This window comes from Gallibacterium sp. ZY190522, assembly GCF_054166015.1.
Window position 1 is genome coordinate 1090454 of record NZ_CM135118.1, and the last position, 57671, is coordinate 1148124.

Consider the following 57671-nt stretch of genomic DNA (forward strand, 5'->3'; position numbering starts at 1 on the left):
TGCTGCGTGCAAATAACATCGATCTGTCAGCGATTTATCGCCATATAAAGGATCACCCAAAATTGGGCTGCCCAAACTTTTCATCGCGACTCTCAACTGATGAGTTTTCCCAGTTTGCGGTTTTAACACAAACAAACGCAATCCTTTTTCACAATTGATTGAATAAAAACGTGTTATTGCAGGATTACTATAGGTTGGTGCTAATTTCCACATTCCACGCCGACTCCGCACCATATCTCCCTTAACCAATCCCTGTTTTTTCTTCGGTTTTTCCGTTGCCAATGCCAGATAAATTTTTTGCACTTGATGTGCGGCAAACTGTGCTGATAATTCAACTGCCGCTTGTCGATTCAATGCTAACAATAATAAGCCGGAAGTGCTTTTATCCAAGCGATGAATCAACCAAACCTGCTCCACACCAATCTGTTCGGCAAGCTGTGTTGTTAAACCCTGTTCATTATCATCTTTATGCACACTGACACCACAAGGCTTATTGATAACTACAAAATTTTCTGTTTGAGCAACAATCTGAAAAGGCATTAACACCACTTCTCCAATAACCATAAAAGTTAGCCAGTATAAGTGATTTCAAAAATAATGGTATGACCACCCACAAAATTCACGATTTTTCCAAGCAAAACTAGCTCAAAAACAATATTTATCGCAAATAATTTTACCTACGTCACAAAAATGAAGGTTATTTAAACCGAATAAAAAGATTTGTTTTATTATAATGTCATACGTCAGAAATAAGAGGGATATTATGATGGCAACAACTAATCCAAAAATTAAAGCAATTCAGATGCAGCTCGCACAGTGGGATGATCAAATTCTTGCTAATGACATTTATCAAGCCCTTTCTCAACAACATTTTGTTGGAAAATTATCGCCTCAAACCGTCAGTGATCTCTGCAAAAACTTCAATTTAAGCGTAAACCATTTGGCATTGCAATTACTTCCTATCGCGGCTTGTTATTCCGTTACTCCTATTTCCAATTTTAATGTTGGTGCTGTGGCACACGGCATCAGCGGCGCACTTTATTTTGGCGCAAATCAGGAGTTTTGCGATAGCAGTATGCAACAGACTATTCACGCCGAACAAAGTGCAATCTCACACGCTTGGATGAATAACGAAACCACCATTACTGCTGTCACCGTAAATTACACACCTTGCGGACATTGTCGCCAATTTATGAATGAATTAAACAGTGCGGAACAACTTTATATTCATTTACCACACGCTCAAAATAATCGTTTACATCAATATTTGCCCGATGCTTTCGGCCCGAAAGATCTTGATATAAAAACTTGTCTGTTTGATCCACATAACAACAAATTAATAATAGAAAATTTTGAACCACTGTCTCAACAGGCGTTGTTGGCAGCAAATCGTTCTCACGCACCTTATAGTCACGCTTATTGCGGTGTAGCCCTTTTATTAAAAGATGACACCATTTTAACCGGTCGATATGCCGAAAATGCTGCTTTTAATCCAAGCTTACCAGCATTACAGGTCGCAATAAATTTAGTGAGATTATCTGGTCATCAAGATCAGGATATTACAGCAGCAGTGATGGTTGAATTACCGACAAAAATGCAACAGCGCACAATGGCAGAACAGTTATTACAAGCAATTAATCCAAAAATTAAATTTCAATATTTCATTGCGAAAATAAACTAATTGAATCAAAAGGTAAAATAAATTTGTGATCTGTTTCTCATTTTTTTATTTTAATTTAAAAAATTTTTATAACATTTATTAGAAAATGTTATCTTTAACAGTATAATGTCTCATACTAAAAGTAAGGTTTATTATGAAAACTCTAGGTCAATTTATTGTAGAAAAACAAGCTGAATACCCTAATGCTAAAGGTGAACTTAGTGGTATTCTTTCATCTATTCGTTTAGTAGCTAAAATTATCCACCGTGATATTAACAAAGCCGGTTTAACCAATGATATTATCGGAAACTCAGGTGTTCAAAACGTACAAGGCGAAGCACAAATGAAACTGGATGCCTTCGCCCACGAAAAAATGAAAGCAGCACTTATTTCTCGTGATGAAGTTGCTGGTTTCGGTTCAGAAGAAGAAGAAAACATCGTTGCTTTCGATACAGAACGTGCACGCAATGCAAAATATATTATCTTAACCGATCCTTTGGATGGCTCATCTAATATCGATGTAAACGTTGCCGTTGGTACTATTTTCTCTATCTACCGCCGTGTTTCACCAATTGGTCAACCGGTTACTCTGGAAGATTTCTTGCAGCCGGGTAATCGCCAAGTTGCCGCCGGTTATATCGTTTACGGTTCATCCACTATGTTAGTTTACACCACTGGTAACGGAGTAAATGGTTTCACTTATGACCCTTCTCTTGGTCTATTTATTCTTTCCCACGAAAATATCAAAATTCCACAAGATGGTACTTGCTACTCAATTAACGAAGGACATTATTTGAAATTCCCAATGGGCGTGAAAAAATATATTAAATATTGCCAAGAAGAAGATGAAGCAAGCAATCGTCCTTATACTTCACGTTATATTGGCTCATTGGTTTCTGATTTCCACCGTAATATGTTGAAAGGAGGGATTTACATTTACCCAACTACCACTCGCTATCCAAACGGTAAACTTCGTCTATTATATGAAGGCAATCCAATGGCGTTCCTTGCTGAACAGGCTGGCGGTATGGCAACTGACGGCTATCGTCGTATTCTTGATATTCAACCGACCGCATTACACGAACGCACACCGCTCTTTATCGGTTCAAAAAATATGGTGGAAAAAGCCGGTCAATTTATGAAAAACTTTAAAGAATAATTTCTACCCAAAAACAAAAAATCCTCGCTATTTCAACAAAATAACGAGGATTTTTATTATAAAAAATTAACGCATTGTCACAAATTCTTCCGAACCTGTCGGGTGAATTGCCACTGTATTATCAAAATCTTTTTTAGTCGCCCCCATTTTAATAGCAACAGCAAAACCTTGAATCATTTCATCTACGCCAAAACCAATACCGTGCAAACCAACAATTTTTTCTTCTGAGCCGATGCAAACTAATTTCATTCGGCAAGGTTGGCGGTGTTGCGTTACAGCGGTATACATAGAAGTAAAGGTTGATTTGTACACTTTCACATTTTCTGCGCCATATAGTTCAATGGCTTGTGGCTCGGTCAATCCTACCGTGCCGATTGGTGGGTGACTGAAAACCACAGTTGGGATTAAGTTATAATCTAAATGTTCAGTCGGTTTATTATTGAACAAACGTTCAGATAAACGGCGACCGGCTGCTACGGCAACAGGCGTTAATTCGACCGCACCGGTATTATCTCCCACTGCATAAATCCCTTGCACATTGGTATTCTGATATTTATCAACTTCAATAAAGCCTTTGCTGTTGGTTTTCACACCAGCAGCTTCTAAATTGAGCTGATCAGTCATCGGCACACGACCAATCGCCCAAACAAGACAATCTACTGTTTGTGAACGTCCATCTTCCAAAAAGAGTGTTAGCGTGCCATCACTATTTTTCACTACTTTTTGTGGAATAGCTTGAGTATGTAAGGTTAGGCCTTCGTTATTGATGGTTTCTACTAAAGTTTCAACAATTAACGGATCAAAATTACGCAACGGTGCGTGTTTACGCACAAATAGATGAGTTTCAACACCTAAGCTATGTAAAACACCTGCCAATTCCACTGCAATATAACCTGCACCGACTACAGCAATACGTTTTGGTAACGATGTCAATGCAAATACGCCATCAGAATCAATACCGTATTCCGCTCCTTCAATATTTGGATGGCTTGGACGACCGCCTGTTGCGATAAGAATATGTTTTGCTCTGATTAATTCGCCATTGACTTCAACAGTATGCGCATCAACAAATTTTGCAAAACCGCGAATAATATCAACTTTGTTATTTCCGAGAACACGCTCGTAGGATTGATGAATACGATCAATATAGGCTTCACGGCTTTCACGTAATTTTGCAAAATCAAATTGGTTAACGGTAACATCAAAACCATAATCCGGTGCATAGAGATTAATTGCTTCAGCAATTTGCGCACCGTACCACATTACTTTTTTCGGCACACACCCCACATTTACACAAGTACCACCAAGATATTTGGCTTCAATAATAGCACATTTTTGACCATAGCTCGCAGCACGGTTAATCGAAGCGATACCACCGCTACCACCGCCAATAGCAATATAATCATATTCTCTCATTTTTGTTCTCCCATTAAATTTAAACTGTAATGTCGTTTATTTTGACGAAATTAAATAAAATAAGCCAACTGTTAACATAAATTGGTTTAATTGGTAATAGCAATATTTATTCCGGCGAAATCCAATGTAGCTCCCAATGTCCTGTGCCTTCCGGAGCTAAAACGTTAGCTAAATAAGGCAAAATGGCTTTCATTTGTGCTTCTAATTTCCAAGGCGGATTAATCACGATCATTCCGCTTGCCGTCATTCCTCGTTGTGCGGTATCAGGACGAATTCCCAATTCAACTTGTAGGATTTTACGGATCTGAGTCTGTTCTAAAGCACGTACCATTTTCTTAATTTGTTGACGTAAAACAACCGGATACCAAATGGCGTATGTGCCGATAGCAAAACGTTTATAGCCCTCAACAATAGCATCCACAACAAGTTGATAATCCTCTTTTAATTCATATGGCGGATCGATAAGAATAAATCCACGTCGTTCTTTTGGCGGCAAAACTGCCTTCAACTGCTGAAAACCATCATCGCGTTTAACCTGTACATTTTTATAAGGCTGCATATTTTTGCGCAATAACGGATAATCGCTCGGATGTAATTCTGTTAAAATAGCCCTATCTTGCGGACGTAATAAATTTGCCGCCAATAACGGTGAACCGGGATAAAAGCGAAGTTTATTTTGAGAGTTTACTTTCGCAACTTGATCTAAATAATATTTCACCGTTTCGGGAAGATCTTGGCGTTGCCATAAATAACCGATGCCTTGCTCAAATTCTGCCGTTTTTTCTGCTTCAAAACTTTGTAATGAATAAAGACCAGCGCCGGCGTGTGTATCTAAATAGAGAAAGCCTTTCTCTTTCTGCTGTAACGCATCAATAATTAAAAGTTGCACAATATGTTTCAGCACATCGGCAAAATTGCCAGCATGAAAACTGTGGCGATAACTTAACATAAATTTCCTCTTATTTTTCTAATTGATGCCAATGTTTCGGATTGACAAATTCAATGCCTTTATCAACAAAAGCGATGTTTTCGTGTTGCAACAAATAGCGTTTTGCCGGCAATCCGCCACCAAAACCGGTGAGCTGCTGTTGTTTGCCGAGAATACGATGACAAGGCACAATAATGCTGATAGGATTTCTTCCAACAGCACCACCGACCGCACGCACGGCTTTTGGTTTTCTTATTTGATGAGCAATATCAGCATAACTAGCAGTTTGACCAAAAGGGATTTTTAATAATGCAAACCAAACGGCACGTTGAAATTCCGTGCCAATTAAATGTAATGGCAGATCAGAAAATTCTGTTCTTTGTCCAGCGAAATATTGTATTAAAGCGTTTTTTGTTTGTTGCAACACCGGATGTTGATCATCATAACGCCAATTTTGCTGTGTCTGTACCTGTTCGCGTTCAAACAATACACTAATTAAATGTTGTTCTTGAGCAAAAAGCTGTAAATTGCCAATCGGAGAAGACATTGTCAGCCAATAAATATGATCTGCCATTTGATTAATCCTTTTTAAAAGCTCGCTATTGTATTGGAAGCGGTTGAAATAGAAAAGTTAATAATTTTTACGGCGAATAAACGCGATTAAATTTTTAATTCGATAAATTAATAAGGCGGCGAGGATTAATACGCTACCAGCCAATTTTAATGCTGTTAATTGTTCATCAAGCCACCAAACACTCATTATCATTGTCCACACCGGTTCAAGCAACATAATAATAGAAGCGTTAGCAATATTGCAGTAACGTTGCCCGATTGTTTGCAACATATAACGGAAATTGGTACCGATTAGCACGCTAATGGTTAGCCACATAATTGCTGAAGTCGGCACTTCACTTTTCCACGGTTCAACTATTAATGAATAACTAAGGCAAAGCACACCGACTACAGAAAGTTGCAATGTAGTTAAAGCTAAAGCCGGAATTGATTTTGAATATTGATTGTGTAATACAAAATAACTTGCTGAGAATAGCGAAGCAAGCAAATAAAATAAACTATCGGCGGAAAAATGCAGTTCACCTTTAGAAATCGCCAATAAATAAACACCGGAAAGTGCAATCGGCAAAGCAATCCAAAATGAGCGTAAGGGTTTATTATGAAACACCAACCAAGAAATCAATGGTGCGATTAACATTGAAATGCTCATCAAAAAAGCTCCCTCACCAAGATTATTGCTATAAGTAATAGCAATAATCCAAGTTGCCATAAAAGCAGCGAATAACAGCCCGGTGGCGCTGGCACGCATTACTTCGATTCGAGTTAAACGTTTAAATTGTGGATAGGCAAATGGCAAGAATAACAAAGCAGCGGAGAAAAAACGCAATCCAATAAAACCGACAGGTGGAAAGCCGACTAAAGCATACTTTGAGAAAAACCATCCCAAAGCTGCCAAAATGGATACAAAAAACAGAATAATTTCACCAATGCCATCTTTTTTTGCCATAAACTTCTTTCTTCTTATAAGGAATAATGTTTCTATTATGAGCATTCAAGAAAAGAGTGTAAAACTTTTTTCAAGCCAATCACAGATAATGAGATAATAAATTAGGAAAATTTTCCAATTAACTGGATATTTATACAGTTTAAAGGTATGCTAACGAACAAATTTTTATAGGGCAGCGCTAGTCTGCTCTATGAAGACAAAATGAGGTAATTATGATTGGGCATTTACGCGGTATTCTATTGGAAAAATCACCACCAGAAATCTTATTAGAGGTGAACGGTATAGGTTATGAAGTTTTATTACCAATGACCAGTTTTTATCATTTACCGGAAGTTAATATGGAAGCATCCATTTATACGCATTTAGTAGTGAGAGAAGATGCTCACCTCTTATTCGGTTTCTACCATAAACAGGATCGCACACTATTTAGAGAATTAATTAAAACCAATGGCGTAGGTCCTAAATTAGCCTTAGCTATTTTATCGGCAATGTCGGTGAATGAATTTTCTTATGCGATAGAACATGAAGAATTATCAAAATTGGTGAAGATTCCCGGTGTAGGAAAGAAAACTGCCGAGCGTTTGATTGTTGAACTGAAAGGCAAATTTAAATCATATCAGCACGATGATTTCTTTATTGAACAGAATTCAACACAAAATAAATTTGAAATAGATAAAGTTTCAGCAACAGATGATGCCATTTCTGCATTAGTTGCTTTAGGTTATAAACCGGCAGAAGCAGAAAAAATGGTGAAACGTGTGGCAAAACCGGAATGGGATAGCGAACAGTTGATTCGTGAAGCCTTGAAGAATGCCTTATAACAATACATAGAAGCAAAGAGATATGATTGAAGCAGACCGTATTATCAGCCCTACAGCAAAAGCGGAAGAAGAATATATCGACCGCGCAATTCGTCCAAAATTATTGCAAGATTATGTTGGACAGCCACACGTTCGGGAACAGATGGATATTTTTATCAAAGCGGCAAAAATGCGTAATGATGCACTTGATCATCTGTTGATTTTTGGCCCTCCCGGTTTGGGCAAAACCACATTAGCCAATATTGTTGCCAATGAAATGGGAGTGAATATTCGCACCACTTCCGGCCCGGTGTTGGAAAAAGCCGGTGATTTGGCAGCAATGTTGACCAATTTAGAACCTTATGATGTGCTGTTTATTGATGAGATTCATCGTTTATCACCGGCAATCGAGGAAGTGTTGTATCCGGCAATGGAAGATTATCAGCTGGATATTATGATTGGTGAAGGGCCAGCAGCACGGTCGATTAAATTGGATTTGCCTCCGTTTACTTTGGTTGGCGCAACGACTCGTGCTGGATCATTGACTTCGCCATTGCGAGATCGCTTTGGCATTGTGCAACGCTTGGAATTTTATTCCATTGAAGATTTAACCTCCATTGTGGTGCGTAGCGCAAATTGTCTTAATCTCCAGATTGATGAGCAAGCGGCACACGAAATTGCACGCCGTTCACGCGGCACACCTCGAATCGTGAATCGATTATTGCGTCGTGTGCGAGATTATGCCGATGTAAAAAATAACGGTTTTATTTCGGTAGAGATTGCTAAATTGGCATTAACGATGTTAGATATTGATTCAGAAGGCTTTGACTTTATGGATCGTAAATTGTTAATGGCGATTATTGAGCGTTTTGACGGTGGTCCAGTTGGTTTGGATAATTTAGCTGCAGCGATTGGCGAAGAGAAAGAAACAATAGAAGATGTTTTGGAACCTTATTTAATTCAACAAGGTTTCTTACAACGTACACCGCGAGGAAGAATAGCCACATTGCATACTTATCGACATTTTGGAGTAAGTAAATAAAATCTATTATCAATATAAGCTTTGCTATGTTTAAGGAGTCTATGTGTAGTAATGTGGTGTCCAAACAAAAGTCGATGAAATAAACCATCGACCTCATAAATGTTTAGGTTAACGAACGTCTTATGAAATTTATTTTGACGAGGAATTGCATTTGGCTCGACAATTTAAGCCTCAAAAACTACGACTCCTCAATATGCCCCTGATCTAAATGCACAATATCAATTTCATTATTGGCATCAACTTGGAAAGCTTGTCCAAATCCTTTTACAAATAGCCCCTGTTTCGGAATAAGGTGGAAGAGGGAGAAATCTTGCATTTTCACCAATTCCTTCATTAGATTGCCGTGGCGTTGTTGCAGTAAGCCTGTGCCAAGTTCCCATTCAGGAGTGTTTCGAGGCACTTCAATCACTTCTGCCTCGGCGGTTAAGCGGTGGCGGGCGAAAATTTGGCGGCTGGATTGCTCGTCTTCAATCAACATTAAAGACACCTTGCCATTTTGTTTCAAATTGCGGGCGTGCTTGGCGATGGTGGAAATAAAAATGTAGTAGCCTTGCTCACTCTCTGCGAAAGGGGCGTAGCTCGCATTCGGCATTCCCGCTTCATCAACGGTGGCTAGTAACAGGGTTTTGCATTGTTGTTTTAATTCTTCAATTTCGGGTTTTAAGCGGTGATTTAAACGCTGTTGGCGATCTAGCATAAAATTTCCTTATTTTTCAGTTGGTTAAATTTTTCTACTTGATGAGGGAAAAGCTGGCGTTGCGTATCTCTGCCGAGATAAATTTTAAATAGTACATTATCATCTTCGGTAATAAAGGCGATGGCATAGCTTTCTTTGCCACGAAATGGCTTGCTGATAAGGGCAATGTCTTTTACGCGGTCTAATTTGAGATGCCCGTGCAAGGCGATATCTGGCTGTTTATCCATATTCAAATTGAAATAGCCGTAGCCTGTTTTACCCTGTGGGAAAACGCCCGACACTTCAAAGATCGAACCCGCTTTTTCGATAATTGTTACTACCTTGCCCCAAGTGTGAATTTCCGCAAGCAGGGCTTCAATTTGCCCCGTAAAGAAAGACACAAAGTGCGGTGGTAAATTTTTGAGAATTTTTCCTTCGGGAACTTGGAATTTCTCTGCTAAATCAAGGGTGTGTAAATCAGGCTGAGATTCTAACACCTGAGTAATTTGTTGTTGCAATGTCATAACTTTCCTTTTTTATTGAACTGTTAGAATTGATAAGCCACGCTCACTTTCACATTTCGCCCTGCCGATGGCGTGAGGCTGAAGGCTTGGGTGTAGGCTTTGTCAAAGAGATTTTCAATCGCAAAATCAACGCGTAAGTTTTCCCACTCCCCTTGTTTTGGCGCATAGGTCGCGGTGAGATCCACAAGGGTGTAAGCGGGATATTCTTGCGTGGTTTTGCTTGGTAAGCGTTTTTGAGCAAAGTAATGGCTTAAGCGACCGCCAACGGAAAATTTATCTGCTACCACGGCATAATTTCCGCCAACAATGATCCTATCTGCATTAATATTTTCCAAGGCTTCACCCGTTTGACGATCTTTTCCTCTGAGCATTCCATAATTGGCATAGAGCGACCAGCTTGGCGTTTGGTATTCTGTGCTGAATTCTACCCCACGCAAACGGGCATTTTGAACATTGCGGTATTGAAATATTTCAGGAATATTTTTTGCTTCATCATTATATTTAATTACTTCAAGATTAATAAAATCTTTCACGTCATTTTGGAAAAGTGCGGTGCTAATTTTTAACGAATCTTCCGCTTTCCACAGATTTTGCCAATGGAAGTTAAAATTAATTTCTTTATTACGGGCAACTTCGGGCTTGAGATCCGGGTTTGATTGGAAAGAAGTAACCAGCATTCTGTCATAACCAAAGTGATTGCCCGAAACATAACGTTCTTGCAGGCTCGGAGCACGGAAAGCCTCGTTATATTTTACATTGATGTCAAACCAGTCTGTTGGCTGATAGCTGAGCGTCAATGCTGGCGATAAATGGCTTTTTTGATAGCTTTGTGAGCTGACTTCTGAGGTTTTGTAATGATCAAATCGCAACGCTGGGGAAAGCGTCCATTGCTCTGCAAGTTTCAAGTGGCTAAGCAAATAGGTTCCCCACACATTGGCTTTTGCATTGTAAGGATTTGGGCGATATTTTGCAGTACCTAGGAATTTCTCACAGCCTACAGGAATACCTCCATTGTTAGCTGCCGAAGTGTTCACTCCTGTACAGGCATCCGCATTATTTTTCTCCCTTGAAGTAATGGCGTGATCTTGATAAAAATCCACCCCATAAATAAAGGCAGCACGCTCAAATTCTGAGGTATTGCGGAAATTAAAACCCCAAGTGCGATAACGAGTTTCGTCATTAGCGAGGGTGCGTTGGTTTTGCTCCGTTTCTTTAGTGCGGTTAGTGTAGAGGGTCAATTCACTATTTACCCAGTCTGATTCTGGATTAAAGAGATAACGCAAAGAAAGTCCTGTATCGACAATTTTTTGCTGTGCTAAATCTGTTGTTCCGCCCGCTTCGCTGTAATCCACTTTACCACCTGTGTCACGGCTTTTCTTAACATAATCAAAAAAATCAATAGGCGTATAAGGCTCTGCCATTTCATTATTAGCTGGGGCGAGTTGCTTATTGACTGTGTGGCGGAAATTTAGTTCAAGACGGTTAGTTTCGTTAATTTGCCAGCCCGCTTTCAACAAGCCCCCTTGTTGAGTTAGGCCACTGTAAGGCAACTCACCCAAACTTTCACCCAAACGTAAATTATTACTTTTATTGTGAAAACCCTGAACTAACACATCAAATTTTTCATTCGCACCATAAGCTGCCACTTGCGTCTCACTAAGGGAACTAGCGGATTGGTAACCCTGTTTGACTAACACACCCCAATGCTCATTATTTTTAAGTAAGTCAAAGGCATTAAGCGTTCGCATTGCCATTACGCCACCTAATGCACCACTGCCCCACAAAGCACTACTTGGACCTTTCACCACTTCAATTTGTCCCAAGGTGCTTGGCGGAAGAAAATAAGATCCGCGATGTTCCAAATTAAAATTTTGTCGAACGCCATCAATCACTTGCACAACACGGGTTCCGCTAAGCCCTCGTATATTTACTTTTTGACCAAGTGGACGACTCCCTCCAGAGATTGAAATATTCGGTTTAGATGAAATTGCTTGAGCAACACTCGTTGCTTGTGTTTCCTCTAGTTGATTGCGATCTAAACGTTCAATTTTATTTTGTGTTTGAGCATACTCTGTCGGATCTCGTAAAGCAGAAACTTCTATTTCCTCTAACATTTCTGCCCATCCCAATGATGGCAGCAATGAACAAAGTGCAAAGTAAATAGGTGATCGCTTTAATTTCATTGGAAAAACCTCTCATTCACTGTTTTATTAATTGAGTTGATAGTATTTGTTAAAAAATAAAAAGTCAACACTATTGATAATAATTTTCATTTGTGTATGATCGTTTTCGAAATAAACTCTTAACCCTTTTTTATTAGGTGAATATTATGCGTTATTCTAATTATCTACTTGGTTGTATTCTTACTTTACCGTTATATGTTCAAGCTCAAGAAAGCTTTCAAGATCAATTGCAACAGGCTGGGGCTATTTCACAGGAACTCAATCAACAACGTAAACGTTTAGAAAAGCCTGATGGGCAGTTATTCAAACAACCCGTACATATTCATTCGCAAAGCAATAATGCACTGCGTTTTGAGTTAAACCAGATACATATTAAATTGCTCAATGAGACAGGTTTAGAAACGCCAGTAAAACAAGATTTATCACATTTAATTAAACCTTATCTTAACAAATCAATAACACTTGATGATTTAAACCAACTCACAGAAAAAATTACGCAATATTACCGTGAGCATAATTATTTAGTTGCTCGAGCTTTCTTACCCCCTCAAGAAATTGAAAATGGTGAGCTTACAATCGGCGTGATGGAAGGGAATATTGGGAACATTAACATTGATAATCAAAGCAAATTATCCGCTAATTTTGTCAGACGAATGGCAAATACAAGTATTAATAGCCAACATTATTTATCTCAAACAGAAACGGAAAAATTAGCATTACTATTAAATGATATTCAAGGAATTAAATCTAAATTAAGTGTACAGGCTGGGGAAAAGACAGGCACAACAGATGTTAATGTCCTTTTGCAAGATGCCAAACGTTGGCAAGCTTATGTTTTTTCCGATAACCAAGGCTCAACGAGTACAGGACGCTATCGGATAAGTGCGGGTGGAAAATTGTTCAATTTGGCCGGATTAGGTGATGAGCTGAGTATCAATGCGTTAAGCTCCCAAAACCGTCGTTTGAAAAATATTCGGATTGAATATTCGGCGTTATTAGATGGATATGGAACAAAAATCGGTACTTACTTCTCATATTTAAACTATAAATTAGGCGGTGATTTCGCTGCATTAAATGCTAAGGGATATAATCAAAATGTAGGGATTTATCTTCTACATCCAACTATCCGCCAACCTGATTTACACGTTAATACCAAACTTACACTTTCACATAATCGTATTGCAGATAGCCAAGTCGCTAGCCAAGAAGTAGAAAACCACACTCGGATTAATCTCGTTAATTTAGAATTAAATGGCGTTTGGAATAGCCTACCAAAGGGAACGACCTATTTTAATATGGCAATGAGTATTGGGCAGGAACATAATCAAACGTCAGAATCCTATCAAAATCGTCCTCTAGATTGGCAAGAAAATAATAAATTTACCTTAACCAATATTGAATTAGGACACGAGCAGATCTTACCTTATGATTTTGCCTTTGATATTAATGTGAAAGGGCAATTAAGTGATCGAAACCTCTCTTCTAATCAAAAAATGTTATTAGGCGGTCAATCTGCTGTGCGAGGATATCGAGCCGGTGCAGTTTCCTTATCTGACGCTGTCATTGGACAATTTACGCTCAAACATTATTACCCACTTTTCAAAGAAAGTTTACTCACGACATCAGCATTTTATGACATTGGTGCGGGTAAAAAATACCACAAGATCAGTACCTATAATCAACGTCCTGAAGAAACGAATCAAATCAAATTACAGAGTATAGGTGCGGGATTCCAGCTTTCTGCTCCGAATAATTATTCAATAAATGCGTACTATAGCCGCCCTATTGGTCACAAATTGGCAAATGAAAAAGATCACCAATTTGTATTGTCATTCTTAAAATTGTTTTAAGTTATTGGAATATCAATGTCTTACAATCATTTAGGAGCTAAACTATGAAAACTTCTCTTAGCCTTATTTCTTTAGCCATACTGTCTAGTTCAGCTATCGCTAACAATATTGATGTAAATGCGTTACCTAAAAATCACAAACTCACTCAAGGCGAAGCCAGCATTTCACAAAATAACAATGCAATGACTATCGATCAAAAAAGCGATCGCATTTCTATTGATTGGGAAAGTTTTAATATTGGCAAACAAGCCAGTGTTACATTCAATCAGCCCGCTTCCTCAAGTATCGCCTATAACCGTGTAACGGGGGCGGATGTTTCCACCATTCAAGGCAAACTGAATGCCAATGGGCGAGTGTTTTTATCTAACCCTAACGGCGTGATCTTTACCAAAGACGCTCAGGTGAACGTGGGGGCGATTCTTGCCACGACGAAAGAGGTGGAAAAACTCGCGGATAAACCAACGCGTAGTTATGCTCGAGATGAAGCCAACTTTAAGCGGAAAACGGATAAAGAGGGCGAAATTCGCAATGAGGGAGTCATTCAGGCGGAAGAAGCTATTTATTTGGTGGGCGATAAGGTCGTGAATAACGGCGAGCTTCGCCTAACGGGAAATCCTGAAGAGGTAATTAAACTGAATTATTCGGGCAATCTTGATGGCATAGCGGTGAAAAATAAAACGGTGCTGTTGGGGGCGGGGGATAGTTTTACCTTTGATTTAGCCAATTTCAGCATTAGCTTAACGGGTAAACAGGTAGCAGGGCTAATTGAAAACAAGGGGGCGATTATTTCCAATGATCGCATTTTGCTCACTGCCAAAGGGGAAGATCAGCTTAAACATTCAGCGGTAAATAATGCGGGCTTACTGGAAGCCAATGACATCGCTATTGAGGGCGGAAAAATCGTTCTCACGGAACAATCAGACATTCGCTATGGCAAAGATAGCCGTAATGGGGCTACCCTTAAAATTATACAAACGGGGAAAGACAAAGATGCGAGCATAAAAATAGGCGGAAAAATTACCGCACTTGCACAAACAGACAAAGTTAAACAAGCCACTTATCACCACAATGATCGTTTCCAATCAGGAAAAATGGCGCGAGATGAACAAGGAAAAATTCTTTATACAGCGGACAAAAAAACGATTGCTAAAGCCGAACAATCCGAGAATGGTTTAATTGGGGATGATGGGAAACGCTATGCCAATCAAAGTGATGTCGTTTTTGTGATTAGTGCTAAAAATGGAGGCTATCAAACAGACAGGAGAGGTTATAGCCCTGAATTTAATCAGAAGTTTGAAGCATTACGCTTGCCTTATCATGATGAACGCATTTTAGAAATTAGTTATAACGAAAAAAATGGTGAATTGAGCGATATCAAAATTATTAAACGTAATGATAAACTTGATTCCATTAACAGTAAAATTGCTGACATATTAGAAGAGAAGATTAAGGCAAAAGATTTTTCTTTCCTCAAGAAAAATGAATTGGATTCTTTGACAACGAAAGTTATTGAGGATCAAAAACAAGAACTTATTAATAAACTGGGCATTAATGAGACACAGTTATCTCTTTTATCGGGCGATCAAACCGTTAAGGTTGGGGAACGCGTTTATACTGCTCCAGCCGTTTATTTATTAAAATCAAATGTCACTCAGATTTTAGAAGAAGTTAAAAAAACCAAACCCGATGCAAAATTTGAAGATTTGACATTATTAGCATCGATTTTGAATAATCGTCGTCCTGTTTCTCAAGGTATTGACAACAGTAAAACGAAAACAGGCTTTCTGAATGACGAGAAAAAACAGATTTATCCTTTAATGGTGTCACAGAGTTTATCGGAAAAGCTAAAACAGAATATTGCCTTACCTTTAACAACAATCAGTACACAAACTCAGCTTGAAATTCAAAATGCAGAGTTTAATCATATTGAAGGCGGAAAACATAATGTAATGATTTTAGCCAATAATGCCAAGGATAATGAAGCAACGATTCGTTTACAAAGAAGCCATATTAATCTTGGTGGAGGCTCTTTCGGCATTGGAAGTGCAACAGGATTTGTGCCTTTACAAGAAAATATCTTGCAAGTAAAACAAGAAAACGGGCAATTGATTTCCTTATACAATGTAACAGGCACCTCATTAAAACAGAAAACGCTAAATGAATTATTAAAAAACATTAAGTTTTATGATTTTAACTCAAAATTCCAAACTAAAGATAATCAGCAGATTTCTTTACCAGAACTTTGGAGGCAATTTGTAGAAAACCCAACGATTCAAAATAAGAATGTTGAAAATGTTAATTTTTATACTTTTGTAAAAGAGAATTTCAAGGCGTTTGTGCAAGACAAGTTAGTAACAGTTCCTGCTCAAGTGGATACCGTTTTATCTCGCTCGACATTTTCTGATGGCAATACCATTAATTCAAATTGGAAAAAAATTGAAGTTGCTAAACAAACCACCGATATTCCTGGTCTGACTGGGCATCAGTATGCCCCATTTAACGTTGAACTAAACGAAGTCACTTTCCAAAAAAGTAAAGACTTCATCATTGCGGACGGATTTAAAACAGTGCAGTTAAATAAAGTTACCAGTAAAGATGAGATTGGAATCTATATCAATGCAGGTAATCAGCGTTCTTATTTCAGCAAAGAGACTAATTTATCTGAAAATGTGAAAAAGCAAGGCTATGAATATCTGATTGCGAATTTAGAAGAACGCATTACACGAGGGAATTTTTCCGTCTTAAACGAACGTTATGATTTTAATCAGTATAATTGGGATGTAAATAACAAACCGTTTACACGTAAACTTGCCCATAGTGAAAGAGCAACTCGTGCGGCAAATAGAGAGTTAAACAGAGCCTTTGCTGAATGGACTGGCGATGCCACAAGCCAGCGTTCGCATATTGATGGCACAAAAATCACCATTCGAGATAGCCAACTAAATAGCAAAGATGGATTTATGCATTTACTTGCCAAAGATGTCGATATTCAAAATAGCCGTTTAACGGTCAATTATGCTCGACCGCTTTATGATGATTTTATGCCTAAAGCCAGCAAAATAGGGATAAATGCAAAGAATATTCGATTAGATCATAGCCACCTATTCGTCAGCGGTGAGGATAAGCTGAATACATCAGCAATGCCGGGAGCAGCTGGTATTTTCTTAATTGGTGATGTTGTTGGTAAAAATAGCAGTATTTATGCCAAAACCTATCAGGGGTATAGTATCCGAACCAGTGGAAAAACAACGTTAAGTGGAGAGTCTTCGGCAAAAGATTTACGCATTACCGTTATTCATACTGGGCCTTATCCAAAAGACAGTGGTTCCGTATTTGGTGCAAATAGTGCGGACTACTTTATTGAAGGAATAGGTTTTGATGTGGGCGATATTATCCAAAGAGATGAAAAAGGAAATGTTATATCGGGGACAACATTAAGCAATCTCGAGTTTAATATTTTTGCCCCTAATGGTGCAAGAGCCTTTAAATCTTACGATAATTCTAGCAAAGATTATGTTCCGAATATCAAAGTAATGAAAAGTGCTATCTTCAATTATTTTGAACGACCACGCATTGTTTCTCTTGCCTCAAATGTTGTTACTGGCAAAAGTCAGGCACTGAGCTTAAGAGATATGCTACGCAATATTGATCAAATTCAAGGTGTCAAAGCAAGCAATTTAGGTTTACAACAAGCGAGTAACATGAACCTTCCAACCTCTTTAAATCAAATAGATAACATAATACAAAATGTTTCTTTACCAGAAGAGCGAAGTGAAGTTGAAATTTGTGATGCAAGCAGCCAAGAATGCTCTACACTGCCATCGAAGATGAATGGAAAAGTCAGCGTGGGAGAGATTTTGTAAGATAATATGTAGAAGATCAAGTCTGATCTTCTACACATTAACCGTGCAAACTCATAAACATCTTGTAAAAAACTAACATTCACAAACCAACAAAAAACCGGTGTTTCCACCGGTTTTCTTCTCTATTTCTGGCACTATTAAGCAAGATATTTTGATTTTAACTCTTTCGCAAATGCGATTTTTTCTGGAGTTAATTCTTTGGTCATCGGTTCGCGGCAATAACCGGCATCCACGCCATCTAATTTCAATAACTCTTTAATGGTGAGATAAAGTCCGTTAGATAAAATGCCTTCGATCAAGTCGTTGGTAACGTGTTGAATTTGACGAGCTTCTTCGATCTTACCTTGTTGAGCCAATTCAAAAATTTGTCTTGCACGCACACCGTTGACATTGAAGGTACTGCCGATTGCACCGTCCACGCCCAATACTGCAGCGGAAAGCATCATTTCATCAAAACCAGCCCAGATAAGGTGGTTCGGATAAGCTTTACGCACGCGTTCCAATAAATAGAAATCACCGGCAGTGAATTTTACGCCAATAATTTTTGGATTTTTATAAAGTTCACCAAACTGTTCCACACCGATATTCACGCCGGTTAAGAACGGAATTGAGTAAACGATCATATTATTACCGGTTTCCGCCACGATGGTGTCGTAATAGTTTTTGATTTCAGCAAAACTGAATTTGTAATAGAAAGGTGTTACTGCAGAAAGAGAGTCATAACCTAATTCAGTTGCATATTTACCCAACTCAACCGCTTCCTGTAAATTAACGCTACCAACTTGTGCGATTAATGCCACTTCATCTTTCGCTTCATCTTTGGCAATGCGGAAAATCTCTTTTTTCTCTGCGGTTGAAAGCATAAAGTTTTCGCCGGTGCTGCCACCGACATACAAACCATTCACTTTCATTTTATCAATGTTGTAACGGATAATTTCACGTAATCCTTTTTCATTGATTGAGCCGTCGGCATTAAAAGAAACTAATAATGCACTGAAGATACCTTTTAAATTTTTCATAAAATTTTCCTTTATTAACAGAGTTATTTAATTCGTTGTTCCAAAATAACATTAATGGTTTTCTGTTTCGCTTTAATCGCTTTTTGTTCTTCTTTACGCACCAACAACGCATAAATCAGATCCATCACAAACAACTGAGCAATTTTTGTACCGATTGAATCCCCTTGCATTTGCCCTTGGCGATTACCATTAATCAAAACATAATCCGCTTCTTCGGTAATTGGCGAGCGTAAATTGTGCGTCAACGCGACGGTTTTTGCTCCAGCTTTCTTCGCAATGCGTAACGCACGGATGATCTCTTCCGAATAACCGGAATGACTAATCCCGATCACCACATCTCCCGCTTTCATCAGCGAAGCCTGCATATACATAAAGTGGTTATTCGTGGTTGCATCCACCTGCAAGCCGATGCGCATTAATTTATGTTTTACATCTTCAGCGGTAATGCCTGATGAACCGACACCGAACAAGAAAATACGTTTAGCTTTGTAAAGTTCATTAACCACTTGATCCAACTGATCAAAATCAAGCAAATTGATGGTTTCCCCCACCACATTCACCAACGCAGTTTGTAATTTTTTGGCAATTTCAAATGCGTTATCCTCTTCCGATACTTCTGTATCCAACAAGGTTTGGTTCTGCTTCTCTTGTGTCGCCAATTCAATCGCAAGCTCTAATTTGAAATCGGTATAACCTTTAAAGCCGAGTGTCCGGCAAAATCGAATAAAAGTCGCTTCACCAACATTGAGTTGTTCCGAAACTTCCGACAAAGAAGATTGGCTTAACAAATTCGGTGAAGCCAAAATTGCCGCCGCAATTCGCTTTTCCGTTTTCGTCAAACTGGTTTGCAATGCTCCAATCGTATCAAGAATTTTTCCGCTTTCAGACATAACGCCTCCCTTTACTTAAAGCAAGGTAACCGGAATTTTTACCACCAATTTTTTCAAATGTTGCACTTTGCCTTCGACATTACAGCCCGGTTTATGCGGTTCATAAGGAAGAAAAATCGCAAACATTTTCGGGCGCAACACAATTTCACTTTTGGCATCAATATCCGGTGTTAATTGGTAATCATCTTTTTCATCATATTCGGTATAAAGTGATAAATCAGGATAAACAGGGCTACATTGAATGGCCTCTTTACCGCTGATTAAAACTTGAATATCTAAATATTGACGATGAATTTCCGCTTGTTTACTGCTAGCATCGGTGGTATCAAACTCCATTACATTCATATAAATTTGATCGGTAATATTATGTTTACCCAATTCCAAACCTGCTAAATCAAGTGTCTGCAAATGATCCAAAGCCTCTGCAATCACTTTTGGCAAACTCAATTTATATTCCGCTTTTGTTAAATCTCCAATAAACATATCTGTTCCTTATTTTAATGTTGTTAAGTTCTGTTCAACCCACCACGCTGCACCGATCAAGCCGGCATCCTGTCCGTGAAATGCCTGTTCAACCGCACATTGATAAAATTTAGGTTGTTGTTGTAAATAGTTTTTCACCAGTGGTAAATAACCCTCTGCCAAACCAACACTACCACCGATAACCACTTTTTGAATATCCAATCCAATCACTAAATCTGCAATTAAATTAGCGATAGTTTTCGCTGAACGTTGCACCAATGCGGTCGCTTTTTCATCCCGTTGACGAAAACGTTCAAACACCTCTTTTGGTGAACAAGGATGTTCCCAAACGCTTGTAGCTGCTTCAATTGCTCGTCCGGAAGCAATTGCCTCAACGCAACCTTGTCTGCCACAACCACAAATCGGTCCATTCGGGTCAGCCAATGTATGACCAATATGACCAGCTATACCATTCGGTTCCGTTAATAAATGTCGTTGTAAAATAATGCCACCACCAACGCCGGTAGAAACGGTAATAAAGACAAAATTTTCCACTTGATCAGCATTCTGTTCTTTATATTCGGCACAAGCCGCTGCTTGCACATCATTTAATAAACCAATCGGTTTATTGGTATGACGAGCAATACTCTCTTTTAATGGAAATTCCGCCAATCCGCCTAAATTTTTCGGATTTAATGCCGTTAAGATGCCATTATTAATAATGCCGGTGGAAGCAACCGCCACGCAGTCAAATTGCCCTTGATACTGCTGTACAATCTCCGCCAAGACCTTATGCATCTCATCAACCACATTTTGTGTCGGTGTTGCGATTTGACGGCGACAAGTTACCGTCCCATTATTAACCAACGCTGTTGCAATTTTGGTGCCACCGATATCTAACGCTAAAACTTGCATAGGTTTCTCCCTATTTTGCTGATTTGACTGCATCCGCAAACCAGCTGACGATGTGTTCCAAACGAGTCAACGCCGATCCGACCGTGACTGAATGTGCGCCAATCTCAATCGCTTTTTTAGCTAATTCAGGTGTGTTGTAACGCCCTTCTGCCATTACTCGACAACCGGCTTTTGCTAAATCAATTACTAATTGATAATCCGGCTCTAACGGCACTGTACCTCCGGTATAACCAGACATTGTACTACCAATCAAATCAACACCTAATTTTTGGCAGAATATCCCCTCATCAAAAGTAGAGCAATCTGCCATTGAAAGTTTTCCCAATGCTTTAATTCTTTTCACAGTTTCTTCAATACTTGTCGGACGAGTACGAAAGGTGCCGTCAAAAGCGATGATATCTGCTCCTGCTGCTGCAAGTTCTTCAATATCGTCTAAAAATGGCGTAATCCGCACCGGACTGTCTGGCAAATCGCGTTTAACAATGCCAATAATTGGTACATTGACGGTTGGTCTTGTTGCTTTTAAATTATCAATCCCCTCAATACGTAAACCAGCGGCACCGCCAATCACTGAAGCCTGCGCCATTGCAGCGACAATTTCAGGATGATCCATTGGACCATCATCGACCGGTTGACAAGAAGCAATTAAACCGTGCTTAATTGCTGCCAAAATTTCTTGTTGATTTAAATTTGACATATAAACTCCAGTAATTTTATTAAAATAGAAGTTAGACTTCATAATGGGTGTAATTTACTCTTATGTCATCTTAAGAACAAGCAAAATAATTTTTTTTTGAGATCAAGATCTCACTTTTTTGCAAAAATGGAGGGATTTTACAATCAAATGGAGGAGAAAATTAAAAAATTATGCAGAGTAAAATTCTCTGCATAATTTGCTGCTATAAGATTTAAAGATATTCCAACTCAACGTCATCAAACATTTTGCGAATCATATCATTATCACGAATCTGTTCAGCAGTTTCCACTTGGGAGCGTGTTAGATGTGGTGCAAAAATATTAATAAAGTCATAAGTATAACGGCGTAAAAATGAGCCTTTTTTGAATGCAATTTGCGTCATACTGGCTTTGAAAAGATGGCTGGCATCAATTGCAACCAAATCGCTATCCTGATCGCTATAAGCCATCGATGCCATAATGCCAACACCCAAACCAAGACGTACATAGGTTTTGATCACGTCTGCGTCTGTTGCTGTAAAAACAGTATTTGGCAAAATACCCTCACGATTAAAGGCATAATCAAGATCGGAACGCCCAGTAAAACCGAAGATATAGGTAACGAGCGGATATTTCCCCAACTCTTCTATGGTTAAATGTTCAACTTCCACTAATGGATGGTCTTTCTTTACAATCACAGAACGATTCCACATATAACAAGGCAATAAAATAGCATCTTCAAATAAATATTGTGCTTCAGTAATAATTGCCAAATCAATTTCACCTGAAAGCAGCAATTCATAAATTTGTTGTGGTGAGCCTTGATGAATATGCAAACTAACATCTGGATAACGTTTGACAAACGTTTTTACTACTTCCGGCAATTTATAGCGTGCCTGAGTATTAGTGGTGGCAATGCGCAATGTGCCGACGTCTGGGCGTTTATGCTCATCGGCAATTGCTTTAATACTCTGTTCTTTCACCAATAATTCACGAGCAATTGCAATAATTTTTTCTCCGGTAGGTGTTAAACTTTGAATATGTTTACCGTTACGTTCAAAAATTGATAATCCAAGCTCATCTTCTAACAATTTAACCTGTTTACTAATACCGGGTTGGGAAGTATAAAGTGACTTTGCAGCATCAGTAATGTTTAAATTATTATTTGCAATTTCAACAATATAACGTAATTGTTGTAACTTCATTCTTCCTCCCCGAAGACCACATTAACGTTTTTGATAACGTTTTTTGAGTGAATGTTGTTTAACCGCTTTACGAATTTGATTCGATTTGAATGAGCGTGAATTTTTATTGTCCACTTTGCTTTCAGTTTCGAGAGGTAAATCAACCAACTGGCGCAAATAATTTACTTTTTCTAACGGTAATTCAACCCAACCGCCACGAGGTAAGCCTTTCATCAAGTCAATATTACCGTAACGAGTACGGATTAAACGACTCACCTGAATGCCTTGTGACTCCCATAATCGACGGACTTCACGATTTCGACCTTCCGTTAAGGTGACGGAAAACCATTGATTCATTCCTTGACCACCTTGTGCAGAAATCTTTTTAAAACTTGCAGGGCCATCTTCTAATTGCACACCTTTACGCAATTTTGCCAGCATTTGCTCTGTCACGTGACCAAATACGCGTACTGAATATTCACGTTCAACTTCTTTGCTAGGATGCATTAAGCGATTAGCTAATTCTCCATCCGTAGTAAATAATAATAAACCTGAAGTATTAATATCCAAACGTCCAACCGACACCCAACGAGCATTATTAATGCGAGGTAAGCGCTCAAAAACGGTCGCTCGTCCTTCAGGATCGTGACGGGTACATAGTTCTCCTTCTGGTTTGTAATACATTAAAACTCGACAAATATCTTTGCGTGCAGCAATTAATGAAACCAGCTGTCCATCGACACGAATTTTGGTATCGTTTTTTACTTCAACACGATCACCTAATGAGGCAATTTTACCATTCACGCTTACACGCCCCGCCGCAATAATCGTTTCCACCTCACGGCGTGATCCGATACCGGTACGAGCCAATATTTTTTGTAATTTTTCACCGACAATTTTGTCTGTATTTTCTTTCTCATTTTGCTTGAGTTGCATAAATCTCCTTGTCGTCTTCACAGACGTCTAATAGTTAAATAAAAGGTTCAATGCTACCGCTGCCTTTTCTTAAAATCATTGGAGGCTCAACCGTTAAATCGACTACTGTTGTCGGATCTTGCCCAAGATAACCACCGTGTATAATTAAATCAACTTGATTTTCCAATAAGTTACGAATTTCTTCCGGATCAGATAAAGTGAAATATTCTTCTCCCGGCAGCATCAAGGAGCAGGAGAGAATAGGTTCACCTAATGTTTTTAATAACGCCAACGCAATATTATTATCTGGCACGCGAATACCAATAGTCTTACGTTTAGAGGTCATTAAACGTCTCGGTAGCTCTTTCGTTGCTGTTAATATAAAGGTATAACGCCCCGGTGTATTATTTTTAATCAAACGATAAACAGTATTGGTAACCAATGAATAGTTGGATAACTCCGATAGATCGCTACAAACCAAAGTAAAATTATGCCCTTCGGGCAATTTACGAATACGAATAATGCGATCCATTGCGTGTTTATCGCCGAGCATACAACCTAATGCATATCCGGAATCTGTCGGATAAACGATAACACTGCCGTCACGTAGAATATCGACAGCTTGATTGATCAAACGTTGTTGGGGATTATCCGGATGAATATAGAAAAACTGGCTCATAACACCCTCCTGTATTGTGACAACAAAAACGGCTTATTATATAACGCATTCGCTCTTAAAATCACAAAAGATTTATATTATCGTTGCCAAACTGTTTTAACATTTTCAGGAATAGTTAAGTTTTTGCCCAATTCTATCCAACCGCACGGATAATGGAAATCTGAACCGACAGAAGCAGACAGTGATAATTTGCCCAACCACTGAATTAACATTTTTTGCTGATTGTGATCAACGCCACCGGCAATTTCGACCGCATCGCCACCCCATTGTTGGAAATCCTCAATCAGAGTACGGATTTTATTATTCGTCATCTGATAACGCATCGGATGTGCCACCACCGCAATGCCGCCAGCTTGATGGATAACCTCTATCGCTGTCGGAATATCACACCAATTTGCTTTGACGTAACAAGGCTTTCCTTGAGAAAGATAACGCTTAAAGGCTTGCCCTTCATTGCTTACCATACCGATATTGACTAAATAACGTGCATAATGCGCTCGCGTTACCTCACCACTGGTCAAAGCCTGCGCTTCAGCAAAAGCATTTTCCAATCCAAATTTTTTAAACTTTTCACCAATTTCCACCGCTCTGGTATAACGTAATTGTGCTTGTCGTTGCAATAATTCAGTCATTGCCGGATGAGTTGCATCGAAATCTAGCCCCACAATATGAATAGTTTTGTTTTGCCACACTGTTGAAATTTCAACTCCGCTGATTAAGGTAATTTGTTGCTTATGAGCTGCTATTTTTGCTTCGGCAAGGCCATCGATCGTATCGTGATCGGTTAATGCCAACACCTCAACGCCTTGTTCTTTGGCGCGGGCAATTAATGCTGTTGGCGACAATACACCATCTGAAGCATTACTGTGGGAATGAAGATCGATTTTTGTTGCAGAAATCTGTGATAACTTTTGCATTATGTTCTCAAATTAATTATGCGTATTGTTGGAATATCGCTTGCGGTGCGGAAACTTCAATCATCAGAGATTCAAGTCGATTAATGTTAATTCGAAAAACATCACCGAACTGAAATTGAGAATTTGGTAATTTTATTTGTTCATCTAAAACAATCACACTAGCAATTCCCCCTTCAATATCGGTAATTAATAATGTTGCCCATATTTGACTTTGCGAGATTAAGCACTTTGCCAACCCAATATTTGTCGGCATTTGAGATTGTTCAAGTAAAGTAAAAAACCAATTTTGTTGTTGTTTAGGCAATAAAAAATGGCGACAGGCAACAGCACTATAAGCTAATTGATGACAAACCTCTTCTGATAATTGCAATGGCGATAAGATATCAATAAAGTGATTTACTAAATCAAAATCAGCTACTTCAAAAGTGCTATTTCCCATTCCATCTCTATTCAGCACATTTTTATTTAGTGTTGTTTCAACAATTGTATCATTAGGTAATATTGCAGTGAGGCGATCTCGCACACTATCATAGCTCCATTTACACTTATTATTGAATGCCATAAAAATAACTTACCTAAAAATAAAATAATGATGTGGTTGATTATATGATAAAAAAAAGAGAAAAGTGCGATTTAAATAACACTTTTCTCTAAATTTTCCTTTATTATGCAATATTTTTTACTAATTCCTGTACCAAATTTGGTCCGTGATAAATTAAACCGGAATAAAGTTGCAATAATTCTGCACCTGCTTCCATTTTTTGCTGAGCATTTTCCACACTATCAATACCTCCACTGCCGATAATTGGAATATCACCTTTTAATTCTTGATATAACCTCGCGATAATTTTAGTGCTTAAATCTTGTAATGGCTTACCACTTAATCCACCCTGTTGATCCGAATTTTCCAAACCGGTAACCATATCTCTTGATAAAGTAGTATTAGTGGCAATTACGCCATCAAATTGATGACGGCGTAAGCTATCTGCAATCGCAACCAACTCTTCTTCTGTTAAATCTGGTGCAATTTTTAAAGCTATCGGAACATATTTATTTTGTTGTGCTGCTAATATTTTTTGTTTCTGTTTTAATGCGCCTAATAAATCTTCCAATAACTCGCCATATTGTAATTGACGCAATCCCGGAGAGTTCGGTGATGAAATATTGACAGTAATATAATCAGCATATGGATATACTTTTTCTAAACAGAGCAAATAATCATCTCGTCCTTTTTCTACAGGTGTAAAAGTATTTTTACCAATATTAATTCCCAATACTCCGTCATAGCGAGATCTCTTAATATTTTCGATCACCTTATCCACGCCATCGTTATTAAAACCGTTTCGATTAATTATTCCTTCTGCAGAAATTAAACGAAATTGTCGAGGTTTTGCATTACCGGGTTGCGGTAATGGCGTTACCGTTCCCACCTCAATAAAACCAAAACCTAATGTGCCGAAACCGTCAATTGCTTCAGCGTTTTTATCTGCACCTGCTGCTAATCCAATCGGATTTTTAAAAGTAATTCCCATACATTGTTTTGGTGTTCCTGTAACTTGAAAATATTTCTCAAGCAAACATTTTGCCGGACTGCGACCGACCATCCCCAATAAATGAATTGTTAATTCGTGAGCTTTTTCCGCATCTAATGAAAATAGGGCTTTGCGAATTATTTGATACATACTCGTACACCTCGCTGGATAGTTAACTGTAATATTTTAATAGAAAAAGAGAGGCTAGTGCCTCTCTTTTAGTTTATTGTAATGCCTTGTCTATTTTCTCAAATAAATCACGAGAAAGATTTTCTACTTCTCTCAAACGTTCCAAACCGCGCTTCATCAAGGTTTGTCGCTGATTGTCATATCGTGACAAACGAATTAATGGTTCAATTAAACGTGCTGCCACCTGTGGATTTGAACTATTTAAACGAATCAAAACATCAACTAAGAAACGATAGCCTGAACCATCAATTGCGTGGAATGCACTTGGATTTTGTGAACAAAAACTACCTACTAATGCACGTAACCGATTCGGATTATTAAAATTAAAACTTGGATGTTTCATCAAATTCTGCACAATTTCTAACACATCCTCATCCGGACGAGTTGCCTGCAGCGCAAACCATTTATCCATCACTAATCCATCGTGTTGCCATTTTTGCTCAAAATCTGTCAATAACTCATCACGGCAAGCTAGTTGTGCTTGAGTTGACATAGATAATGCCGCCAAAGTATCAGTCATATTATTAGCGTGGGTATAATGTTTATACACTAACGTATTACCTAATTCGGTAAAGGCTAAATAACTTAAACAGACATTATTGAAGCTACGTAAAGCGATACTCTTCTGATCAATATGATATTCATCTTGCTGTGTAAAGTTATATAAACGCAATAGTTGATCTTTCAAGGTAGAAGCAATCTCTTTCTGCATAAAACTACGCACTGCACGAATACCTGATGGATCAATGGTTTTGAATAACTCTGCAAACTCAGTTTCTTTCGGCAATGTCAAAATTAATGCTGTCAATTCAATATCTTGATTATAATTATCCAGCAAATAGTGCAGTGCCTGAATAAATTCCTCCGAAAGTTGCATTGTTTCATTTTGTTGATAATGCTGTAAATTTTGGCGTAATTCATTAGCCAATAACATCTGGCTAGCATCCCAACGAATAAAACCGTTTTCCGCAAATTTCATTAAGGTAATCAACTGTTGTTTACTATAAGGAAATTCTAATTTAACCGGCGCAGAAAATTCGTTTAATAATGCTGGAACCGGTTTTTTGTATACTGGTGAAAATTCAAAAGTCTGTTCATATTGTGTAATATTCAGCACATCGGAACTTAATTCAACACCTTGCACTTTCAATGGCAACACTTGTCCTGCTTCGTCATACAGGGAAACACGAACTGGAATATGTAGATTGACTTTATCCATTTGATCCAAAGTTGGCGGAGTCATTTGATTGATATGCAGGCGATAGGTCAAAGTATTGGTATCATATTCATCTGTTATGTTTAATTCCGGCGTACCAGATTGACTATACCAACGACGGAATTGAGTTAAATCGACCCCAGAAGCACGTTCCATTGCAGAAACAAAATCCTCACAAGTTGCTGCTGTTCCATCATTTTCTGCAATATACAATTTCATTCCTGCTTGGAATTTTTCTTCTCCTAGAAGCGTATGAATCATACGAATTACTTCCGCCCCTTTTTCATAAACAGTAACGGTATAAAAATTGTTCATTTCAATTACTTTTTCTGGGCGAATCGGGTGTGCCATCGGACTGGCATCTTCAGCAAATTGTACTGCACGAAGGAATTTCACATTATTAATTCGATTCACAGTACGAGAACCGGTATCAGATGAAAACTCTTGATCTCGGAAAACAGTCAACCCCTCTTTTAAGCTGAGTTGGAACCAATCTCGACAAGTAATACGGTTACCTGTCCAGTTATGAAAATATTCGTGGGCAATAACTCTTTCTACGTCAAGGTAATCATTGTCAGTTGCAGTTTGTGGGTTTGCCAATACAAATTTAGAGTTAAAGATATTTAAACCTTTATTTTCCATTGCCCCCATATTAAAGAAATCAACAGCAACAATCATATAAATATCAAGATCGTATTCGAGATCAAAGCGATCTTCATCCCATTTCATTGCTTTCTTCAAACTGACCATTGCCCAATCAGCACGATTTAAATTACCTTTATCAACATAAAGTTCCAATGCCACTTCGCGTCCGCTACGTGTGGTGAAAGTATCACGCAATACATCGAAATCACCTGCCACCAATGCAAAAAGATAGCTTGGTTTCGGGAAAGGATCTTGCCATTCTACCCAATGAAAACCATTATCCAAATCCCCTTGACGAACACGGTTACCATTAGAAAGTAATATTGGATATTGAGTTTTATCAGCGATAATACGTGTGCTGTAACGTGCCAACACATCAGGACGATCCAACATATAAGTAATTTGACGGAAACCTTCCGCTTCGCATTGTGTACAAAGAGCTTCTCCGGATTGATACAACCCCTGTAACGATGTATTTTTCGCTGGAGAAATTAAGGTAACAATCTCTAATTCAAATTTATCACGTACAATCGTTTCTAAATCTAAAATCAAACCATCATTTACTTTTTCATATTGAGAAAATGGTTCATCGTTCAGTTTGATTGAAACTAAATCTAAGCTTTGTCCATCAAGATGTAATTTGGTCGCTTCTGGATTTAATTTATGCACCAAGCTCTTTGCCGTGACTTTGGTTTGTTGTGCATCGAGTTGAAATTCAAGAAAAATATCACTAATTGTGTAATCAGGCTTTTTATAATCTTTCCGATATTTAGCTTTTGGTAACATAAATCTTCCATCCATAAAATATAAAAAAACGTTTGTTAGGATAAAGTTTTATTTCTCAAGTTGCAATCTCCTTTCAAGGATTTTCAATGGTTTCTTCCTATTGTCGTTATCTTTGATTTCAATTCAAATGTGATTGTCATATTTCACTGCTTATCAATAAATGCTATCCTTATACCTTCAAATTCACTACTAGGAAATTATGCTATGCCTCAAACTGAAATTGCGATTGTAATGGGTTCCAAAAGTGACTGGAATACAATGCAAGAAGCCGCCAATATTCTCGATCAATTACAAATTCCTTATCACGTTGAAATTGTTTCTGCTCATCGTACCCCCGATAAATTATTCCAATTTGCTGAAACTGCTGCTGAAAATGGCTATAAAGTTATTATTGCTGGAGCTGGCGGTGCAGCGCATTTGCCTGGAATGTTAGCAGCTAAAACTCTTGTTCCTGTACTTGGCGTGCCAGTAAAAAGCTCAATGTTGAGTGGTGTAGATAGTTTATATTCTATTGTACAGATGCCAAAAGGCATTCCGGTCGGTACATTGGCAATTGGGCCTGCCGGTGCGGCAAACGCAGGGTTACTTGCAGCACAAATTCTTGGCGTTTTTAATGCTGATTTAAGCAATCGTTTACGTCAATTTCGCCAACAACAAACTGACGATGTATTAAATCATCCCGATCCACGAGTTATAGATCAATAATTATGCAAAAAAGTTCTCTTTATCCAACAATTTACGTTTTAGGTAATGGACAATTAGGTCGAATGTTACGTTATGCCGGTGCGCCTTTAGATATTAATGTTGTACCTCTTGCATTCCAACAAGCTCTGTTTGAATTGGAGCAACAAGCGTTGATAACAGCCGAAATTGAACGTTGGGAGCAAACTCCATTAACCGAACAGCTTTCTTCTCACCCAAATTTCATTAATAAAAATATTTTTGCTTATCTTGCAGATCGCCTTACCCAGAAACAATTGCTTGATCAGCTTGAACTTGCTACTTCTCCTTGGCTACATTTAACGGCACAAACCTCGTGGCAACAGGTTTGGCAAAGTATTGGTGAAAAAGTGGTAGTGAAACGTCGTACCGGAGGTTATGATGGTCGAGGTCAATGGATTGTTGATCAACATAACACTGATGTTATTATGAAAGAATTATTCGATCAAACTATCGCTGAAGCTTTTATCCCTTTTGATAGCGAAGTTTCTTTGGTTGGAGCTAGATTCGCCGATGGTCGTACCTATTTTTATCCAATAACACAAAATTTACAGCAACAAGGTATTCTACGTTACAGTGTAATATCATCAACCAAGCTGCACCCGATGCAGACTGAAGCGGAACGTATGCTTGGTAAAATTATGCAACATTTGGATTATGTCGGCGTCATGACGATGGAATGTTTTGTGGTGGGTGATAAATTGTTGATCAATGAACTCGCGCCACGTGTACATAACAGCGGACACTGGACACAACTAGGCGCAAATATCAGCCAGTTTGAGCTTCATCTACGTGCATTATTGAATTTACCGACGCCCAAATTAGTCGCAAGAATGCCGACCGTAATGGTCAATATTATCGGCACCGAACATCAAAAAGAGTGGTTGGCATTGCCTTATTCTCAACTACACTGGTATGGCAAAGAGGTGAGAGCCGGCAGAAAATTGGGGCATATCAATATTGCACATCCTGATAATATGCAGCTGATAGAGATTTTAAACCAACTTGAACCGTTACTGCCGGACGATTACCAATCCGGTTTAGCTTGGGCAAAACAGCAATTACAAATTGCATAAAATAAAATTAAATCGCTAGAAACACTTGTCAAAGTCAACGCTTTAACGGTATAACTAGCACACTGTTAACACAACAATTATGTAGAAGGAAAATCTGATGTTTGAACATATTGAAGCCGCTCCGGCTGATCCTATTCTTGGTTTAGGTGAAGCATTTAAAGCTGATTCACGCAGTAATAAAGTTAACCTTGGTATCGGCGTTTATAAAGATGCCAACGGTCAAACCCCTATTGTTAAAGCAGTAAAAGAGGCTGAAAAACGTCTACTTGCCAATGAAAATACCAAAAACTATCTTGGCATTGACGGTTTAGCTGATTTTAATCGTCAAACACAAATTTTATTATTCGGTGCTGATCACGACATTGTCAAAAATAAACGTGCGAAAACAGCACAAAGCCTTGGCGGTACCGGTGCATTGCGTATTGCCGCTGAATTTATTAAACGTCAAACTTCAGCAAAAAATGTTTGGATCAGCGCACCGACTTGGCCAAACCATAACGCCATTTTTAAAGCGGTCGGAATGAATATCTGTGATTATCGTTATTACGACAAAGCGACTCACGGTTTAGACTGGGCAGGAATGATCGCCGATTTGGAAAATGCGCAAGCAGGTGATGTCGTGTTATTCCACGGTTGTTGCCATAACCCGACCGGTATCGATCCTACACCGGAACAATGGGCAACATTAGCAAAAATGTCGGCTGAAAAAGGCTGGTTGCCGTTATTCGATTTTGCTTATCAAGGATTTGCTAACGGTTTGGAAGAAGATGCGGTCGGCTTACGCACTTTTGCCGCAAACCATCAAGAATTGTTAGTAGCCAGTTCTTATTCCAAAAACTTCGGTTTATACAACGAACGTGTCGGCGCATTCACACTTGTTGCTGCCAATGAAGAAATTGCTACTAAAGCATTCAGCCAAATTAAAGTTATCATTCGTACCCTTTACTCTAACCCGTCATCTCACGGTGCGAGTGCTGTTGCAACCGTTTTAAATGATGCACAGCTAAAAGCGGAATGGATTGCTGAATTGGATGAAATGCGTGGCAGAATCAAAGCAATGCGTCAAAAATTTGTGGAATTGCTGGCTAAACACGGTGCAAAACAGAATTTCGATTTTATTATTCAACAAAACGGGATGTTCTCTTTTAGTGGATTAAGCCCTGAACAGGTTGATCGCTTAAAAGAAGAATTTGCCATTTATGCTGTTCGTTCCGGTCGTATCAATGTCGCTGGCATCACCGAACAAAATATCGACTATTTATGTGAAAGTATTGTGAAAGTATTGTGAAAGTACTTTAATCACTGATTAGATCAAGTCGCTCCTCATCGAGCGACTTTTTTATGACATAGCAGCATATAAAATTTACAATTCAACCGAGTCAAAACTCATCCACCACAAACTCAAACCAATCAATCACATCCTGTTCGTGAATACCATTTGTAACCATCACATTAGCTTTGTGCATTTCAGATTGATTCCCCACCAACAGCGGATGCCATTCCGGTAAAGGTTTGCCCTCATACAGTAATCGATAAGCACAGGTTTTCGGCAACCACGTGAAATCAGGCAAATTTTTCTTGGTTAATTTAGTACAGTCCGGCATCAATTTAAAACGTTGGCTATAATTTTGACAGCGCCCAGTTTCTAAATCCAACAAATCGCAAGCAATACGGGTAAAATAGAGCCGTTGCCGTTTACCTCTTCCTTCAATAAACTTTCGATAACAACATTTACCGCAACCATCACATAACGCTTCCCATTCATCCTCATCCATTTCCAACAAACTTTTCTGTTGCCAAAACTGTTCACTTAGTGCCATTTTTCAACCACTCCGTTTTTATCTTAATCCCTACTAAAATTGCAATTTTTCTAAAATTATTTCTAAAAAAAGAAATATTTTGTTAAAAATAATCTAACAAACCAATTTTTTTATTAAATAAATTAATTATCGTTTGACCTTATTCTCTCTTTTTTGTTATATCTACCGCTATCGAAAGTGAAATGAGGTACAACAATGATCGAACAATATTCTGCAATGCGCAACAATATTAATATGCTTGGGCATCTTCTGGGCGAAACCATTAGCGATGCTCAAGGTAATGATATTCTTCAACTTATTGAAAAAATAAGAATTTTATCAAAAAGCTCTCGTTCCGGCGATGAACAGGCACGCCAACAACTGTTACAAACATTAGAAAATATCTCACCGGATAATATCATTCCGGTGGCTCGTGCTTTCAGTCAATTTTTAAACCTCACGAATATTGCCGAACAATACCAAACCATCTCCCGTCATCATACTGATGAAGTGATGTCGGAACGTTCTATCGCCACCTTGCTTGACCGTTTAAAACTGGATAACAGCATTTCAAAACAGCAGATAATTGAAGCCGTTCAACAACTGTTAGTTGAGCTGGTATTAACTGCCCACCCGACTGAAGTGACTCGCCGTTCTTTGGTGCATAAATATGTTGAGATCAATAACTGCCTGCGTAAATTGGAAAATGCCGATTTAACCGCACTTGAACGCCAACAAATTGAACGCCGTCTGTTGCAATTAATCGCTCAGGCTTGGCACACCAATGAAATTCGCACACAACGCCCTACTCCATTTGAAGAAGCTAAATGGGGATTTGCCGTTATTGAAAATAGCTTATGGTCTGCGGTACCACAATTTTTACGCCAGTTAAATCAGGATTTGGAACAACATTTACAATTCCAATTACCGGTTGATTTAGCCCCTGTCCGCTTCTCCTCTTGGATGGGTGGCGACCGTGACGGTAATCCGTTTGTTACTGCCGAAGTGACACAAAAAGTGCTTTATTTGGCGCGCTGGAAAGCGGCGGAACTCTTTCTTACCGATATTCAACAGCTCTCTGATGAGCTTTCAATGATTGAATGTTCTGCCGAATTTACACAAAAATATGGCAATCACGAAGAGTCTTACCGTGCGGTGGTAAAAGATCTGCGTGTTCGTCTTAGCAATACGCTCAACTATTTTGATGATAAATTGGCCAACCGCACACCAACCATTAATCCGGAACAGATTATTACCACTGATGAACAGTTGTGGCAACCGCTATATGATTGCTATCAATCACTCTGTGCGTGCGGAATGCGAATTATCGCAAACGGTTTGTTACTTGACTGTTTACGCCGAGTGCGTTGTTTCGGCGTTACCCTCTCTCGGTTGGATATTCGTCAAGAAAGCACACGCCACCAACAGGCTATTGCTGAAATTACACACTACATCGGGCTAGGCGACTATTCACAATGGAGTGAAGATGATAAACAGGCATTTCTCGTGCGTGAATTAAGCTCACGCCGACCGTTAATTCCGCAAGATTGGCACCCTTCTGCGGAAACAAAAGAGATTTTGGATACCTGCAAAATTGTGGCACAACAGCCGCAAGGCATTATCTCTTGTTACATTATTTCAATGGCGCGTACTGCGTCTGATGTGTTGGCTGTGCATCTGTTGCTAAAAGAAGCCGGCATTAAATATGCGCTGCCGGTAGTGCCATTATTTGAAACCTTGGATGATTTGGATAACGCTGAAAGCGTAATGCAACAACTGTTTGATATCGGCTGGTATCGCGGCATTATCAATAACAAACAGATGATTATGATCGGCTATTCCGATTCTGCCAAAGATGCCGGAATGATGGCGGCTTCGTGGGCGCAATATCGTGCGCAAGAAGCACTGGTCAATCTTTGTGAAGATCGTCGCATTGAATTGACCCTGTTCCACGGTCGCGGTGGGACTATCGGTCGTGGCGGCGCGCCGGCTCACGCTGCTCTGCTCTCTCAACCACCTAAATCTTTGAAAAATGGTTTACGCGTAACCGAACAGGGTGAAATGATTCGCTTCAAATTGGGATTGCCGGAAGTGGCAGTGCAAAGCTTAGATCTTTATGCCAGTGCCGTTTTAGAAGCCAATCTGTTACCGCCACCCAACCCGAAACAGGCTTGGCGTGAAATTATGGATGAACTTGCGGATACTTCTTGTGAAATTTATCGTCAAGTCGTTCGTGGAAATGCCAACTTCGTGCCTTATTTCCGTGCTGCAACACCGGAGCAGGAACTCTCAAGATTGCCGCTTGGTTCACGTCCGGCAAAAAGAAACCCGACCGGTGGTGTTGAAAGTTTACGTGCAATTCCTTGGATTTTTGCTTGGATGCAGAATCGCTTAATGTTGCCGGCGTGGCTTGGTGTCGGAGCTTCATTGCGCACCCTATTTGAACAGGGTAAAAGGTCAACCATTGAACAAATGTGTAAATCTTGGCCGTTTTTCTCCACGCGTATCGGAATGGTCGAAATGGTATTCAGTAAAACCGATTTATGGTTAGCCGAATATTACGATCAACGTTTAGTGCCGGAAAATCTATGGTACTTAGGGAAATCATTACGTGAACAGCTAAAAGCGGATATTCAAACCTTGCTTTCACTGTCACACGAAGATCGGTTGATGGCAGATCTGCCGTGGATTGCCGAATCGATCAAACTGCGTAACATTTACACCGATCCGCTCAATTTGCTGCAGGTGGAATTATTGCGCCGTTTACGCAGCGGTGAAAATAACCACGCTTTGGAACAGGCGTTGATGATTACCATCACCGGTATTGCTGCCGGAATGCGTAATACAGGTTAGTTTTTAGCAAAACAAGAGCAACAAAACGGCAGCAAATGGCTGCCGTTTTTTCTGACTGTATAAATTCGCCTAAATTCAGTAGAATATTGCCCATTCTTATTTATCCTAAACAGTTATGGCGTTATCTCACACAATACTTTCAATTCTGGCGCATCAAGCTGCCACCGGTTATGACATCAGTAAAAAATTTTCGCAAACTTATGGCTTAATCTGGCAAGCAACACACCAACAGGTCTATCGAGAATTAAATTTATTAGAAAAACAGGGCTTAATCTCTTTTTCGCTGCACTTCCAACAGGGAAAACCCGATCGCAAAGAGTATCAATTAACCGATCAGGGTGAACAACAGCTGAAAAAATGGCTATTGGAAAGCACGCTAACAAACGGAATTTTACGAGATGAGTTTATCTCTCGCATTTTGGCAGCATTAAAATGTCATCCGCAAATGGCATTCAGCGCAGTAAAAAAACGACAGCTCGCTCATCAGCAAAATATCCAAAATATGCAAAAATTGATGCAGGAATTAGAACTGCTTGAGGAAAAAACACTTTATGATACGTTAATGATTCTGTTGCTAAAGCGTAGTATTCGCCAAGAGTATGTCAATCTGCAATGGTTAGAACAGGATCTATTGCCTATGCTACAGTTGTTGCAACAGAAATAATGAAAGGAGAAAAAGATGCCCATTACAATTATTAGACCAGCACAACAGCAGGATTTACCAGCATTACTAGACATTTATAATCACGAAATCATTAATGGTGTTGCCACCTTTGATTTACAGCCTAAGTCACTTATGGAAAGACAAAGTTGGTTTGATGAACACAACAAAAATAATCATCCACTATTGATTGCCGAACGTGACGGTGAAGTGCTTGGTTATGCCTCACTCTCTCGCTATGCGGAAAAAGCAGCATACAATTCAACAGTTGAACTTTCTGTTTATATTGCACCATCGGCAAGACGGCAAGGTATCGCCTCACAATTAATGAGTGCCATTATTGAGCTGGCTAAAAAAGATTCCGCCACCCATTTAATCGTGTCATTAATTACAGGAACCAATTTAGCAAGTATTACTTTACACCAAAAATTCGGTTTTAATAAAGTCGGAACACTGCATCAGGTCGGCTACAAACACGAACAATTTTTAGATGTTCATATTTATGAGCTATTAGTTTAATTTCACTTACACAGGTATTTTTATGACTGAAATTCAAAAACTCGATCCGGATACAGCAATCGATATCGCCTATGATATTTTTCTTGAAATGGCGCCAGAAAATCTTGATCCTGCTGATATTATATTGTTTAACCTTCAATTTGAGCAACGTGGTGCAGTTGAAATGGTTGAAACCAGTGATAATTGGGACAATGAAATCGGTGTATTGATTGATCCTGATGAATTTGCTGAAGTCTGGGTTGGATTAATTAATGATAATGATGAAATGGATGATATTTTTGCCAAAATTTTGATTTCACATCAAGAACAGGATCGTCAATATCACATTATTTGGAAAGAATAATATAAATAAAAATCTGCCTAACTGTTAACCGTTAGACAGATTTTTGTTGACTATTGTTGTGCAATACGCACTTCAACTGAATCATCCTGTTTAATTTTTTGATCAATCCGTGCAGTTTCTACACAAAGCATTGTGCGGTATCCATATTCGTTCATCGCACTGGTCACTTTATGCCACGGATTCCATACTACAACATTGCTCGCATTATGATGTTCCACCTCAATAAAACGCGCATTTGCTTTATCTTCAATATGATTAATACGGTTTTCACCAGAATATATATAATCAGTATGTTGATGAATAGACAATGGTGATGCCACATCAATCTCCTCTTTGGCGGCAGAATCAAAGCAATGTTTAGGTAGCCCAAAAATTGTGGTTTTCTCAATATCACCAATATTAAAATAAGTATGCAATGCCACTTGTGCTTCGCTGTTATCCAATTGGGTAAATTTAACACGGCAGTCTTCAGAAAATGCCATTCTTACTCGCGCAATCGCAATATTATTTTCGGAATATAGCCCAAAAATTAACTTCACTTCGTGTTCGGATACTTGCCAATCACTCAACACCCATTGCCGCAAGCGCGCAAAACCGTGTGCCGGTTCGCCATTTGCACCAAACCACGGATAACAGATCGGTATACCACCACGAATTGCAATTCCTTGTTTAAAAGGTTCTGCATCACTCAACCATAATATATCCTGCGCCGCATACTTAGGTTGCCAGCTTAATAATTGCGCCCCCTGCAACGAAACAATCGCCCGACCGGTTTCGTGTTCCACCACAATCATCGAAATTTCATTATAGCGTTGCAGAGAAATATTGGGATGAATCTGTTCAATAAACTGCATTTTGTTTAACAGCGAAAATGTCATTATTTATACCTCAAAAAATAATCGGAAAATATTGGTGCTAGCATAGATCGATTAGTGCGTGAAAAAAAGTTATAATCTGAAAATTCTCCCATTTATTGAGATAGTTAAAACTTTTCTAAAAAATTACTGGTAAAAATGTCAAAAATCCAACAACTACAACAAATTTTCTCCACTGATGGCTTACTCAGTAAATCTATCGCCAAATTTCAACCTCGCCTTGAACAGCTTGAGATGGCAACAGCCGTATTAAATACAATAGAAAAACAATCACAACTCATTGTTGAAGCCGGCACAGGCACAGGCAAAACTTTCGCCTATTTAATTCCAGCACTGCTCAATAAAGAAAAAACCATTATTTCCACCGGTTCTAAAAATTTGCAAGATCAGCTATTTCAGCGTGATCTCCCCACTATTATTAAGGCTATGAAGTTTGATGGTAAAATCGCTCTACTTAAAGGAAGAGCAAATTATCTCTGTTTAGATCGGTTGGATAAAATCTACCATCGCGGTATTTTAGGTGATCGTTCGCTATTAAAAGATTTAAAAGCGGTGCAAAAATGGCGCAATGCAACAAAATCCGGCGATTTAAGCGAGTGTAATGCACTGCCGGAAGACAGTGCCATTATTCCACAACTAACCAGCACCACAGAAAGCTGCCTTGGTGCGGATTGCCCGTTTTATAAAGAGTGTTTTGTGTTAAAAGCTCGTCAAAAAGCGATTGAAGCCGATTTAGTCGTCATCAATCATCATCTCTTTTTCGCTGATATGGCGATTAAAGAGAACGGTTTCGGAGAACTCATTCCCAATGCCGATGTTATTATTTTTGATGAAGCTCACCAATTGCCTACTGTAGCCTGCCAATATTTTGGTGAAACTCTCAGTTCTCGCCAAATTTTCGAACTTTGTCGTGATGTTAATCTAGTTTACCGCTCTGAACTGAAAGATATGACGCAATTAGGCAAAGCAAGTGATTTATTGGAAAAAATTACTCAAGATTTCCGCTTAACCTTTGGATTGGATAACCAACGTGGTGATTTACGGCAACTCTTTGCCAAAGATGAAATTGTCAAAGCTTTTCAGCAACTACAAGATAAATTGAAATTTCTACTGGAAGTAGCAAAAAAAGGAGAAAAGCGTAACGAAACATTGGATCGCATTATCGAACGCATTGAAGATTTAATAAAATTAAGCGACCGTTTAGCACAGGTACAACAAGTTGGTTACTGTTACTGGTTTGAAATATTCGGTAAACAGTTTAGCCTGCACATCACCCCATTGACCATTGCCGATAAATTTCAGTTACAGCTGGAAAAACAGCAAGCGGCGTGGATTTTCACTTCTGCCACACTAGATTCCGGCGATAATTTTTCCCATTTTGCTGCCGAGTTAGGTATTATCAATGCACAGAAGAAAATTTTGCATAGCCCTTTCAATTATGAAGAGCAAGCTCTACTCTGTATTCCACGTTATCTTCCGGCAAGCAACCGTGGCAATACGCTACAACAATTAGCTCAAATGCTGTTACCGATTATTGAAACTAATCAAGGGAATTGTTTTGTGCTTTGCACCTCAATTTTTATGATGAAAGGCTTTGCTGATTACTTTCGCCAACATAGCCATTTAAATGTGTTACTACAAGGAGAAACCAACAAAAGCAAATTATTGCAACAATTTACGCAAAACAAGCATACTGTTCTTGTTGCAACCCAAAGTTTTTGGGAAGGCATTGATGTTCGTGGCGATGCACTTTCTTTGGTCATTATTGATAAATTGCCATTTGCTTCACCGGACGAACCGCTGCTCAAAGCACGCATTGAAGATTGTCGTCTGCAAGGCGGTGATCCCTTCAATGATATTCAAATTCCTGAAACCATTATTACTTTAAAACAGGGTGTAGGGCGTTTAATTCGCGATATTAATGATCGCGGTGCAATCATCATTTGTGATTCTCGTATTGTAACACGCCCCTATGGACAACAATTTTTACAAAGCCTCCCACCAGCAAAGCGTACTCGGGATTTAACTAAAGTAATCAATTTTTTGCAAAAAATTAAGGATAAAACAGAATGAAACCTACTTTACTCGCATTGGACACTTCAACTGAAGCCTGTTCCGTTGCATTACTTTTTAACGATGAAGTGACTTTTTTCGATGAAATCGCACAACGCACACATACTCAGCGTATTTTGCCGATGATAGATCAATTACTGCAACAATCCGGAATCAAATTAACGCAAGTTGATGGTATTGTATTAGGGTGTGGTCCCGGCAGTTTTACCGGTGTACGTGTTGGCGTTTCTGTTGCGCAAGGGTTGGCGTTGGGTGCAGATTTACCGCTCTACCCTGTCTCAACATTAACCGCTATGGCACAAGCCGCTTATGAGCAACAACAAGCAAAAAGCGTGTTAAGTGCTATTGATGCCAGAATGAATGAAGTCTATTTTTCACAACTGCAATATCAAGCCGTTACGGTAAACGGCGTGCAATATGATCATTGGCAAACTATTATTGAAGAACAAGTGATTGCGCCACAAAATTTGCTTTCACAATTAACTGCAAACTATGAAAATGCACTTAAAGTCGGCACCGGTTGGGCAGCATATCCTGAGCTTTCCGCTGTTTCGGCTAAAGAGAGCAACATCACTTTGCCTTCCGCTAAATATATGTTATCTCTTGCAAAACTAGCCTATGCCCAAAATAACTCCATCTCTGCCACCGCACTCGAACCGGTCTATTTACGCAATGAAGTCACTTGGAAAAAACTTCCGGGAAGAGAATAATTAAAAAAATGATGGTTGCTAATTTACATACCATCATTTTTTGAATTTTAAGAGACTTATTTGCTCACCGGAGAATGAAAATTCATCTAAATGTTCTTTATTCTTTCTATAAAACTTCATACATTTTGATATTTAACAAACTAACCATCAAACAATAAATACTGATTAGAAAAGACTAAAAGAACAGCTAACCCTACCATAAAGAGCGAGGTTTTAAATTGTATTCAGAAAAAATACGGGGTGAAATATTTCACCCCGTATTACCTCATATTTTGAAAATAACTAAGCAAGTTTTGCACGTCTAGCTTTCACGGCTTCGGCAAGATCATATAACAATTTTTCGGTATCTTCCCAGCCAATGCAAGCATCAGTTACACTTTTCCCATAAACCAGTGAGTTTTTACCATCAATAATATCTTGACGACCTTCAACAAGGTTGCTTTCAATCATTACCCCGAAAATATGGGTTGAACCTTCGCTTAATTGACGACAAACATCATCACACACTTCAAGTTGTTTTTTGAACTGTTTTGAACTGTTTGCGTGGCTAAAATCGATCATTACGTGTGGGATTCTGCCACTTTTTTCAATGTCATTCGCCACTTTTAAGACGTGTTCTTTTGAGTAATTCGGACCTTTATCGCCACCACGTAAAATAATATGACAATCATTGTTTCCTTTTGTAGCCACAATCGCAGAATGACCAAATTTGGTAACAGACAAGAAATAGTGTCCTGATTCTGCTGCACCAATAGCGTCTAATGCAATTTTTACACCACCGTTAGTGCCGTTTTTGAAACCAACCGCACAGGATAAACCGGATGCTAATTCACGATGCACTTGAGATTCGGTTGTTCTTGCACCAATTGCCCCCCAACTCATAAAATCAGCAATATATTGTGGCGTGATCATATCTAAAAACTCCCCGGCTGATGGCACTTCAAGATCATTAATATCTGATAATAATTTACGTGCCATTCTTAAACCATCATTAAGAGCATAAGTGTGATCTAGATGAGGATCGTTAATTAAACCTTTCCAACCCACAGTTGTGCGTGGTTTTTCAAAATAGACACGCATAATCACTTCCAGTTCACCTTTCAATTCTTCACGCAACACTTTTAAACGTTTCGCATAATCCAATGCTGCTTCAGGATCGTGAATTGAACAAGGCCCAATAACAACCAATAAGCGATCATCTTCTTTGTGTAAAATATTATGTACTGCTTGGCGAGCCTGTTTAACGGTTTTTGCTGCGACTTTACTTGCCGGATATTTTTCCAATAATGCAATCGGGGGAAGAAGTTGCTCTACTTTTGCAATACGAACATCATCGTTTTCAATACGAATATCTTTTTTAATCACTGCCATTTAAATACTCTCTTGTTTTTATGTACTACTAAACTAGTGCAAATACTAGCATATAATGTTTTATTTTCAACACTTTTTTAATGATTATTTAAAACTTTCGCCGGTTGTAATTTTGCTGCACGAATTGCCGGATAAAGTGAGGCAAGCAAACTTAATAGCAAAGTAGCAACAAATACCAAACCAACATCACTGAAATGCAATTCACTCGGCATAAAATCAATAAAATAAACGCCATCCGATAAAATTTTAGTATGGAAGATTTTTTCAATCACGTAAATAATCTCGGTTAAATTCAGCGCCACCACAATACCCAAAATAATCCCCCATAAACAGCCTTTCATTCCGGAAAATAAGCCATACCAGAGGAAAATTCGGCGTATAAAACCACTGTTAGCACCTAATGTACGCAAAATGGCAATGTCCCCCTGTTTGTCTTTCACAGCCATAATTAAGGTAGAAATAATATTAAAACAAGCAATACCAATCACCAACACCATTGCAAGATACATCACGGTTTTGATTAACGAAATATCACGATACATATAACCGAAACGCTCTATCCAGCTATGTGCTGTTAACACTTGTGGATAATCTGCTAGTGAGGAAAAATCAAAATTATTGACAGCAAAAGGTGAATAAACTGCAACCTCAACACCACTTACCTGTGTAGGTTGATAATCAAGATATTGTTGAGCCAATGCTAATGGAATAAACGCATAGCTGTGATCTAGCTGTCCGTCTAAACGCAAAATTCCAGCAACCTGCAAACGGTGGCGTTGAGGTTGTGTCATTTTGTTAAGTTCTTGCTGATTTTGATTAGATACCAATAATGACACCCAATCACCGACATTAACATTGAGATCTTTAGCAATGCCATAACCTAATATAATTCCTTGATTTTTTTCGGAAAAAGTTTGCCAATACCCATCCAACACAAATTGCCCAACTGCACTCACTTGCTGCAATAATTTAGGTTCAACGCCTTTCACTTGAATCACTTTTAATTTACCACTGGCTTCCGCCAAAGTAGTGAAAGTAACATAAGGTGAAATGCCTTTAATCTCTCTGTTCGTTTGCAACGCTTGTACTAATTTTTGCCAATTTTGAATCGGCTCTTTTTGATAACCACTGATATCAATATGTGGCACAACCGCCAAAATGCGTTGATCCAATTCTCGTTGAAAGCCGTTCATTGCACTTAAGCCAATAATTAAAACAGCAACACCTAACGCAATGCCTAAGGTTGAAAACCACGAAATCAATGAAACCAAGCGATTTTTCTGTTTCGCTCGCTGATAACGCCAGCTGATAAAAAACGGCGTACTCATCATAAACATTCCTCTATGCTAAGTATCCCGTCACGCATAAGATATCTTTTCTGTAATTTTGCCGCTAATGATAGATCGTGTGTCACTAATAAAAATGCAATGTTTTTTTCTTGATTAAGTTGTTGAATTAATTCAAAAATATTTTCTGTTGTTTTTTGATCAAGATTACCAGTTGGTTCATCCGCCAACACTAAGTCAGGATTATTCACCAATGCTCTGGCAATAGCAACCCGTTGTCGTTCACCGCCAGATAGTGCCGAAGGACGATGATTAATACGATGAGTCAATCCCACTGCTGTTAACATAACCTCCGCCTGTTGGTAAGCTTCTCGGCGATCTTTTCCAGCAATCAACATTGGCATTGCCGCATTTTCCAATGCAGTAAAATCCGCCATTAAATGGTGAAATTGATAGACAAATCCTAAATGGCGATTGCGTAGCTGTGCGACCTGACGGTCAGAAAGTGTAGATAATTGTTTACCGTTCAAAAAAACCTCGCCAGAAGAAGGTTTATCCAATCCGCCCAATAGATGCAATAATGTACTTTTTCCTGATCCGGAGCTACCTACAATCGCCGTTAAATCGCCGCGATATAACTGAAAAGAGATATTCTGTAACACTGTCATTGGCTTATCGCCCTCTTGATAAATTTTAGAAAGCTGCTGACAAGCTAATAATGGTTGTGTCTGATTAGTAGTATCTGTCATAAAATTACTCATAGCGTAACGCCTCCGCCGGTTCAATTTTTGCTGCTCGATATGCCGGATAAAGCGTTGAAATAAAAGATAAAGTTAATGAAAATAAAATGATCACGATAATTTGTTCCGGATCTATTACGGTTGGTAACGGAAAACTTAACGAATCAAACCAGCTAAGAACAGGTGTGAGGTAATTGGCGGATAATATGCCCAATATTGCTCCAATAAGAGTGCTTAAAAACCCAATCAACATCCCTTGATAGATAAAAATCGCCATCACCTGCAAACGAGTAAAACCTTGCGTTTGTAAAATGGCAATTTCACTTTGTTTATCCAATACCATTAAGCTTAGTGAAGTAACAATATTCGCAATTGCAACCAAAATGATAAGACTGACCAACAGCGACATCATATTTTTTTCCATTTTCACCGATTGGAAAAACTCCCCTTTTTGGCTGCGCCAATCATCAATCTGCCATTTATCTTTCGGGAAATAGTTCGGTAACTCGGTAATCAAGAAAGGATCTTGTAAAAACAGACGTTGCCCCTGCACTTGATCCGGCTTTAAACGTAATAATCTACCCACATCCTGCAAAGCAGCAAAGATCTGATTATCTGCACTCCAGTCAGGATAAATCGCTGCCACTGTGAACAAACGCTGCATCGGCATACGCCCTAACGGCGTATAGACACTGTTTTCCGGAATCAATAATCGCACTTTATCACCGACAACCAAGTTATTTTGACGTGCCAGCTGTGCACCGATGATCAGATTAAATTCTCCTGCCGGCAACAAGGTTGTTAATTTTTCATTAATGCCGTTTAATAACGGATCATCCTGACGCTGTTGTACCCCAATTAATTGCGCTGCACTTAAGCCATCACTGCTTTGCATAATTACATTTGCACGATTAATCGGCACAACTTTAGTCACAAATTTCGGTAATTTCGGCAGTTGATCTTGTGTTAACGAAAATGGCGCTTGTTGCGGAGTAATGATCGCTTGCGGAATATTCTCCAGTACATTTTGTTTCTGGTAATTTTCCAATCCGTTCATCACCGATAGCACAATGATTAATGCCATAACGCCTAAGGTGATTCCGACACCTGCCAAACGTGTCACTAAGCGACCGAAACGATCGCCGCTTTTAGAACGCCAATAACGTAATGCCACCATTAATGGGACGTTTACCGACATAATTTTCCTTATTTTTTACCCTAAATAGCTGTTTTATTTAAATCCAATAAAAATGATGGGTGCGAAAACACCCATTCTTTGATTTATAGCTGTTGTAAGCTCAATGCTTATTTGCCGGTGGCGACAAATTCTTCAATATTTTGTGTCACCTTATTCACCAAAGTGGTTACCGCAGAATCCGATGCCCACGCAATATGCGGAGTAATCAATAAATTTGGTAAACGCTTCGCCGCTTCCATTAACACATTGCCTTTTTCCGGTGGCTCTTGACGCATCACATCCAATGCGGCGCCTGATAATTTTCCGGAAGATAGTGCTTCAAACACTGCCTGTTCATCCACCAACGGCCCACGACCGGTATTGATCAACAACGCACCGTCCTTGCAAAGTGCCAATGTTTCACGATTAATTAAATTTTGTGTGGTTTCAGTCAATGGACAATGCAAGGTAATAATATCAGCTTGTGCCAATACCTCTTCAAATTTGGTATAGCCTTCACGGACAGTTTCTGCACCACGATGTTCAGCGAACAGCACTTTCATACCGAGCAGTTCTGCCAAACGTCCGACTTCACGCCCTAAATTACCACGCCCGAAAATACCTAAGACTGATCCTTTTACATCTTTTACCGGATAATCGAAATAACAAAACTGTTTGCATTCCACCCATTTATCAGTGAGCTGATCCCGATACCACCCCATCAAGCTGTGGCGTAAAGCATAAATCATACCGAGCACGTGTTCCGGTACAGTAACGGAAGAGTATCCAGTAACATTTTTAACGGCAATGCCTAACTCTTTTGCGGCATTAAGATCAACATTATTGGTACCGGTCGCTGTGATCGCAATCAGTTTCAATTTTGGCAATTGTTGCATCACTTCTCGACTAAAAATCACCTTACTGGTAACGGCAATTTCTGCATCCTGCATCCGTTCGATCACCTGATCCGCCGGCGTATATTCATATTCCACCCATTCGTGTTCAAACTTTGGGCGAGGAATCGGGATATGCTTAGGAATAGCGGTACTGTCTAAAAATACAATTTTCATATTCGGCTCCTTATATTAGTCGGAAATGATGCTCTTTATTTAACGTTACGATTAAACGCATTTTTATCGCATTTATGGCGAATTCTGTTTAATTTGAAGTATCTAACTCCGCAAAACTTTTCACTAAATCGTCCACCGCTTTCATTTGTGCCACAAACGGTTCAAGTTTGTTTAAAGGCAGTGCGGAAGGGCCGTCACATTTGGCTTTTGCCGGTTCCGGATGTGCTTCCAAGAACAAGCCTGCTAAACCGACTGCCAAACCGGCTCTTGCCAATTCAGTCACCTGTGCGCGGCGACCACCTGATGCAGCACCGAATGGATCACGACACTGTAAAGAATGCGTTACATCAAAAATCACCGGACAACCTTGCGATACCTGTTTCATAATGCTGAAACCTAACATATCTACCACTAAATTGTCGTAACCAAAGTTAGTCCCACGATCACACAAAATCACTTTATCATTACCGCACTCTTTAATTTTTTCAACGATATTTCCCATTTGTCCCGGGCTTAAAAACTGCGGTTTTTTCACATTAATCACCGCACCGGTGCGTGCCATTGCTTCTACTAAATCGGTCTGGCGAGCTAAAAACGCCGGCAATTGAATAATATCCACCACTTCAGCAACCGGTTGACATTGATAAACTTCGTGAACATCGGTAATGATGTTAACACCGAAAGTTTGCTTTAATTCTTCAAAAATTTTTAAACCTTCTTCCATTCCAGGGCCACGATAAGAATGGATTGAAGAACGGTTCGCTTTATCAAAAGAGGCTTTAAAAATATACGGCACGTTTAACTTGTCTGTCACTTTAACATATTGTTCACAAACTTGCATCGCCATATCACGACTTTCCAACACATTCATACCGCCGAACAGCACAAACGGTTTGTCATTCGCAATTTCTATATTACCTACTTGTATAATCTTATTTTGCATAAATATTTCCTATAACTTATTGAAATGAATAAGGAATATGTTTTAAATCCTGTAATTGTAATCTGATTAACGGAGCTACCGGATCTTGTGGACATTGCTCAATGAAATAGGTTAAATCCGGCACTGCCAAATGAAAACATTCCATATTGCCATAAACCACCCCTCGATCTCGAATTTCATAAGGATCATCTGGCGTTTCCGATAAACGATGTTCAATCAATGCCAATGCCTGTTCATTACGTCCTTCCCGAATTAAGGCGCTTTTTAGCACTTGATACATTCTATCTTCCAAATCAATTAAATCACCTACACCAACATACTCTTCCGATAATGGTGTGCCAAAGCCAAGATAGCCTTCCAACCACGTTTGAATGGTTTCCTGAGAAACATATTTACCGTTCCAAGGATCGATAAAAGCAACTTCATCATCCACATCCACCCGCAATAAAAATTGTGTTGGGAAATTCACACCACGTATCGGCAAATGAAAATTAGCGGCAATAAAAAGTAATATTGACCCTAACACTGCCGGCGTTCCCTCTTTGGTGGCAAAGACGTGAGGCAACATCAGATTGGAGGCGTGAAAATAGGTTTCACGATCACAAAAAAAGCCTTTTTCCCCATAGAAAAATTGAAGCAACAGATGTACTCGCATTTTGACATCCGTTTCCCCGTCAATAAATTTGCCAAATTCACGAATCAAATGCCCTAATCTAGAATAGATACTGCTTTTCTTGAAATCGGCATCAATAATTTGGTTAAAAGAGATAAGTTGATTTAATAAATATTTCCCTGCTTTTTCTCTTTCTAAAGCGATTCTAAGCGCCTCATCATTATCTATTATTCTATTTTTTTCCATACTACCTATCCCACTTTGCATAGGTGACACGCTGATTGCCACCATAATCTAAAACGGTTTTTACTGCACACCAATTATAACGTTTAAACAGTGCCTGCACTGCTTCCGCCTGCTGCCAACCGTGCTCAATCAACAAATATCCGCCGGTATTCATAAAGGCAGTTGCTTGCTCAATAATTCGTTCAATATCCGCTAATCCTTCCTTTTTTGCTACCAGTGCGGATAACGGCTCAAAACGCACATCCCCTTGTTTAAGATGAGGATCATTTTCAGCTATGTAAGGTGGATTACTGACAATAAAATCAAATTTTTGTGGTAGCAAGGATGAAAACCAGTCACTCTGCATAAACTCAACATTGGTTAAATGGTTACGTTGCCTATTTTGTTTTGCCAACAGCACTGATTCTGCCACACGATCTACGCCAATAATGCGATAATCTCGCTTTTGTTGGGTTAATTCAGATGCCAACGCTAGCGCAATCGCCCCAGTTCCTGTGCCTAAATCTAAAATTGATAACGCCACTTCGCTTGAATAGTGCTGCAATAGCGATAACGCTGTTTCCACCAAACATTCGGTATCGGCTCTTGGAATCAGCGTTACCGGCGAAACCAATAAATCCAAACTCCAAAATCCTTTTTCACCAAGAATATAGGCTATCGGCTCCCCTTGTAGACGACGTTGCAGCAACAGTTCCAAGCGTTGTTGCTGCGCTTCACTTAATCCTGTTTCTGCAAATGCCATAATTTGCGCTTTGTTTTTCTCTGTCACAAAGCACAACAAGGCATTTGCATCTATTTTCGCATCCTCGCTACTCTGTGCGGCACTTAATCGTGCAACCGCCTGTCGCAACCATTGCTGATAATTCAAGGGCGAATTACTCATTTTCAGATAAAGCAGCAAGCTGTTCCGCTTGATATTCGGTGATAATAGGTTGAATTAAGTCATCAATTTTTCCGTTCATAATTTCATCCAAACGGTATAAGGTTAAATTGATGCGATGATCGGTAACACGCCCTTGTGGGTAGTTATAAGTACGAATTTTATCGGAACGATCTCCCGATCCTAACAAACTACGTCGAGTATCCGCTTGCTCTGCGGCTTTACGCTCCTCTTCCGCCTGCACTAATCTGGATGCCAACACCGACATCGCTTTCGCTTTATTTTTATGTTGTGAACGTTCATCCTGACATTCCACCACAATACCGGTTGGAATATGAGTAATACGCACCGCAGAATCGGTGGTATTAACGTGCTGTCCTCCGGCACCGGATGAACGATAAGTATCAATACGCAAATCGGCTGGATTAATTTCAGGCAAGGCGGATTCCGGCAATTCCGGCATTACTGCCACAGTACAGGCCGAAGTATGAATTCGACCTTGCGATTCAGTTTTTGGCACACGTTGCACACGATGACCACCGGATTCAAATTTTAATTGACCATAAACATTCTCACCGCTGATTTTGACAATAATCTCTTTATAACCACCCTGCTCGCTCTCATTCGCACTCAACACTTCCGTACGCCAACGCTTACTTTCCGCATAACGGCTGTACATTCTGAACAAATCACCAGCAAAAATTCCAGCTTCATCACCACCAGTTCCAGCACGAATTTCTAAATAACAGTTATACTCATCATTCGGATCTTTCGGTAACAATAGAATCTGTAACTGTTGTTCGCTCTCTTCAATGCCTTGAGTACAATGTGCAATTTCCTCTTCCGCCATTTCTTTCATACTCGGGTCATCAAGTAAAATTTGTGCCTCTTGCAAATCACTATTAAGCTGTTTCCAACGAGCAAAACATTTCACCACATCTTCCAATTGTGAATACTCTTTTGAATATGCTCTGAATTTCTCCTGATCATTGATTACTGAAGGATCGCCAAGCAATGCCTGCAACTCTTCATAACGCTCATCTAATGTTTCTAATTTACTGATAATAGAGGCTTTCATCATTCACCTTTTATAAATGTTATAACTTGAACTGAAAAATCTGCTTATTCTAACGAATAATCATAATGATGAACAGGTAAATCACATCATTCTTTTCGCTCGTTTCGTCCCGATTTTTGTTACAAAAAGAATAAAAAATAAGCTATTAAAACAATGAAAATCGGAAACTGTAAAAAATAGATTACATTGTAAACCTTTTTATATACAATCAAGGCTCTCATCCACTCTCAAAGAGACTTTATTATGAAAAATAAAACGTTAGGTAGTGCTTTAATCGTTGCCGGAACTACCATCGGGGCAGGAATGTTGGCGATGCCAATTACATCCGCTGAGATGGGTTTCGGTTATACTTTATTATTACTTTTTATCCTCTGGGCGTTGCTTTCTTATAGTGCGTTATTGTTTGTTGAGGTTTATCAGAAAGCAGAACGCAAAGATGCCGGAATAGCCACTTTGGCTGAACAACATTTCGGTATGGTTGGTAGGGTTTTAGCAACCTTATCTCTTGTGATTTTTATGTATGCTATCTTAACCGTCTATTCTTTGGGCGGTGGTGATCTTTTCGCACCATTTTTAACTATTTTCGGTGAACACGCTTCCACTGCGGCGATTATTAGTTTCGTGGTAATTTTGGCGATCGCAGTAACTATCGGTACAAACGCCGTTGATGGTTTTACCCGTTTATTATTCCTGATTAAACTTGTTGCGTTTGCTTTAGTGTTGTTTTTAATGTTGCCAAAAGTAACCGCTGAAAATTTAGGTGCTTTACCGCTTAATTACTTTTTAATTATCTCCGCCAGCCCGGTCTTTTTCACTTCATTCGGTTTCCACGTCGTTATTCCAAGTATCAACAATTATCTGGATGGTGATATTCGCCGTTTACGCATTGCCATTATCGGCGGAACCGCCATTCCGTTGGTGGCATATATTGTGTGGCAGATGGCAACCCACGGTGTTTTTGAACAATCACAATTTGTGCAAATTATTCGTGATGACCCAACATTAAACGGCTTGGTTAACGCTACTTACAAAGCGACTGGTAGTGATTTAATCAGTGGTGCGGTGCGTACTTTCTCCACATTAGCATTAATCACCTCTTTCCTAGGTGTATCGTTAGCATTAGTTGACTGTTTAGATGATTTGTTAAAACGCGTTCACATTACAGCAAACCGCTTCACTTTAAGCCTATTAACCTTTGTCCCAACACTGTTATTTGCATTGTTCTATCGCGATTTCTTAGCGGTATTAACTTATGCCGGTCAAATGTTCACATTCTATGGTTTGGTGTTACCAGTTGGTATGGTGTGGATGTTAAGACGCAAATATCCAGATTTACCATATCGAGTTATCGGCGGTAATATCGGTTTATTGGTTGCCTTGGTGCTAGGATTATTAATCATCAATGTGCCATTCTTAATTGATGCCGGATATTTACCAAAAGTTGCCGGTTAACGACTTTCCTCAAATAAATGACAAAAAGACCGCAGAACATTGCGGTCTTTGTTTTTTATGCAGCATCTGCTTTTCGTGTGGTTTTCACTGCACAATTTCCACTAACTTTTCAAAACTCTCTACCACATCATATTGCACCTTTTCAGGTGTAAAACGGCGATTCATTTCGGCAAAGAATTTTTTAGCACATTCGATTTTGCTCTGCTCAATAGTGCGCAAATCCATACTCGACATCGATCCCTTCGTTTCAGCGACAAAATAGACGTGTTTCACTGCTCCTTCTTTAAAAGCGATTGCCCAATCGGGGTTGTAATCACCTACCGGCGTAGGGATAAAGAAGCCACGTGGCAATTTGGCATAAACCACAACTTCGGCACTGGTTTCCAAATGTTGGGCAAATTCACGTTCAATTTTGGAATCAGTAACTACATAGTCATAAATATGATGTCTTGGCGTAGCAAGCGCATTTTGCAGTTTGGACGCATTTTGCCCTAAGGTAAAAATACTTGGATCAAATTTTTCTTCAATCGTGTCATAAGCAAGATGCTCAATAATCGTCGTGGCTTTTTGTTCATTAATCAGGCGAATCGCTTCGGTAATGAATTGCTCGGGATTGATTGCAAACTTCGCCAATGCGATCTTTTTCATTCCCATCAGCATCTTTGCTACCGTTTGTCGTGTCAACTGCGTACCTTCAGTGATTTTACCAATCAAATCATAACGCACGGCAGAATACGCTGAATGATAGCTCTCTTGTGGTGTGCTTTCTTTGAGCTGAAAACTTCTGCCGCCTTGCAGGTCTTCATAAGCGATCTGTGCTTTTTGTTCACCCTTTTCCACGCGGTATTGCAACGGTGCAACGTGTAAACTATTTAATGCTCCAATCGCTTTTTCAACCAACTCATTAGAATCAAAATGCACAGTATAGACAGCTTTATGATTGATACGCTGCCACAATGCTTTAAAGGCTTGTTTGTTAAAATTTTCATTAAGTGCATTAAGTTTTGGTGCACGGTCATCATCCACCAAAGCACTCAAGGCTTCGGCATTATAGAGGTTGTCAATCAGATGGCGAATACTCGGCGCATAAGGCTGTAAATCTTCAGGCAGAGACGCAAGGTTTCCAGCTTTTTTCGCTGAATGATATTGCTCGGTGATTTGATCATTTTCATCGACATAATCATTCTTAACCAAATACTGATAGATTTTTTTCGCCATTCTTTCATCCACTTTGATTTTTTCGCCTTGTACATTTTCAATGGTTTTACCGGTGAAATAAGCAATTTCGGCTTTTTGTGGACGAGCGGAAAGCGATTCGCTGATGTCTTTTTGCAATCCTTTGACAAAATCTTGATAACTCTCATTCGCCACTACAGTCAGCACATTAATATCATACACAGTGGCAGGATTATCCATACGTTCACCCGTTTGATTGACCGCAAGGCGCAAACCACGCCCTACTTCCTGGCGGCGAGAGATGGTGTTATCACTATGTTTCAGTGTACAAATCACGAAAACATTTGGGTTATCCCAACCCTCACGCAACGCGGAATGCGAAAAAATAAAGCGCACAGGTTCTTCAAAAGAGAGCAAGCGTTCTTTGTCTTCTAAAATCAAATCATAGGCATCAACATCATCGGCTTCATTCCCATTGTTCTTTTTCACTTTGGGATCAATCAAACGCTTGTTCTTATCAATAGAAAAATAGCCGTTATGCGTTTTTTCGCTAGAAATACCTTTTAAATAATCGCCGTAATCGCCTAGTTCCAGCCACGGCAATTCATTTAAACAGGCTTTGTACTCTTCTTCAAAAATGCGAGCGTATTCACCTTTTTCGTCAGGTTGATCATAATCACGATATTTCGCCACTTCATCAATAAAAAACAGCGATAGCACTTTAATTCCACGTACAAACAACTGACGCTCTTTCTCAAAATGGGCGGCAATCGCTTCACGGATTTGAATACGGCGCAACACCGTTTCATTGATATCGCCGATCGCCTCGCCTGTTTTTAATTCCATACCATTGAGAAAACTGACACTATCGGTATTGGCGTTAATGTCTGAAACAACAAAGCCCGTACGGTATTGTTCCAAACCACCTGAAAGATCAAACAAATTGTCGCCTTTCTTGAATTTTCGGCGAATGCGTTTGATATTGCCTGAAGCATTTTTTTGCTCAAACTCGATCACCGCTTCCGGCGGTTTTTTCGGGGAAATCTCAATTTTTTCTAAATACAAATAGCCTGCTGTGCCTGCCAAACCTTTGACACTGATGCCACGCACGGCAATTTTTTTCACCAATTTTTGGTTATAGGCATCCAATGCATCCAGCCGGAAAATCTTGTTGTAAGTGGTTTTATGGGTGGCAGAATAACGCAGCACCATCAATGCCTTAAACTGCTCCAAAGATTTCAGCGTTTTATCACCTTCCATCTTTTGCGGTTCATCCAAAATCAAAATAGGACGATTGGCACTGATCACCTCAATCGGACGGCGTGATTGAAAGTCGTCCAATTCCTCATAAATCCGGCGATTGTCTTTCCCTGTGGCATTAAACGCTTGCACGTTAATCACCATTACGTTAATGCCTGCATCACTGGAAAAACTCTCTAAATGGTGCAGCTGCTTGGAATCATACACAAAAAATTTTGCTTTTTTGCCGTAAGTTTCTTGAAAATGATCGGCGGTAATTTCCAGCGTTTTTTTCACGCCTTCACGAATGGCAATGCTTGGCACCACAATAATAAACTTACACCAGCCATATCGCCGATTCAGCTCAAACATCGTTTTAATATAACAATAAGTTTTGCCTGTGCCGGTTTCCATTTCAATATCTAAATTGATAGGGGCAATTTTATTTTTCACCAACTTTTCGGAAACAGGCAAATTTTGCCGCTGCTGTACATTTTGCACATTGTCCAATAATTGCTCAGGAAGGATTTCAATGTCGGCATTGCGGTAGGCAGCACTGTTATTGTTATCGTTAAAATTCATCGCAAGTTGCGAATTTTCGGCACGTTTCTTCCTACTCAAATCCATACGGTAATGAAAGTCGGTTTCGCCATATTGCGGTTGATGAGCAAAACAATCCACCACCGCTTTTACCGCTTCGCTTTGATAAGCTTGAATTTTGAATTTCAGTTTCATCGCCATTCCTTAAATCGTCTTCACTTCCGTGCTTTCGGAATATTGTTGAAAAATTTGTCCGGCATTGATTTTTGCTGCATCGTCTTTAAAGCTGTCATCACGGAAGACGGCTCGCAAAGGTCGGTATTTAGTCAATGCAGTGATGAAATCATTATCCACTGTCTGTTTATCAAAGCAGGCGATCAGCGTATTGCCGTCAACGAAAAAGACAGTACGCCCCATAATTTGTTTGATCTCAATCGGCAACGACAAATCCACGCTCCAATCGAGCATCACTTGGAATAATAAATCTTCAGGCGTGCGGTCGGATTTGATATTGTCGCTCACTTGGTTCAACCAATCCTGTTGAGATTGTTGCATTTTTTTGAGAGTTTCTTCAGGGGTGTAATATACATCTGCCATATTGGAGCTGTCGGTTTTCAGCACACGAAAACCTCCGTCCCAGTTTTCAGGCAGTTTATCGGCAAAATCGTTGCGAATTTTGTCGGCAGCACGGCGAATGCGTTCTTTGGTAATTTCAGCAATGGTGGTAAACCCTGCTTTAAAAGCTTCAGATTTTTCCTCTGTTTTTTCAGGCAACTGCACACAAATAAAACGGCGATTGCCTCCGTCTTCGGCATTGAGCTGCATTACGGCGTGAGCGGTTGTGCCTGAACCTGCGAAAAAGTCCAGAATTAGGGCGTTTGAACTTGGACTTGTTGCTAATGATAAAATGCGTTTAATCATTTCCAAAGGTTTTGGATTATCAAAAACCAATGCACCAAAAGCATTTTTAATAAATCGTGTATCTACCGAATTATCAAAATACCAAAAGCTATCAGGCACAGATAACTGATCTTCTTCAATATAAGATTTAATACTTGGTGCGGTATCTTTATCTCCATACCAAATTAAATCTTCTTTCTGTAAGCGCAATAATTCTTCATACGACTTACCCCAACCTCTAGATGGAACTACACAGGGTTGGTTAGTATACGGGTTAATGATTGTGTAATCTTTTCTACCGCCTTCCCGTGATAAATCGGCATCCTTAAAAACACCTTTTTCATCCACTTTATTCCAACGACTTAAATGGGAATATTTAGGACGTTTATACATTTCTTTTATTTCAGCTTCTATTTCAGACAGGCTTAATCCCTTTCCTTTAAGTTGCTTAAACTTTGCAGCAATGTCTTTTGCACCTTCTTTTTTTATTCGCCACTCTCCTGATACTTGTGCCAAATAATCAATATTTTTGGCATAAATAAAAACGTATTCTGTGCTAACGCCTATAAATTTAGATTGGTTTTTATTGGAGTTATTTTTGTGAATACTTTTAGCAATAAAATTCCTTTCCCCAAATACCTCATCACATAATCTTTTTAAATTTGCCTGTTCATTATCATCAATTGAGATAAAAATCACGCCGTTATCCGCCAACAAATTTCTTGCCAGTTTTAATCTCGGATACATCATTGAAAGCCAGTCGGAATGAAAACGCCCATTGCTTTCGCTGTTAACTTCCATACGGTTGCCCTCTTCATCTTTTTGGTTGGAACGGCGTAAATAATCTTCGGTATTTTCGGCAAAATCATCGGCATAAACAAAATCTTTGCCGGTGTTATAAGGTGGGTCGATGTAAATCATTTTGACTTTGCCAAGATAAGTTTCTTGCAAAAGTTTGAGGGCATCTAGGTTATCGCCTTCAATAAAGAGGTTTTCAGTGGTGTCAAAATCCACGCTTTCATCACGCACAGGGCGCAGGGTTTTGGCAATAGGCGCGTTGGCGGTCAAAAGTGCTTCGCGCTTACCGGGCCAATTGAGCTGATAACGTTCTCCCCCCCCCCCGACCAGGCTACCGGAAAGCTCTTGCTGTAACAGCTCAAAATCAATGGCAATTTTGGGTTTGCCATTTTCATCTAGGATTTCGGTGGTGCAATTGGGGAAAATTTCTGCGATTTTTGCAATGTTTTTGTCCGTCAGATTAGGGCTGTGCATTTTTAGCTTTTCTATATTGCTCATTTTTTAATTCCTTGATAACCATAAAAATCTGCACCTTACTCAGTTGGCTAATTAATCCAACTTTTGGGATGCAGATCAAAGCGTATTTTTAAATCTTAAATAAAACGAAACTATTTTTTCTCTAAACTCAACACATCATCTGTGGTTAGTTCAGTATTATCATCAATCTTCATTGTATCTTTCAAACACTGCTGACGGATTTGTTGAGCTGCGGTCATATCATTTGCTTTCTCAGCCAAATAAGCCGCAACAGTATAATCTTGAACTTCAATATCGGTTTTATCTTCTGTTGCCAAAATTTTCGCAAACGCCTGTCGAGCTTTATCAAATTCATTAGCACGTAATGAAAGATAACCAATTGCTCGGACAAAAGCACAATTCAATTTAGCAT

50 protein-coding genes (2 of these 50 running past the window's edge) are annotated in these 57671 nt (G+C 39.2%); 16 read left to right on the plus strand and 34 right to left on the minus strand.

Annotated elements, in window-relative coordinates; genetic code table 11:
* Positions 1–564, minus strand: partial view of a TIGR01621 family pseudouridine synthase gene (locus tag ACXPAV_RS05400; protein WP_458004275.1) — the 5' portion only. Its footprint begins 135 nt before the window's first position; only the first 564 of its 699 coding nucleotides appear in the window; the start codon lies at positions 562–564; its stop codon lies off the left edge, out of view.
* 199 nt (positions 565–763) lie between these two features.
* Here ACXPAV_RS05400 and cdd point away from each other — a divergent pair, with 199 nt between their 5' ends.
* Both cdd and fbp read left to right on the plus strand, forming a co-directional pair.
* A complete protein-coding gene (gene cdd / locus ACXPAV_RS05405; protein ID WP_458004276.1) occupies positions 764–1681 on the plus strand; it encodes a cytidine deaminase in 918 nt (305 codons plus the stop codon).
* Between the two features lie 133 nt (positions 1682–1814).
* On the plus strand, positions 1815–2819 hold the full coding sequence (gene fbp, locus ACXPAV_RS05410; RefSeq protein ID WP_039089781.1) for a class 1 fructose-bisphosphatase: 1005 nt from the start codon (positions 1815–1817) through the stop codon (positions 2817–2819).
* 66 nt (positions 2820–2885) lie between these two features.
* Here fbp and gorA read toward each other — a convergent pair whose 3' ends face one another.
* The 4 genes from gorA to ACXPAV_RS05430 form a co-directional block, all read right to left on the minus strand.
* Positions 2886–4235, minus strand: a complete 1350-nt coding sequence (gene gorA / locus ACXPAV_RS05415) for a glutathione-disulfide reductase (RefSeq protein WP_458004277.1) — start codon at positions 4233–4235, stop codon at positions 2886–2888.
* 106 nt (positions 4236–4341) lie between these two features.
* A complete protein-coding gene (locus ACXPAV_RS05420; RefSeq protein WP_458004278.1) occupies positions 4342–5184 on the minus strand; it encodes a 23S rRNA (adenine(2030)-N(6))-methyltransferase RlmJ in 843 nt (280 codons plus the stop codon).
* A 10-nt stretch (positions 5185–5194) separates the two neighbouring features.
* Positions 5195–5737: a methylated-DNA--[protein]-cysteine S-methyltransferase gene (locus ACXPAV_RS05425; protein WP_039171354.1), complete on the minus strand. Its 543-nt coding sequence runs from the start codon at positions 5735–5737 to the stop codon at positions 5195–5197.
* Positions 5738–5794: 57 nt separating this feature from the next.
* A complete protein-coding gene (locus tag ACXPAV_RS05430; RefSeq protein ID WP_416101278.1) occupies positions 5795–6682 on the minus strand; it encodes a DMT family transporter in 888 nt (295 codons plus the stop codon).
* Positions 6683–6894: 212 nt separating this feature from the next.
* On the opposite strand from ACXPAV_RS05430, the gene ruvA reads away from it, so the two are divergent.
* A complete protein-coding gene (ruvA, locus tag ACXPAV_RS05435) occupies positions 6895–7503 on the plus strand; it encodes a Holliday junction branch migration protein RuvA (RefSeq protein WP_458004279.1) in 609 nt (202 codons plus the stop codon).
* 22 nt (positions 7504–7525) lie between these two features.
* Complete coding sequence (ruvB, locus tag ACXPAV_RS05440; RefSeq protein WP_458004280.1) at positions 7526–8524, plus strand: Holliday junction branch migration DNA helicase RuvB; 999 nt, start codon at positions 7526–7528, stop codon at positions 8522–8524.
* 178 nt (positions 8525–8702) lie between these two features.
* Here the strand turns inward: ruvB and hutZ are convergent, their stop codons facing one another.
* From hutZ to ACXPAV_RS05455, 3 genes are read right to left on the minus strand one after another with little or no spacing between them, the layout of a single operon-like run.
* The gene (gene hutZ / locus ACXPAV_RS05445; RefSeq protein ID WP_065233357.1) at positions 8703–9221 is read right to left on the minus strand and encodes a heme utilization protein HutZ; all 519 of its coding nucleotides are present in this window, start codon (positions 9219–9221) and stop codon (positions 8703–8705) included.
* Positions 9215–9724 carry a heme utilization cystosolic carrier protein HutX gene (hutX, locus tag ACXPAV_RS05450; RefSeq protein WP_458004281.1) on the minus strand — a complete coding sequence of 170 codons (510 nt, stop codon included), beginning with the start codon at positions 9722–9724 and terminating at the stop codon, positions 9215–9217. Before hutX ends, hutZ begins: the two co-directional genes overlap by 7 nt.
* A 23-nt stretch (positions 9725–9747) precedes the next feature.
* Positions 9748–11907, minus strand: a complete 2160-nt coding sequence (locus ACXPAV_RS05455) for a TonB-dependent hemoglobin/transferrin/lactoferrin family receptor (RefSeq protein WP_458004282.1) — start codon at positions 11905–11907, stop codon at positions 9748–9750.
* A 146-nt stretch (positions 11908–12053) separates the two neighbouring features.
* Between ACXPAV_RS05455 and ACXPAV_RS05460 the strand changes: the two genes are divergently transcribed.
* Positions 12054–13757, plus strand: a complete 1704-nt coding sequence (locus tag ACXPAV_RS05460) for a ShlB/FhaC/HecB family hemolysin secretion/activation protein (protein ID WP_458004283.1) — start codon at positions 12054–12056, stop codon at positions 13755–13757.
* A 44-nt stretch (positions 13758–13801) separates the two neighbouring features.
* Positions 13802–17620 carry a two-partner secretion domain-containing protein gene (locus ACXPAV_RS05465; protein ID WP_458004284.1) on the plus strand — a complete coding sequence of 1273 codons (3819 nt, stop codon included), beginning with the start codon at positions 13802–13804 and terminating at the stop codon, positions 17618–17620.
* Positions 17621–17757: 137 nt separating this feature from the next.
* Here ACXPAV_RS05465 and nanA read toward each other — a convergent pair whose 3' ends face one another.
* The 12 genes from nanA to pepN form a co-directional block, all read right to left on the minus strand.
* A complete protein-coding gene (gene nanA, locus ACXPAV_RS05470) occupies positions 17758–18639 on the minus strand; it encodes an N-acetylneuraminate lyase (RefSeq protein ID WP_013747029.1) in 882 nt (293 codons plus the stop codon).
* A 23-nt stretch (positions 18640–18662) separates the two neighbouring features.
* Positions 18663–19529: a MurR/RpiR family transcriptional regulator gene (locus ACXPAV_RS05475; RefSeq protein ID WP_013747028.1), complete on the minus strand. Its 867-nt coding sequence runs from the start codon at positions 19527–19529 to the stop codon at positions 18663–18665.
* Between the two features lie 15 nt (positions 19530–19544).
* The gene (nanQ, locus tag ACXPAV_RS05480; RefSeq protein WP_458004285.1) at positions 19545–20012 is read right to left on the minus strand and encodes an N-acetylneuraminate anomerase; all 468 of its coding nucleotides are present in this window, start codon (positions 20010–20012) and stop codon (positions 19545–19547) included.
* A 9-nt stretch (positions 20013–20021) separates the two neighbouring features.
* On the minus strand, positions 20022–20906 hold the full coding sequence (locus tag ACXPAV_RS05485; RefSeq protein WP_458004286.1) for an N-acetylmannosamine kinase: 885 nt from the start codon (positions 20904–20906) through the stop codon (positions 20022–20024).
* A gap of 10 nt (positions 20907–20916) precedes the next feature.
* Entirely contained in the window at positions 20917–21603 is a 687-nt protein-coding gene (locus ACXPAV_RS05490) for an N-acetylmannosamine-6-phosphate 2-epimerase (RefSeq protein WP_458004287.1), read from the minus strand.
* 211 nt (positions 21604–21814) lie between these two features.
* Positions 21815–22786 carry an HTH-type transcriptional regulator CysB gene (gene cysB / locus ACXPAV_RS05495; RefSeq protein ID WP_039171322.1) on the minus strand — a complete coding sequence of 324 codons (972 nt, stop codon included), beginning with the start codon at positions 22784–22786 and terminating at the stop codon, positions 21815–21817.
* 21 nt (positions 22787–22807) lie between these two features.
* The gene (rluB, locus tag ACXPAV_RS05500) at positions 22808–23701 is read right to left on the minus strand and encodes a 23S rRNA pseudouridine(2605) synthase RluB (protein ID WP_458004288.1); all 894 of its coding nucleotides are present in this window, start codon (positions 23699–23701) and stop codon (positions 22808–22810) included.
* Between the two features lie 34 nt (positions 23702–23735).
* On the minus strand, positions 23736–24359 hold the full coding sequence (locus ACXPAV_RS05505; RefSeq protein WP_458004289.1) for an L-threonylcarbamoyladenylate synthase: 624 nt from the start codon (positions 24357–24359) through the stop codon (positions 23736–23738).
* A gap of 77 nt (positions 24360–24436) precedes the next feature.
* Positions 24437–25276 carry a PHP domain-containing protein gene (locus ACXPAV_RS05510; protein ID WP_458004290.1) on the minus strand — a complete coding sequence of 280 codons (840 nt, stop codon included), beginning with the start codon at positions 25274–25276 and terminating at the stop codon, positions 24437–24439.
* Positions 25277–25292: 16 nt separating this feature from the next.
* Positions 25293–25838: a cell division protein ZapC domain-containing protein gene (locus ACXPAV_RS05515; RefSeq protein ID WP_458004291.1), complete on the minus strand. Its 546-nt coding sequence runs from the start codon at positions 25836–25838 to the stop codon at positions 25293–25295.
* Between the two features lie 103 nt (positions 25839–25941).
* Positions 25942–26958: a quinone-dependent dihydroorotate dehydrogenase gene (gene pyrD / locus ACXPAV_RS05520; RefSeq protein WP_065230732.1), complete on the minus strand. Its 1017-nt coding sequence runs from the start codon at positions 26956–26958 to the stop codon at positions 25942–25944.
* Positions 26959–27031: 73 nt separating this feature from the next.
* Positions 27032–29644, minus strand: coding sequence for an aminopeptidase N (gene pepN / locus ACXPAV_RS05525; RefSeq protein WP_458004292.1), 2613 nt, complete (start codon positions 29642–29644; stop codon positions 27032–27034).
* A gap of 204 nt (positions 29645–29848) precedes the next feature.
* On the opposite strand from pepN, the gene purE reads away from it, so the two are divergent.
* From purE to ACXPAV_RS05540, 3 genes are all read left to right on the plus strand, one after another.
* Positions 29849–30349, plus strand: coding sequence for a 5-(carboxyamino)imidazole ribonucleotide mutase (gene purE / locus ACXPAV_RS05530; RefSeq protein WP_458004293.1), 501 nt, complete (start codon positions 29849–29851; stop codon positions 30347–30349).
* Between the two features lie 2 nt (positions 30350–30351).
* Positions 30352–31440, plus strand: a complete 1089-nt coding sequence (purK, locus tag ACXPAV_RS05535) for a 5-(carboxyamino)imidazole ribonucleotide synthase (protein WP_458004294.1) — start codon at positions 30352–30354, stop codon at positions 31438–31440.
* Positions 31441–31537: 97 nt separating this feature from the next.
* Positions 31538–32728, plus strand: coding sequence for an amino acid aminotransferase (locus ACXPAV_RS05540; protein WP_458004295.1), 1191 nt, complete (start codon positions 31538–31540; stop codon positions 32726–32728).
* Positions 32729–32819: 91 nt separating this feature from the next.
* On the opposite strand, the gene ACXPAV_RS05545 is transcribed toward ACXPAV_RS05540, so the two are convergent.
* Positions 32820–33260 (minus strand): YcgN family cysteine cluster protein, encoded by a 441-nt coding sequence (locus ACXPAV_RS05545; protein ID WP_458004296.1) that lies wholly within the window; start codon positions 33258–33260, stop codon positions 32820–32822.
* 195 nt (positions 33261–33455) lie between these two features.
* Between ACXPAV_RS05545 and ppc the strand changes: the two genes are divergently transcribed.
* The 4 genes from ppc to ACXPAV_RS05565 all read left to right on the plus strand — a co-directional run bounded on the left by ppc (position 33456) and on the right by ACXPAV_RS05565 (position 37615).
* Positions 33456–36092, plus strand: a complete 2637-nt coding sequence (gene ppc / locus ACXPAV_RS05550; protein WP_458004297.1) for a phosphoenolpyruvate carboxylase — start codon at positions 33456–33458, stop codon at positions 36090–36092.
* Between the two features lie 115 nt (positions 36093–36207).
* Positions 36208–36756, plus strand: coding sequence for a PadR family transcriptional regulator (locus ACXPAV_RS05555; protein ID WP_039135808.1), 549 nt, complete (start codon positions 36208–36210; stop codon positions 36754–36756).
* A 15-nt stretch (positions 36757–36771) separates the two neighbouring features.
* The gene (locus ACXPAV_RS05560; protein WP_458004298.1) at positions 36772–37272 is read left to right on the plus strand and encodes an N-acetyltransferase family protein; all 501 of its coding nucleotides are present in this window, start codon (positions 36772–36774) and stop codon (positions 37270–37272) included.
* Between the two features lie 22 nt (positions 37273–37294).
* Entirely contained in the window at positions 37295–37615 is a 321-nt protein-coding gene (locus ACXPAV_RS05565; protein ID WP_039135810.1) for an HI1450 family dsDNA-mimic protein, read from the plus strand.
* Between the two features lie 50 nt (positions 37616–37665).
* Here ACXPAV_RS05565 and ACXPAV_RS05570 read toward each other — a convergent pair whose 3' ends face one another.
* Positions 37666–38493 (minus strand): D-hexose-6-phosphate mutarotase, encoded by an 828-nt coding sequence (locus tag ACXPAV_RS05570; RefSeq protein ID WP_458004299.1) that lies wholly within the window; start codon positions 38491–38493, stop codon positions 37666–37668.
* Between the two features lie 135 nt (positions 38494–38628).
* On the opposite strand from ACXPAV_RS05570, the gene ACXPAV_RS05575 reads away from it, so the two are divergent.
* Positions 38629–40563 (plus strand): ATP-dependent DNA helicase, encoded by a 1935-nt coding sequence (locus ACXPAV_RS05575; RefSeq protein ID WP_458004300.1) that lies wholly within the window; start codon positions 38629–38631, stop codon positions 40561–40563.
* The gene (tsaB, locus tag ACXPAV_RS05580; protein ID WP_458004301.1) at positions 40560–41273 is read left to right on the plus strand and encodes a tRNA (adenosine(37)-N6)-threonylcarbamoyltransferase complex dimerization subunit type 1 TsaB; all 714 of its coding nucleotides are present in this window, start codon (positions 40560–40562) and stop codon (positions 41271–41273) included. Before ACXPAV_RS05575 ends, tsaB begins: the two co-directional genes overlap by 4 nt.
* 282 nt (positions 41274–41555) lie before the next feature.
* Here tsaB and aroG read toward each other — a convergent pair whose 3' ends face one another.
* From aroG to prfA, 9 genes are all read right to left on the minus strand, one after another.
* Positions 41556–42644, minus strand: a complete 1089-nt coding sequence (gene aroG / locus ACXPAV_RS05585; RefSeq protein WP_458004302.1) for a 3-deoxy-7-phosphoheptulonate synthase AroG — start codon at positions 42642–42644, stop codon at positions 41556–41558.
* A gap of 77 nt (positions 42645–42721) precedes the next feature.
* A complete protein-coding gene (lolE, locus tag ACXPAV_RS05590) occupies positions 42722–43972 on the minus strand; it encodes a lipoprotein-releasing ABC transporter permease subunit LolE (protein ID WP_458004395.1) in 1251 nt (416 codons plus the stop codon).
* Positions 43972–44691 (minus strand): lipoprotein-releasing ABC transporter ATP-binding protein LolD, encoded by a 720-nt coding sequence (gene lolD, locus ACXPAV_RS05595; RefSeq protein WP_458004303.1) that lies wholly within the window; start codon positions 44689–44691, stop codon positions 43972–43974. The genes lolE and lolD overlap by 1 nt, the downstream gene beginning before the upstream one ends.
* Complete coding sequence (locus tag ACXPAV_RS05600; protein ID WP_458004304.1) at positions 44684–45868, minus strand: lipoprotein-releasing ABC transporter permease subunit; 1185 nt, start codon at positions 45866–45868, stop codon at positions 44684–44686. Before ACXPAV_RS05600 ends, lolD begins: the two co-directional genes overlap by 8 nt.
* 107 nt (positions 45869–45975) lie before the next feature.
* Positions 45976–46917 (minus strand): 2-hydroxyacid dehydrogenase, encoded by a 942-nt coding sequence (locus ACXPAV_RS05605; RefSeq protein WP_039083306.1) that lies wholly within the window; start codon positions 46915–46917, stop codon positions 45976–45978.
* A gap of 88 nt (positions 46918–47005) precedes the next feature.
* Positions 47006–47860 carry a 3-deoxy-8-phosphooctulonate synthase gene (gene kdsA / locus ACXPAV_RS05610; RefSeq protein ID WP_458004305.1) on the minus strand — a complete coding sequence of 285 codons (855 nt, stop codon included), beginning with the start codon at positions 47858–47860 and terminating at the stop codon, positions 47006–47008.
* A gap of 16 nt (positions 47861–47876) precedes the next feature.
* The gene (locus ACXPAV_RS05615) at positions 47877–48719 is read right to left on the minus strand and encodes a SirB1 family protein (protein WP_039095825.1); all 843 of its coding nucleotides are present in this window, start codon (positions 48717–48719) and stop codon (positions 47877–47879) included.
* Between the two features lies 1 nt (position 48720).
* Positions 48721–49587, minus strand: a complete 867-nt coding sequence (gene prmC / locus ACXPAV_RS05620; protein WP_458004396.1) for a peptide chain release factor N(5)-glutamine methyltransferase — start codon at positions 49585–49587, stop codon at positions 48721–48723.
* A 7-nt stretch (positions 49588–49594) separates the two neighbouring features.
* Positions 49595–50677: a peptide chain release factor 1 gene (gene prfA, locus ACXPAV_RS05625; RefSeq protein WP_013746987.1), complete on the minus strand. Its 1083-nt coding sequence runs from the start codon at positions 50675–50677 to the stop codon at positions 49595–49597.
* Between the two features lie 243 nt (positions 50678–50920).
* On the opposite strand from prfA, the gene ACXPAV_RS05630 reads away from it, so the two are divergent.
* Complete coding sequence (locus ACXPAV_RS05630) at positions 50921–52129, plus strand: aromatic amino acid transporter (RefSeq protein WP_458004306.1); 1209 nt, start codon at positions 50921–50923, stop codon at positions 52127–52129.
* A gap of 84 nt (positions 52130–52213) precedes the next feature.
* Here ACXPAV_RS05630 and ACXPAV_RS05635 read toward each other — a convergent pair whose 3' ends face one another.
* From ACXPAV_RS05635 to ACXPAV_RS05645, 3 genes are all read right to left on the minus strand, one after another.
* Complete coding sequence (locus ACXPAV_RS05635; RefSeq protein WP_458004307.1) at positions 52214–55279, minus strand: type III restriction-modification system endonuclease; 3066 nt, start codon at positions 55277–55279, stop codon at positions 52214–52216.
* 9 nt (positions 55280–55288) lie between these two features.
* Entirely contained in the window at positions 55289–57280 is a 1992-nt protein-coding gene (locus ACXPAV_RS05640; RefSeq protein WP_458004308.1) for a site-specific DNA-methyltransferase, read from the minus strand.
* 110 nt (positions 57281–57390) lie between these two features.
* A protein-coding gene (locus ACXPAV_RS05645; protein WP_458004309.1) for a heme biosynthesis HemY N-terminal domain-containing protein crosses the window boundary here: on the minus strand, positions 57391–57671 show its 3' portion. The gene runs 985 nt beyond the window's last position; 281 of the gene's 1266 nt are visible here — the last part of the coding sequence; its start codon lies beyond the right edge, outside the window — the gene reads right to left on this strand; it ends in the stop codon at positions 57391–57393.

Excerpts from the sequence above, each read along its gene's own strand:
- cdd (WP_458004276.1), top strand. The coding sequence starts at position 764 with ATGATGGCAACAACTAATCCAAAAATTAAAGCAATTCAGATGCAGCTC.
- fbp (WP_039089781.1), top strand. The coding sequence starts at position 1,815 with ATGAAAACTCTAGGTCAATTTATTGTAGAAAAACAAGCTGAATACCCT.
- gorA (WP_458004277.1), bottom strand. The coding sequence starts at position 4,235 with ATGAGAGAATATGATTATATTGCTATTGGCGGTGGTAGCGGTGGTATC.
- ACXPAV_RS05420 (WP_458004278.1), bottom strand. The coding sequence starts at position 5,184 with ATGTTAAGTTATCGCCACAGTTTTCATGCTGGCAATTTTGCCGATGTG.
- ACXPAV_RS05425 (WP_039171354.1), bottom strand. The coding sequence starts at position 5,737 with ATGGCAGATCATATTTATTGGCTGACAATGTCTTCTCCGATTGGCAAT.
- ACXPAV_RS05430 (WP_416101278.1), bottom strand. The coding sequence starts at position 6,682 with ATGGCAAAAAAAGATGGCATTGGTGAAATTATTCTGTTTTTTGTATCC.
- ruvA (WP_458004279.1), top strand. The coding sequence starts at position 6,895 with ATGATTGGGCATTTACGCGGTATTCTATTGGAAAAATCACCACCAGAA.
- ruvB (WP_458004280.1), top strand. The coding sequence starts at position 7,526 with ATGATTGAAGCAGACCGTATTATCAGCCCTACAGCAAAAGCGGAAGAA.
- hutZ (WP_065233357.1), bottom strand. The coding sequence starts at position 9,221 with ATGCTAGATCGCCAACAGCGTTTAAATCACCGCTTAAAACCCGAAATT.
- hutX (WP_458004281.1), bottom strand. The coding sequence starts at position 9,724 with ATGACATTGCAACAACAAATTACTCAGGTGTTAGAATCTCAGCCTGAT.
- ACXPAV_RS05455 (WP_458004282.1), bottom strand. The coding sequence starts at position 11,907 with ATGAAATTAAAGCGATCACCTATTTACTTTGCACTTTGTTCATTGCTG.
- ACXPAV_RS05460 (WP_458004283.1), top strand. The coding sequence starts at position 12,054 with ATGCGTTATTCTAATTATCTACTTGGTTGTATTCTTACTTTACCGTTA.
- ACXPAV_RS05465 (WP_458004284.1), top strand. The coding sequence starts at position 13,802 with ATGAAAACTTCTCTTAGCCTTATTTCTTTAGCCATACTGTCTAGTTCA.
- nanA (WP_013747029.1), bottom strand. The coding sequence starts at position 18,639 with ATGAAAAATTTAAAAGGTATCTTCAGTGCATTATTAGTTTCTTTTAAT.
- ACXPAV_RS05475 (WP_013747028.1), bottom strand. The coding sequence starts at position 19,529 with ATGTCTGAAAGCGGAAAAATTCTTGATACGATTGGAGCATTGCAAACC.
- nanQ (WP_458004285.1), bottom strand. The coding sequence starts at position 20,012 with ATGTTTATTGGAGATTTAACAAAAGCGGAATATAAATTGAGTTTGCCA.
- ACXPAV_RS05485 (WP_458004286.1), bottom strand. The coding sequence starts at position 20,906 with ATGCAAGTTTTAGCGTTAGATATCGGTGGCACCAAAATTGCAACAGCG.
- ACXPAV_RS05490 (WP_458004287.1), bottom strand. The coding sequence starts at position 21,603 with ATGTCAAATTTAAATCAACAAGAAATTTTGGCAGCAATTAAGCACGGT.
- cysB (WP_039171322.1), bottom strand. The coding sequence starts at position 22,786 with ATGAAGTTACAACAATTACGTTATATTGTTGAAATTGCAAATAATAAT.
- rluB (WP_458004288.1), bottom strand. The coding sequence starts at position 23,701 with ATGCAACTCAAGCAAAATGAGAAAGAAAATACAGACAAAATTGTCGGT.
- ACXPAV_RS05505 (WP_458004289.1), bottom strand. The coding sequence starts at position 24,359 with ATGAGCCAGTTTTTCTATATTCATCCGGATAATCCCCAACAACGTTTG.
- ACXPAV_RS05510 (WP_458004290.1), bottom strand. The coding sequence starts at position 25,276 with ATGCAAAAGTTATCACAGATTTCTGCAACAAAAATCGATCTTCATTCC.
- ACXPAV_RS05515 (WP_458004291.1), bottom strand. The coding sequence starts at position 25,838 with ATGGCATTCAATAATAAGTGTAAATGGAGCTATGATAGTGTGCGAGAT.
- pyrD (WP_065230732.1), bottom strand. The coding sequence starts at position 26,958 with ATGTATCAAATAATTCGCAAAGCCCTATTTTCATTAGATGCGGAAAAA.
- pepN (WP_458004292.1), bottom strand. The coding sequence starts at position 29,644 with ATGTTACCAAAAGCTAAATATCGGAAAGATTATAAAAAGCCTGATTAC.
- purE (WP_458004293.1), top strand. The coding sequence starts at position 29,849 with ATGCCTCAAACTGAAATTGCGATTGTAATGGGTTCCAAAAGTGACTGG.
- purK (WP_458004294.1), top strand. The coding sequence starts at position 30,352 with ATGCAAAAAAGTTCTCTTTATCCAACAATTTACGTTTTAGGTAATGGA.
- ACXPAV_RS05540 (WP_458004295.1), top strand. The coding sequence starts at position 31,538 with ATGTTTGAACATATTGAAGCCGCTCCGGCTGATCCTATTCTTGGTTTA.
- ACXPAV_RS05545 (WP_458004296.1), bottom strand. The coding sequence starts at position 33,260 with ATGGCACTAAGTGAACAGTTTTGGCAACAGAAAAGTTTGTTGGAAATG.
- ppc (WP_458004297.1), top strand. The coding sequence starts at position 33,456 with ATGATCGAACAATATTCTGCAATGCGCAACAATATTAATATGCTTGGG.
- ACXPAV_RS05555 (WP_039135808.1), top strand. The coding sequence starts at position 36,208 with ATGGCGTTATCTCACACAATACTTTCAATTCTGGCGCATCAAGCTGCC.
- ACXPAV_RS05560 (WP_458004298.1), top strand. The coding sequence starts at position 36,772 with ATGCCCATTACAATTATTAGACCAGCACAACAGCAGGATTTACCAGCA.
- ACXPAV_RS05565 (WP_039135810.1), top strand. The coding sequence starts at position 37,295 with ATGACTGAAATTCAAAAACTCGATCCGGATACAGCAATCGATATCGCC.
- ACXPAV_RS05570 (WP_458004299.1), bottom strand. The coding sequence starts at position 38,493 with ATGACATTTTCGCTGTTAAACAAAATGCAGTTTATTGAACAGATTCAT.
- ACXPAV_RS05575 (WP_458004300.1), top strand. The coding sequence starts at position 38,629 with ATGTCAAAAATCCAACAACTACAACAAATTTTCTCCACTGATGGCTTA.
- tsaB (WP_458004301.1), top strand. The coding sequence starts at position 40,560 with ATGAAACCTACTTTACTCGCATTGGACACTTCAACTGAAGCCTGTTCC.
- aroG (WP_458004302.1), bottom strand. The coding sequence starts at position 42,644 with ATGGCAGTGATTAAAAAAGATATTCGTATTGAAAACGATGATGTTCGT.
- lolE (WP_458004395.1), bottom strand. The coding sequence starts at position 43,972 with ATGAGTACGCCGTTTTTTATCAGCTGGCGTTATCAGCGAGCGAAACAG.
- lolD (WP_458004303.1), bottom strand. The coding sequence starts at position 44,691 with ATGAGTAATTTTATGACAGATACTACTAATCAGACACAACCATTATTA.
- ACXPAV_RS05600 (WP_458004304.1), bottom strand. The coding sequence starts at position 45,868 with ATGTCGGTAAACGTCCCATTAATGGTGGCATTACGTTATTGGCGTTCT.
- ACXPAV_RS05605 (WP_039083306.1), bottom strand. The coding sequence starts at position 46,917 with ATGAAAATTGTATTTTTAGACAGTACCGCTATTCCTAAGCATATCCCG.
- kdsA (WP_458004305.1), bottom strand. The coding sequence starts at position 47,860 with ATGCAAAATAAGATTATACAAGTAGGTAATATAGAAATTGCGAATGAC.
- ACXPAV_RS05615 (WP_039095825.1), bottom strand. The coding sequence starts at position 48,719 with ATGGAAAAAAATAGAATAATAGATAATGATGAGGCGCTTAGAATCGCT.
- prfA (WP_013746987.1), bottom strand. The coding sequence starts at position 50,677 with ATGAAAGCCTCTATTATCAGTAAATTAGAAACATTAGATGAGCGTTAT.
- ACXPAV_RS05630 (WP_458004306.1), top strand. The coding sequence starts at position 50,921 with ATGAAAAATAAAACGTTAGGTAGTGCTTTAATCGTTGCCGGAACTACC.
- ACXPAV_RS05635 (WP_458004307.1), bottom strand. The coding sequence starts at position 55,279 with ATGAAACTGAAATTCAAAATTCAAGCTTATCAAAGCGAAGCGGTAAAA.
- ACXPAV_RS05640 (WP_458004308.1), bottom strand. The coding sequence starts at position 57,280 with ATGAGCAATATAGAAAAGCTAAAAATGCACAGCCCTAATCTGACGGAC.